The sequence below is a fragment of the Micromonospora sp. NPDC048935 genome (genome assembly GCF_043197875.1).
Taxonomy (GTDB): Bacteria; Actinomycetota; Actinomycetes; order Mycobacteriales; family Micromonosporaceae; genus Micromonospora.
On the sequence record NZ_JBICTZ010000007.1, the window covers coordinates 1 to 56,546 of the forward strand.

The following is a 56,546-nucleotide window of genomic DNA, read 5'->3' on the forward strand; positions in this document are numbered from 1 at the left end:
CATCGATGGTCACGATGGCGACGCCGACACCAGTACCGCGCCAAAACAGCCCACTACCAGCGAAGACTCCAACTTCGCCAGGCGCGGCTGGAGTACTAAGCCCCAGCAGGAGTACCGCGCCTGACCCCGGAAGAGTGGACCGAGTCCCTCGGCCACTTCGAGCTGCGCAAAATGGAACTCGGCGTCTGCACCCGGGACTTCGACACCCCCTGCGTCCACGAGCACCTGCATCCGCTGCCCAGCGCTTCGCCCCGATCCTGCCCAAGCGCCCAGGCTCGAGTCGATCCTTCAAAATCTAGATGCCCGGATCGCCGAGGCACGCGAACATGGGTGGCTCGGCGAGATCGCGGGGCTGCAGGTCAGTCGCACGGCCGCCGAGTAGAAGCTCGCCGCCATGCAGCAGCTTGCGGCAAACCACCGAACCACCCACCTGGGCATGCCGGACTACCGTCCCGTTGCGGGCCGGACCGGCACGTCGCTCACGATCAAGAAGAACGAGGGGATACGCACCGATGACTGACCGGCCTGACGACGGTGAGACGTCCGACCCGCAGGAGGAGCCGGCACCTCGCCGGGCCGATGACGATCCAGCGGATTCCCCTACCCGCCAGGGATGGATGCGGGGCCGTCCTCCAGGTCCGGAGGACCTGACCCCGGAGTTCATCGAAGCCATGGCCAGGGCAGTCGCGAAGTGGCCCGACTACAGCAAGCTCGTTTCCCCTGGACTCCTCAACGCCGCAACCCAGATGTCAGCCCAAGTGGCGGCCGTCAGCAAGGCCATGGAGCCCATGCTCATCAACCTCCAGAAGAGCCTCGCCAACCTTCCGAAGATCACCCTGCCTGACATGACAGGCGTCGGGGCAGTCATCGACAGGCTCATCGCCAAGCTGCCGCCGAACTGGCCGATGGGCGATCCGGATCTCATCGAGAAGGTGTTCTCCATCGTCCAGGACGAGGGGATCCCGCTGGTCTGGGTGCCACGGAAGGAGATCGTCCGACAGGTCCTCCAGGCGGCAAACCGAGATGAGCGGATCAAGGTCCTGCTGGCACACCGCGACGACATCATCCAGGACTGCCGGGACGTTCTTGCCAAGATCAGCGACGGCGAGCTGGTGAGCCAACTTCCGCTCGCCACCAACGTCATCAATGCGTTCGCGGATGGGCACGACGAGGCCGCCCAGTCGCTCGCCGTGGTGGTCACCGAAACGGTCGTGTCTCGAGCGATCGACCGGGACTACAAGAAGGTCAAGAACGCCGTGAAGATCGACGACTGGGGCGATCTGTCGGTGGCTGAGCTCCGGCTCAGGACCGCGCTGGCCGCTATCGGGCCGTTCTACGCGGCGTGGTTCCCCAGCTGGGGCACGCCAGCGCCCACAGAGCTCAGCCGCCACGTCACCGTCCACCAGGCCGATGTCGGCCACTACACGGCAGGCAACAGCCTCGTTGCGGTCATGCTGATGACCTCCATCCTCCGCGCCATTCAGGAGTTGCACGAACAGCCCTGATCCAGTGACTAATCTGCGAGGACGATCACAGACCGTTACGGAACGGGCCTATAGAGATCATTTTCGATAGTTTAAGTAAGAGGCCGCCTCCGAGCTGCTCGCCGCGATGACCGCGCCGGCACGGATGCCGAAGGCCGGCCGCTGGTAGCCAGTACCCCGCGTGTCCACCTTCGGCTCCAGCACGTTGCCCGGCGGGATGTGGGGCGCACGGTGGACGTCGCACGGAACGGCTGCTCGGGCGGAGTGCTCCTGGTTAGCGTGAGTCGCATAAGCGAGGAGGCGCGGGAGCGCGATGTGCTGCTGGCCTCCCAGTAACTTCCGGCCCGAAACAACGACAGCGCCGGTCACGACTTCCCGGCGCCGGGTGCTCGTCGGCGGTGGTAGGTGCGTTCGATCCAGGTCACGATGGCCAGGCGTAGTTCGTGGCGGGTGGTCCAGCGTTGCCGGTCGAGAACGTTGCGTTGTAGTAGGGCGAAAAACGACTCCATCGCAGCGTTGTCACCGCGCGCGCCGACGCGGCCCATCGAGCCGACCAAACCGTTGCGGTGCAACGCTTCACGAATTTCCTGGACCGAAATTGGCTACCCCGGTCCGAGTGGACCACGTTGCCGGCCGATTCCCGCAGTCGATTCGCGTTACGCAGCGCCACCACGGCCAAGGACGCCTTCAGGCGGGTGTCGATGGAGTAGCCGACGATCCGGCCGGAGTGCTCGTCCTTGAGCGCGCACAGGTACAGCTTGCCCTCGCCGGTGGGGTGTTCGGTGATGTCGGTCAGCCACAGCCGGTTAGGGCGTCGGCGGTGAAACGGCGCTGCACCAGGTCGTCGTGCACCTGCGGTCCAGCCCGCCTGGTGAGGCCCTTGCGCTTGGCGAACACCGACCAGTTGCGCTGCTGTGAGCAGAGCCTGGCCACCCGGTTAGGGCCGACGGTGATGCCGTGGGCGGGAAGTTCGTCGGCGATGAACCGGTAGCCGAACGCCGGATCGCCGGCGTGGATGTCCGGAGCGGCGTTGATCAGGTGCGCGTTGTCCCAGTCCCGCTGCGAGACCGGGCTGGTCTTCCACGCGTAGTAGGCCTGCTTGCTGAACCCAGCACCCGGCAGGTCACCGCGACGGGGATCCCGTCCGCAGCCAGGTCACCGCCCAGCGGGTACATCATTTTGGGGCGATTTCCTTGGCGAAGAACGCCGCTGCCCGACGCAGGATCTCGTTCTCCTGCTCCAGCAGCTTGTTACGCCGCCGCAGCTCCTGCAGCTCCGCGGACTCGCTGCTGGTGACCTCGGCATGGCAGACATCCCTCCAGGCGAGGAACGCATCCTCACCGGTCAGGAGTCAACCGAACCGGGGGCAGTTCCCCTTCCGCTGGCCGTTGCAGTTCGCGTGCCTGCGTCGGCTCATAAATCACCCGCCCTGCCAAAGGCAGCGCGGCCTGAATGCGACGAGTACCCGTTCAGGACCACCTATGAAGGTGCCAGCGGGTCCAGCGAACTCGCGGTATGGCAGTGTCCTTCTTCCTCAGAGGAGCGATGACGATATCCGCCTAAACCAGCAAGGCGGGCAAAACTAGGTCGCAGGCAGGTGCTGTGTCTGGGACGGAGGCTGCCAGGGCGCGTAGCTCAACTGTGGCTTCCCAGATCACGTACGGTTGGACCGAGCCGCTGAGCGCTCCGCAAACTGCGTTAACCGCCTCGGCGGCTCGGCCGCGCAGCACGTGGCAGTAGGCCAGCGCGAGCAATCTGTCACCGTTCCAGGCACCGGAAGGCGGCGGCACGAGGAGGCCGGCCGCCTCGTCGGCCTCAGCAGCGGCATCCGTGGACCAACCGCCAGCGAGAAGTGCTACCGCGTATATGCGGCGGGCTTTGTGCATCGTCGGGGCCAGATCGGCGGCCAGCCGTGCCTCACGCAACGCGCGTTCATGATCGCCGAGAGTTAAGCTAGCCTCGGCTGCCGTCACTCGGCTGGTCCAGGCGTCAGGCCGGGATCGGATCGCTGCCTCAGCGTCGGTCAGGGCCTCCTTCGCCTGGCCGAGCAACTGGTGGAATCCCCCCCGCATCTGTCGGACGTAGTGCTCATCCGGGTTCATCGCGACCGCTTGGTTCAGTGATTCCAGTGCCTCTGGGCGGCGCTGCGCCACCCAGTAGGCCAGACCGCGGTAGGCATGCCCGAGCAGACTTTCACCATGCTGGTCGTCGACTGCGGCGAGGTCGTTGAAGGCCTCGGTCGTGCGTCCCAGGTAGGCCAGCTGACGTGCGCGCATCAGCCGCAATGGCCACGGTGTGCCTGTAACGGCGATCACCGCGTCCAGCACGGAGACGGCGGTTTCCGGTCGTTCAGCCCGCCATAGCTCGTCCGCGATCTGTGCCGCGCGACTGCGGAACTCGTCGTTGTCACGGCGGGAGGCCAGTAGCGCCCTGAACTCCGCGCGCAAGCTGTCCGCGGCGTCGTCACCACGGCCGAGAGCGGTGAGGCAAGCCGCGCGGACGTGGTGGAACTCGGCGTCTGGGTGCAGGCCGAGCTGTGCATCTGCGTGCCCGAGCAGGTCGAGGGTTCGCTGGGGTGCGAGTTCGGCGCACCGGCGGGCACCGTTCAGCACGACTCGGGCCAGCGCCGGCCCATCCAGCCGGCGGCGTTCATCGAGGAGTCGCGCGAGGAAGCTGAGCGCCTCTCCGACCGCATGAGTGGTCGTCGGTATCGCGCCAGGGGCGGTGAGCAGCAGAGCGAGATAGCGGGTCGCGTACGTCCCAGGATCGCTGCTCGCCATCAGCCGCAGCACCTCGATGCGTTCCCGGTCGATTTGCGTGCCAGCTGTCTCCGCGCCGGCTCGTCGCGCCCGGTTCTGCGCGTCATCGAGGGCGGCGTCGATCGCCGGCAGCGCATCGTCGTTGAGTATCTGCTCGGTGTGCACAGCGACGGCTGCAGCGGCGTTCCACTCCCCGTGCTGCTCGTGCAGTTGTCTGATCTTCTTGTAGAGATCGCGGCAGGTGCCGCGATCGCTGCCGTCCACCCCGTGATGACGGAAGAGCTCAGCAGCTTCGGCAAGGGCCGCGCGCTGTTCGCGGACGAGGCCCGCATCGTCCAGGCACCAGGATCGTCGAACCAGGGCCCATGCCAGTTCGTTCCAGGATCTTCTACCAGTGTTCGCGTATCGTGCCCGGGCCAGACGTAGGCTGATCGCCGAGGCGCCCAAGGCCAGGTCACGGTGCCCGATGCGGGCGGCGTGCAGCGAGACGCTCCGCAGCGCGCGCATGTCCGCGTCAGCGAAGTTGTTCGGGTCGATCTTGCCTAGGCCGCCATAGATGGTCTGAATGCGGTCTAACAGGGTGCGGGTGTCCTCGTCGGTCAACCACCCGCCGACCTGTTGCGCGGCCTTGGCCCAGTCTCCGATTAGATTCGCCTGCGAGTACCAGCAGATGTCCGAGCTGAGATGCCGGTCGGGAACGAGCCGCGTCGCTTGGGGAGCGAGGCCGGCCCGGACGAGGATGGATGCGGCAAGCTCAGTGTCAGTGCTGGAAGTCTCGCTCGCGCCGGCGTGCCCGGCGACGGCCAGGGACCAGAGAATCCGTTCGAGCGTCCCGCCGTTGCTGGACAGCAGACCACGGACGTCGGCATATTCCCGTTCCGCTTTCGCGTACTGTTCCTTGACCAGCATTGCCGATGCTCGTTCGAGGCCAGCTGACGCGCGTTCGATCGGGTCACCGCCGCCGGCCTGCATGGCAGGCGGCGGTGTGCTGGCGAGCACTGCCACGACGGTGCGCGCGTTCGTCAGGGCACGGGTGATGCGCGCGCCCGGGCGGCGCACCTCGGTGGCCGCCTTGTGCAGGAGCACGGCGGCCGACTCGAGTTCGCCGTCGCGCGCTTGGGTTAGCGCCAGCAGAATCCGCGCTTCCGCCTCGCCGCGCCCGCGGCTGGGTGAGTCATCGTGGGCCGCGCCGGCAAGCCGCCGGGCGAGCTCGTAGCAGCCGAGCAGGTAGGCGAGGTGGGCGGCGGCTAGGGCGACCGGCCAGCGGCATCGGGTACGGATCGGGTGCTGAGCGAGGATCTCCAGGTATGCGTCGAGCGCTTCGGCGAGCCGTCCCGTGTCCTCTATCTGGGCGGCACGACGCACTGCCGTCGGGTGGTGTCGGCAGCGCCTCATTCCACGCTCCGCGCTAGGTGGTGAGTCGGCAGCATCCGCCGTGCCTGTGGAGTGAGGACGGGTACCGGATCGGCTAGCGGCCGCCCATGGTCGGTCCCGGCCATGGCTATGTCCTCCGGGCCGGTCCATCGGGACCGACGGTCACGTGCGACGGCGCTTGCGGCGCGAGTGAGCAGAGTGGTGCCGGGTGGTGCTGGTCCCGGGTCGTCTTCGGTTGCCTGTTGCAGGTGGGATACCTCGATACCCCAACTGCCGTCGTGGTCGGCGGTGTGCCGTGCCGCCGCCAGGACGCCGCGGGCCTGGCATCCCAACCGAACGAGACTGCGGTCCTGGTTCGGCTGCGCGGGTGGCGTATGTAGTGCCGCCCGAAGGTGATCGGGGTCGAGGATGGCTGCGGGCGTGTCAGCGGCCAGGTCGAGCGCGGCGCCGACTGCGAGCCAGGCGGGCAGCGTCAGCCGATGCGCGGCGGCCGCGCGGCCTGCGGCGAACAGCGGTGCGAGCAGGGTTTCCCGTACAGGATCGAGCAGGTCGGCTCTGATTCGGGCAGACGCCTCTTCGAGGTCCACCCCGTGCCGGACGAGGGCCGCCGCGCCGCTACCGTGGGTGTCGGCCAGCAGGGCCAGCAGTAGGTGGGCCGGGCGTACCCGGGTCTCACCGACCCCGCGGGCGACCGCGAGAGCGGAGCGGGCGAGCGGCCACAGGGCCGGTTCAGCTTCGGTCGGCGGGTCGACGCCGGAGGCGTACCAGGAGGCAGTCGTCTGTCGTACCGCGCTGAGCGGAGCGCCCAGTGGCGTCATCAGGTAGGCGCATCCGCCGTCGGAGAGAGTGGCGAGCAGGACGTGTTCCAGGCCGACATGGCGATGCCCGAGATCACGGGCTGTCTCCACGGCGAGGGCGAGGGTCCAGCAACGGCCTCCGGTTTCAGCGATCAGGCTCGCCAGCCAGACCGGCTCCGCAGCGGCGGACGTGGTTTCCGGTGCGGCATTGACGATGGGGGTCGGGGACACCGGAGCTTGAGGTATGGGAGGTGGGTCCGAGACAGCTTCGGGTGGTGCCTGGTGTGACGGCTCAGGTGGTGTGATGAGCCGATCTCGCGCTACGCCGAACGTCTCTGAGCGGTCGGCGGCGAGGCGAACGAAGAGCCTTCTGGCAGTATCGCCGCCTGGCCGCTGCGGTTCGGGTTCATCGATCCCGGCGAGATCCCACAGGGACTGCGCGACGTTCTGGCGGTGCCGGGCCCAAACGGCCAGGTGGTGTCCGTCGGCCAGTACGTGTGCCCGGTGGTCGGCGACGTCTCGTGCACGACGGAGCAGGCCGGCTACCCGGTCGGCGGCATCTCCGCGACGGTGGCTGATGATCGCGAGGGATCTCAGCAGGTGCGCCTGGACCAGCGGCTGGCCGAGTAGACCGGCCGCCTCGACAGCCACCGACGTCATCTCGTGTTGGTCATCGTCGAGCGTCTCCGACGGCGCTGCGGCGACAGCAGCGGCCATGCCGTTGACTGCGTTGACGATCGCCAGCCAACGCAGTTGGTCCGCACGCCGAATCTTGATTTTTCCCTGTGGATCCGTGGGTTCGGAGGGCGGAACGTTCTTGTTGATCCACGTGATGGCGTTGACGAAGGCCTTCTTCGCCTCCGCACCATCACCGTCCTCCAGCATCCGCCATCCCTGTCGGGTCAGCTGACTCACGAAGCGCACATGGTCGCCCGGCGTGAGTCCCTGCTGGACGAGAACGACACTTAACTCGTTGAACAGCTCGTCAAGGCTGCGTACAGGCCGGTCGGTGAGAAAAACATCGACGGCGGTCCAGCGGAGGTTCCGGTCGGTGCGCCGATCGCTCTGGGTCAGCCGCTGCGCCTGCCGCAGGGCCGCGCGCGCTCCCTCCCCGTCGCCGAGCCCGAGTAGGGCCGCTGCGCGGGTCGTGTGCGCGCGAACCGCGAGGGTTGCGACCTTGCCAGTCGGGTCTGGCGGGATGCGGAGCGCCACCGCATCGGCCATCTCGGTCGCAAGCTGGAAAGTGCCGGCCCGGCCGGCGGCCTCGGCAGCGCGCAGAAGGAGCCGCTGTTCGCACGAGGTCGTGGGAGGATGATCGGCGATCAGAGCCAGGTACGCGTCCGCGGCATCGTGAGCGTTGCCGTACCGCAGCAGTTGGTCCGCCCTGGCCAACCGCGCCTTTAGCCCGTGATGGCAGCGCAGGCGTGGAACGACCGGCTCGGACAGGTCCCGCTGCCGGAGGCGCCCTGCACAGAAGGTCTCCCACGCGCCATCCCAGAGACGCAACACCACCGCGGCGATGAGGAAGCTCAGGGGGATTTGCAGACCCGCGAGCGCGGCGACGGCGACCACCGCAGCTATGAACGCCCGCCGACTCGCCAGGAAGCAGACCAGGAGTACAACGGAGCCCTCAAGCCATCCAAGGCGTGTAACGCACACGACCGCGAAGATCGGGAAGGGCAGCGCTCCTGGTAGCCACACAAGGATCGAACGTGTCACCGTCACCGCTCCCAACCAACGCCGACGTAGGCCAACGACAGCCACGCCGCCGGGTAGGTGCTCCGGTCCGCCCGCCACCGCTGCAGCTCGCCGAGCTGCACCCGACGTAGCGCCGATACCGGGTCCGGACTGGAGGAGAACCCCTGGATGAGCCCGTCGGTGATGCGCTTCATGTGTTTGTTGGCATGGACGGTGTAGAGGGTGCAGCAGACATGGGAGGCGCCCGCGAGCACCACGGCGGCACCCAGGCCCAACCATTCGCCGGTCGGGGTCTGTCCCGACACGAGATCGGGTGCTGATCCGATACCGATACTGCCGCATCCGATCAGCACTACCCGCTCGGGCAGGGCGAGCCTGTGCTCGGAGCCGTCAGGTGGCACGAGATCAATCATGGTCAATCGTTCGTTGCCGCCCCTGCCGTTCGGTCCGAGTTGTAAGCCGCTGCGTGCGACGTTCCCGGCTTCGGCGTCGTCGGCTTCGGCGCCCACGTGACCGATCAGGGTCAGCACCCAGGCCTGGTGGTCATCATGGGCGTGGAGCAGGTTGCGGCAGTCGTTGAGACTCAGCGGCCCGCGTACCACCCGGTCGACGCCGTCGGGCCGGGTCAGGATCTCCATGTCAGCTTCACCGTGGGGAGCGGCGATGGCGAGCCGGGCTGGCCAACTATCCGGCCGATCAGCTGAGCCGGAGCGTGGCCGCGCGTGGATCACCGCCCAGGACGGCATGTGGATGACCGCAGCCCGGTCGACGACGCGGAGGTCTGTGCCGGGTCCTAGCGGAAACCCGGCAACCGGCAGGTGACCGAGCGCGGTCGGAAGCGACACAACCAGGGTGGCGTCCGTGCTCTGCCGCAACCCGTCGGCCAGGGGGGCGGGTAGGAATGCCGCGGCGACGCGGGCAAGGATCTGCCGCTCCGCCTCCTGCGAGGCAGCCGGCCCGAGGGCACCTGCGCGCAGTTTCTCGCGCACCCCGTCCGTGCTCTCACCTGGCAACGCGAATGGTAGCGCCGCGAGCAGAGCCTTGTACGCCTCCGCAGCGGGCGTGCCTGCGCCGAGCGGAATGCGCCCCTGCGACCATTCGCCGCCCGGGTCGCGGACCGCCCAGTAGCAGTCGTCGAGCACCGTCGCGGCACTCCAATACCAGGTACACGGCCCGATCGCCGTCAACTCCTGGTCCAACGCAATCTCCGCGGCCGAGTCATCAAGACGAGGGAGACGCAGACCCGAGCCGACCCGTACTCGAGGCGGCTGCCGCACCGGATTGAGCCCTTGCAGGACGGCCATGGCGTCGGTGGAATCGGCGGTCGGCCCGGTGACCGTGGCCGGCCGATCCCGGCTGTGGCTGCCGGCGGCAGCGGCGTCCAGTGCGGCCATAGCGGATAGCGAGTCCACGTCAGTCGCTGCGGGCAATGCCTCGCCGCGGGCCAGTTCGATGACCTCCGCGACCAGAGGGCTGTCACCGCTCGCCGAGGCAAGAGCCAGCATCGTGGCATGCGCATCGAGCTGGGTTCTGCTCCACGACTCTCGCCACCTCGCCGAGGGCAGCATGTATCGGCCGTGCTGAGCCGCCACCAGAGCGGACGCCGCGTAGGCCAAGGCACGCTCCGGCTCACCCGCAGCCTGATCAAGTTTTGCCAGCAGCCGCCGACCGGTGGTGGCAGCCAGCGGTCGGCTGTCTGCATCGATCATCGCGAGTGCGGCCACGACGTCCCGCCGCGGATCGGTATGTGCTTCAGAGAGCCGTCCGATCTGCACGCTAGCCCGCAGCAGCAAATCATCGGCTGTCTCATCGCGCGCGTCGAACAGCCCGATCCGGCCGTCTTCACCGCCCACCCGAGACTCCAGTACCCGGGCGGCGTCGTGGGGCAGCCCTTGCCGAATCATCAGCCGGGCCATCCACATCTCGGTGGTCTGCAGGACGTCAAAGTCACGGAGCCGGACGGCGAGCAGCCGGTAGTCGTGCACGATGTCGAGGGCTTTTTCGACCGGCGCCTCGGCGATGCAGCGCTGCGCCTCGATTAGCTCCAGACGGCGGGCGTATCGTCGGCAGGATCGGGCGCGCAGCAGGCTGGAGGCGGTGGCTCGTACCTGAGGCGCACTGGCCGCGCCAGTCTGTTCCAGGATCATCGCCAGCTGGGCAAGGCACCATCCCTTGACGGTGTCCGGGGTGGCCACGGTCCACTCGGTCGCCTCCGAGGCCAGAGACAGCGCGGTGTCGATGTCGCCCTTGTCGAAGGCGATCAGCGCCGAGCAGACTCTGATCATCGGCTGCAGGGATTCCGGCATGGCCGTACAGGCGGCGACGAAGGGCTCGGCGAGTTGGGCACGCGAGGAGGTAGCGAGGTCGACGGCGTTCGCTAGAGGTTCAGAGCGACCGGTGATCGCGAGGCGGAGCCTTAAGCGTCGCGGGATCATGCCGAGCACGGGTCCCTGTGCCCACCAGGGGGCTGCCCTGAGCGGGCCGAGCGCGCCATAGCTGATCAGCATCCAGGCCGCGTAGACACCCAGTACGCAGGCCCACCAGCCTTGGACGTCCACCACCACCGCTATGACCGCCACCGCGATGAGTCCGACAACGGCGCGCGGGTCCCGCCGACCGACTAGCAGGACGGTCAGCGCGACCAGGCCGACCTGCGCCGCCGCCCACCGGTCGAGCGGCCATCGGGCGGCTCCGAACGTGGCGGCGATTGCCGTCGCAACAGTCAGCCGCCACCGCAGCGGCCGCAACGCCGACCGCACCAGCGGCCGCACCGCGTCGGCGTGGAAAGATCCCAGGCGTTGGCGGGTGGTCCGGGCCGCCCGCAACTCTCGTCTCGATTCGAGTGCGCCCCACACATGGCCGAGAGCTTCGATCGGGCCAAATCTCTGAACGGCTAGGATCACATCCAGGATGCTCGGTAGCGCCGCGATCCGCCGGTCCTCGCCGGCGTAGTGGCGCAGCTGGCGGGTCGTCTCCGCGACCCGCTCCTGTTCACTTATCATCATCAATACCCCATCGCCTCATGAGCAGCGAGGTGACTGTGCTCCGGGCCTGCGCGCGGAGCTGGCGCATCGTCAGGTAGGGGTTGCCCGAGTCGACCCGCTTGATGGAAAGCTGGTAGCGGCACTTGACGGCCGACACCAGCGCCGTCATCAGCAGGGGCGCGAACAGGCCGATTGGCAGGAACACGGCGGCGAGGCCGATGAAAATCACGGTGACCCAGAACGGCGTCGTCGTCGTGAGTGTCGATCCGGCGAGGATCAGGGGGAACGCGTACCAGGGGGCGCCCCACCGTATGGCGATGAGCAGGATGCCGATCACCATCAGCTGATGTAGCAGGCTGACGAGGGCCCACCGGTTGGCTCGCACCTGTGCGTACGGTGAGCCGAACGCGTTCCGGCCCGAGACGAGCTGGGCGTCGAGGAATTGCTTGAGGGCTGCCGACCCCGGTGCCGAGCTCCGTACAGCCAGGTCCGCCAGATCCGGCAACGGCGGTATCGCGAAAACCGGGGGCGCCGGCTGCGCATGGAAGGCGCTGTCGTCGGTGAGGGCTGCATCGACGGCGACTCGGGCGACTCCGGTCCGTAGCAGACGCGCGTCGACACCGGCCGTCCGCAACGCTGTCAAGCTGGGCTCGTCGGACTCGGCCAGCGCCAGCGTCAGGTGGACGGATCCGAGCACCAGGTCGTCCATGCGGCGCCTTTGCTGGTCGGCGCGGCGCAACAGGGTCACCAGCAGTCTGTCCCTATCGTGCGCGGATCCTTCGTCATGGGGCGCCGACCGGAGCGCTTGGATCAGGCCGTCCGGATCCATACCCGTCGCGCACAATGCCCGCGTCGCCAGAGCGTCCGGCGCGATGAGGACCGCCGCTCCCACCTCGGCCGGGCTCGGCAGGCGACCGTCGTGTGCCTCCGACCGTGACCGTGCCTGGGCCAACGCGGTCGCGACCACGTGACTGACCGGGAAGGACTCGCCTGCCACCCAAACGATCACGGTCACGGGGTGCTCTGAGGCGCGGCGGTGGACGGCACGACGTAGGTGACCGTCATCAGGATCAGTCGTCGCGCGCTGATGGACACCGCGTTGACATCATGCAGGATCGCGGCGTCAACCTCGCCGGCTGGACGGTAGAGAATCTCACCTCTCAAGGTCAGCTCCCGGTCGCTGCTCTCCACCGGCGCACGGCTGTACGAATGCAGCCGGCCCGCTACGTAGCTGCCGTCGTCCAAGGTGCATCCGACGTGAATGTCGGCATCGCGGTGCTCATGGAACAGCAACCACCAGGCCGACTGCTGAGACTGCGTACGTCGGAGCCGGTCATCGCGCCGCTGGCGGAGAACCTTCGGGAGTGCCCGGTCCCACGGTGTCAAGCTGGCTACGACTGCGCAGCCGATGGCGGTGCCTACCAACGCAGCACTCCAGGCGGTGACCAGGGGTAAGTGTGACGAGGTATAGCGACCGGGACCCAACAGCATCCGGGAGAAGTCCGGGACGGCCAGCGAGGTCGCCTGAGCCACGACACCCAGCAAGGCAACCGCCACAAAATCGATGACGATGCCCGCGAAGATGGTGGCCAGGATCTCTTGGGTCGCAGTCTCGACACGTTCGGGTCTCTTGCGTTGTGTGATCCTGTGGTAGATATGGCCAGGCAATGCGAAGACGATTGCCAACAGTAGGCTCACAACCGTTGTGGGCATTCGCCCTCCATGGTTGGGAATGCGACGTCAGAGCACATTAGGCAGAGCCGAGGCACGGTGTCCATAGCCTGAGGGGCAACAGATGCGTGACGATGATTCTCCCGATCCGAAGGATGCGTCGTATGTGGATGGCACTTCCGACGACGATGATCTAGGTGGCCCACTGGGACAGACAACCGTCTCTGACCAGCGGCCATCGACGTCCACGACCGCGCCTGGTGCGCTGCCAGCGGCCCAGAAGCAGTCTGAGCCGAAACACAGCTGGTGGCAACGCCTTAGAGGCAAGTAAGCCGCTGTCCGGGGGTACCGAGCCAGCCGATCTACGGGAGGTTGAGGCATTGGCAGTGAACATGGGCCGCGTGTGGACTATCGTCGATGAGACCCTGCGCGAGGATGAGCGAGGCCGGGTACATGCCTCCCTCGTAGGAGTGCTGCTCGAGGGCGTGCACCCGATGCACGGATTGCGCGAAAAGGCCGAATCACCGGACCGAGACGTCCTCTACGTCACCGACCACCGTCTGGTCTTCGTGCTGCCTAAGCTCTCGAAGCACCTGCGCTTGAGGGACTCATGGAAGCTTGCACGTGGTGATCTAACCGCCGTAGCCAGGGTGATCTCCATTGCTCGCGAGGGGGTGGTCAGTGTCGAATGCCCGAGCACCCCACCGTCGAGCATCCGGGTGTTCGACGCGACGTTCCTGAGGGTAAACACGAATTGTTCTCGTGGACTGCCGGCCACCTTCGATTTCTGGATTGATCTCAGCATCAAGGAGCTGGGTGGCTTCACCGAGACCATCTCCGCGTGGACAGGTAGATCACATCCCTGACGCGTCGGGTGTGACGTCCCGACCCTCAACTTGGCCGACAGGTCAGCTCAGCCGTAGCACCCGATCCGTCCCGGTGGGCGGCTGCTCTCGCTGCTGTGCAGGTTAAGGCCGAGCACCAACGGCGAGAGGCATTCGTTTGCCGATGCTGCTCTGGCCGGGATGGAGCGGGCTTTGTGGTAGTGGCGCCTCTACTCGTTGGACCTCTGTCGCCTAGGTGACAGTTCGCCCGGCCAGGGGATCTGCGTGGGGCACACTCCCCCCGAGCATTCACGCGGACCGTGAGTGCTCCGACAACTACCGATTGCGGCGCAGGTGGCATTTGCGGGCTAGTGATGTCGGCGCTTCGGCAGCCGATCTCGTCGTGGCGGCGAAGCCGCCTGATGATGCTGGAGCCCGGACGGCAGACCAGTACGAGTGGCAAGCGGTGATGGCTGCCGCTGATGGTCTGAGCCTGTACCTGACGGCTCTCGACGCGCACGGCAACCTCGACGATGGCGACGACGGCCGGCTGCTCTGCGAGTATCACGAGGACTGGGTTGCCCTGCGTAACGGAAATGCGGAACTGGTGTCCGCGAAACATCCAGGGTTGGCTTTCGGCGCCTACAGCACCATCAACTCGTTGGCCGGTGACGGCGGTGTCGCGCACTTGTTCGACCGCTGGTTGGCGATGCAGGAGAAGCCCACGTGTCGGCTGGTCACCACTGCGGGCATGTCTGGAGAACCGCAGCAGCTCATCAAGCTCGCTGAGGTCGCTCGCGACCGGCGTGTCACCGGTGAGACGTACATCGCCGGCGGCCCTGAGATCACGCTGCTCACCAGCTTCGGCAAGAGCTTGCTCAGGCACTGTGACGGCCTCGCCGCCCGGTGGAAACCACCCGACGGCGGTGAGCCGGAGGTGCTGCCCGAGCATCGCGAGCAGATCACCCGCTTCCTGTCGATGTTCACGGTGCAAGACAGCGTGACCCGTAAGTACGCCCCGCACGCGGCGCCGTCGATGTACGCGCAGCCGGTGCTGGACAAGCTCGGTAGCGCCGCTCCCGCCAGTGCAGTGTGGGAGGCCGTTCTCGCCCTGTTCCGCGTCCGCATGCGCGCGGCGGGGCCCACGCCGACCGGTGGCCTGCCGACGGTCCTGGCCTTCCCGATGGGCGGCGCGGCATCCACGTCCGATGACCGTGAGACCGAGTTGACCGGCCGCATCGTGACGCTAACGGACATCGATCTGGCCATCCGGACGGCGATAGCGCACCCAGCGGGCTTTGCGCCGCTGCCGCGGTTGGTGCGCACCAGCCGGTTGGCCATCAAGATGGAGGTCGGGGGCTGCTCCGACAACACCGTGGAACGCGCGGAGCAGCTCCGGTCAGACTGGACCGAGCATTGGCGTGACTCACTGGCATTCGATCCAGAAGCGCGTGCCCGTCAACAGCGGCTGAACCGGGCGCTGCTGCGGATCAACGACGCGGCGGCCGAGCAGGTGAAACGGCCAGGCACCGCCTGGGGCCCGCAGTTGTGGAGGGAACTTGAGGCCGCGTTGGACCGGCAGCAGCGCACCCTGCCGGACGACATGGACGTCGACTTGGCGCTCGGTGGGCTGTGTGAGCTGTCCAATCGGTGCCAGGTGTGGTTCAGCGAGGGCTTTGACGTCGCAAGCGAGCAGGCGCGCCGGCGTCCGGTGGGAGGAGGGGGCAGCTGATGAGCATGCACGCTGCGGATGCCGCCGACCTGGCGTTGCTGCGCGAGGACCTCGCCTACCACCAGACCCGCGTGTTGCTGCTCGTGACCGCCGTCGCGGCCGAGACGGGCCACCAACGAAGGCTGGACGGCCTGACGAAGCTTGCCAAGCTCGACTTCCTGTTGCGGTACCCGGCCTTGGCCAGCACCGTGCTGGACTCCCTGGAGCCGGCAGATCCCCGGCTGCATCTGGCGAAGGAAGACAGGTATCACCCCACCGCCGTAGAAGCACCCATGACCCGGTACAAGTACGGCCCGTGGGACGACCGCTACTACATGATCATCGGCGCGCTCGTCGGTCGTGGGCTCCTGCGTTATGCCCCCGGCAGGAAAGGCAGCGTCGCGCTAGCGCCCACGCCCAAGGGCAAGAGGCACGCCGCCACGATCGCCGCCACCGCGCCGTGGTCGGAGATCGCCGAACGCGGCCAGGTGATCGCGCAGGCGTCGACAGGACTGACAGGCAACGCGTTGAAGGACCTGATCTACCAGAGGCTGGCTGACCTGATGGACCGACCACACCGACAGGTGATCCGTTGACCACGACGTTCCGGCTCAACGCCGTCACCCTGGACACCGTCGAGGGCCCCGTCAGGTATGCCTTCCCCGCGGACTTGACCATCCTCGCCGGGCCGACCGGCGTCGGGAAAACCACCCTGCTGGAGGCCGTGAAGTTCGGATTCGGGTGTGACGGGATGCTCGCGCCCGTGATCACCGACAGCGTGCACGACATCAGCGTCGACGTGACCGTCGGCACCGAACGCTACCTGCTCGTGCGCAGCGTCGATGCGGTCAAACGCCGGGCCGTGCGGGTCACCGATGTCAAGACCCGCGAGCGGCTGCCCGATCACGGCGCAGACGCCCGTGAGTCGCCCAGCGTCTCCGGCTTGTTGATGCGGGCATTGGGCTTCGCCGAGAACATGCGCGCGGCCGCCAGAACCGCCGGTAGCACCAACGCCGGCGCCCGCATCACCTTCGCCGACGTGTTCTCCTACCTGTATGTCCCCCAAGCCGACATGAACCGCGACATTGCCCGCAGCCAGGACCAGTACCTGGCGCCGAAACGCAAAGCCGTTTTCGAGCTGCTGTTCGGTCTCACCGACGAAGCCGTGCTGGCGCTGCGTTCCGACCTCACCACGCTCAACCGGCAGGTCGACGACGCACGCCGCGAAACCGCGACGATCCGCGAATTCCTGTCCATGACGAACACCACCAGCAAGCAGGAAGCGCTCAGCGCACAAGGCGACGCCCGCAACGCGCAAATCGCCGCCGAGGCGTCGCTGCGGGTGCTGCGTAACGAGATCAGCCCGGTCGCCGACCGCGAGACGCAAGTGATACGTGATCTGCTTTACGACGCCGAACGCCGGCTCGCCGAGGCCAAGTCGACCGTCCAGGCGTTGATCAGGCAGCGAGCCGACCTGATCGCCGAACGGCGCCGCGTCGAAGGCGACCTCGCCCGGTTGCACCGCATGCGTGACGCCGGCGACCGCATCGCCGCCATTGAGTTCGTCACGTGCCCCCGGTGCCTGCAGTCGGTGACCGACAGAGCAGTCCCCGAGGGTGCCTGCCGGTTGTGCTTACAGCCCGATCCCGTCACGCCGGACTCCGACACCGACCAGTACGAGCAGCGCCAGCTCACTGGCCAACTGCACGAGATGAGCGACCAACTGGCCCTGCTCGCCGAACAGCTCGCCGCCACCAGCGTCGCTGTCGCCGAGCGTGAGGGCTTGGTCGAAGATCTCACCGCCACGATCGAACAGCGCACGTCCACGCGCGTCAGTCCTCGTCTGCAGGCATTCACCGACGCCTCCACCAGCCTGGCCTACGCCCGGGCGCGCCAGCGGGAACTTGAGGGCGTGCTGCGGCAGTGGGACCGTGTCGATGACCTCACCACCGCCGAGCAGCAGCGCACCGCCGAGCGGGACAGGGTCCACGCGGAGATCGCCCGTCGGGAAGCAGCCATCGATGAGCGGCGTCACGAAATCATCGACGCGCTCACTGCAGAGTTCAACCGGGCGCTACGCAGCATCGGCGTGCCTAGCATCAAGACTGCGCACATCCACCCCACCAACTACCTGCCCATCCTCAACGGCCAGCCCTACACCAAGGTCAGCCGCGGCGGCGGCATCATCACCGCCGTCCAAATCGCCTACTGGACATCAATCCTGTACGTCGTGGTCAGTCGCGGCGACACCTACTACCCGTCCTTCCTGCTCATCGACAGCCCTCGCATGGCGCTGAACTCCGCCACCGGCATCTCCGCCGCGCTCTACAGCCGGCTGCGGGACCTCGCCGCAGCCAGGCCCGGAAAGCTGCAGATGATCGTCGCAGATAACGAACTCCCCGAGGCGGTAGAGCGCGACTTCGCCGAGCTGGATTTCGACTACCCGCATCCCACCGTCGTCACCATCGCCCACCCAGGGCCCAACGCCGTGCAGACGCTCGGCGATCACTCGGATCAATAAACCCGTCCGCGAGTACGGTGGCGCGCCGTTGATGACAGCAGGCCTGAGCAGCGGTTACGGTGGGCTCCTCGACGCTGGGAGGTGGGGCCGTGCACGTTCGACTGATCAACGACGATGACGTCGCCAGACCTCCAGTCGGCCTGGCCGCCGCGCTTCTCCCGGTCGTAGCAGCCTCGTCACGGACGCGCGCTGGGCGGTTTCAATGTCACGGGTCGCCGCGCGGGTCGCGGTGGTACCGGCATGTCACGCTCGCACGCTGCCGCCTTGGGGCAGGGGCGTGTGGCGGTGGGGCAGGTCGACGTCAGCTTTGTCGGCGATGACGGGCAGGACTGCAGGGAGCCGCTGGACCAGTGCTGGATGCGGCCGTTCGAGGTCGCTCGCCCGATACAGGCGACCCGTCCGAAGCGGGGCGCGAAGGGTTTCGCGGGGTTGTGGTGGTTCGCCACGACCGCGGACCACGTCGGCTACAAATCGTGGCTGCAGCGGGATCATGTCATGGCGTGGGACTTCGACCCGACGGTCATGTCGCTGATGTCACGGCCGTTGCGCCTGACGTGGCAGCGCGCCGACAAGACCGTCACCCACACACCGGACTTCTTCGCGCGGCTACGCGACGGTACGGCAGTGGTGATCGAGGTGCGGTCGCAGCGTCGCCGCGGACGCGGCGAGCAGCCGATGATGGAACCGATCGTGTACGCGTGCCAGCAGGTCGGCTGGACGGTGTGGCGCGTCGACGTCATGGACCCGGTGCGGACAGCGAACTTGCGCTGGCTGTCGGGCTATCGGCATCCGCGCTGCCTCGACGCGCGGTGGACGGCCAGCCTGCTACGAGTGTTCGCCGAGGGTGCGGCGCTGATGGACGGCGCGCGTCAGGTCGGGGATCCCATCGCCGTGCTGCCCACGCTGTTTCATCTGCTCTGGCGACAGGTACTGCACACCGACCTGGACGCCGCACCCATCGGCGCGGAATCGCTGGTGCACGGCGGCGACATCTGATGGCAGGGGTGTCGCGACCACGGATGCTGCGCGCTGGTGACGAGATTCGGCTACGAGGCGCGCGGTACACGGTGGCGTCAGTGACGGGCAGCGGAGTGCGGCTAGAAGACGTCACCGGCGCGCAGACAACCCTGCCGCTGGGCGAGGTGCTCACCGGCCGCGATCTGGAATGGGTCTCCACGCCGCGCGGCGTCGCTCCCCTGCCCCCGGCTGGGATGCTCGAGGTCGTGCCCGAGCCAGTCATGGCGCGTGCACGGTGGTGGGAGCGGCACCTGATCGAACTGCTGACCGGCGTGGCGCCGGATGCGGCACACGATTCGACGCCACAGTCTGGCTACGATCCGCGCCGGCATACGCTGCGCCAGCGTGAGCTAGCCAAGCTGACCGAACTGCGGGCGGCGGGCCACTCGGTCAGCTTCACCACGATCAAACGGCTGCGGGCGGCGTACGAAAGGCAAGGCCTGTGGGGATTGGTCGACCAGCGCTATGCGCGGGTGTCTGGCCCCACGGGACGAGTTGACCAGCGGGTTGTCGACGCGACGGCGCAGGCGATCGACGAGGAGACCAACCGCTCTACGGGAACGGTGAAGAGGCTGGCGCGGCGGGTCACGCAGATCCTGGCCACCGAGCACGGCAACGCCGCTCCGGCGCTGCCGTCGACGGCGACGTTCTACCGCCTGGTAGGTCGACTGGCGCAGGGCAGACACACGTTCGGCTCGGCCAAGACCCGCCGGTCGCTGGCAAAGACCCCGAAAGGGCCATTCGGGTCGGTGTCGGCGCTGCGCCCCGGCCAGTGGGTGCACATCGATTCCACACCGATTGATGTACGGGTGGTGTTGGATAACGGTGTGATCGACCGGGCGGAGCTGACGTGGCTGGTGGACTTGGCCACCCGCAGCATTCCGGCGGCGGTGTTGCGGCCCACAACCAAAGCTGCCGATGCGGCGGTGTTGCTGGCGCGGGCGCTGACGCCGGAGCCGATGCGCCCGGGCTGGGTCGACGCGGTACGCATGTCACGGTCGGTGTTGCCGCACCGTCGCCTCACCGCTTTGGACGACCAGCTGACGCACGCCGCCGCCCGGCCGGTGATCGTTCCGGAAACCATCGTCTGCGACAACGGTAAGGCGTACGTGTCGCAGACGTTCCGCACCGCCTGCCGGGCGATGGGCATCAACCTCCAGCCCACCCACCTGGGCTCGCCGTGGGAGAACAGTGCCGTCGAGCGCAGCTTCAACTCCGTGGGCACCCTGTTTGCCCAGTACGTCGCCGGCTACGTCGGGCGCAGCGTCGAGCATCGAGGCAAGAGCGCCGAGAAGAACGCGGTGTGGTCCATTGTTGAGCTGCAGGCACTGCTGGACGAATGGATCGTCACGGTCTGGCAAAACCGGCCGCATGACGGGCTGCGTAACCCGCTGGCCCCGGACACAGCCCTGACGCCGAACGAGCAGTATGCCGCTCTGGTCGAGGTCGCCGGTTACGTGCCGGTCGCGTTGAACGCTGACGACTACGTTGAACTCTTGCCGGTTTCCTGGAACAGGATCGGCCGCGCCGGGATCAAGCTCAACCGACGCACCTACGACGACAACGCGCTCGACGTGTACAACCTGCGCGGCGAACACTCGGGGGTCATCGCGAGAGACGGGCGGTGGGAGGTCCACTTCGACCCGTACGACGTCACCCGCATTTGGGTGCGCAACCACCGAGACGGCGGCTGGATCACCGTCGGCTGGAAGCACCTGCGCACTGCCCCGATGCCGTTCGGCGAGGTGGCCTGGCAGCACGCCCGCAACATCCTGGGGCGCCGCGGCGAAGACACCGCCACCGAGGCGCAGATCGCCGCGGCCGCCGCGCGACTGCTCGACCGGGCCGAACAAGGCCCCGAGCCAAAGGTCACCACGCCACGGGATCGACGCGTCGCCGGACGCACTCGCTCCACGAACACACCCTCTGGCCCGCGCCCGAACCTGCCCGAGCAACAGGACGCGGCGGACGCCGTTCCCGCCGCTCGTGAAGACGACCCTGAACCGCTGGCGGAGGTGATCCCCCTGCCGCTGTTCGACGCCCGCGAGGAGGCCCGCAGGTGGAGTTTCTAAACGACGTCAGCCAACTGGAAGACCGACCGCAACCCACCACGACCGTGGAAGGCTGGGAGCGGTTCGTCGAAGCCGATCCCGCCGACGTTGCCTTGCTACCCAGGGGCGACTGGTCGGCGCTGACTGCGCAGCAACGTCTGATCTATGACGAGGCGCGGATCGCGTATCACGCCGAACTGGTGGTGGTCACCACGTCCGCGATCCGCGAGATCACCAACCAGGGCCGGCTGCTGGCGTTGCTCAACCAACGGGAGAACGGCGCTCGCCGCGGGCTGATCGTCTCCGGTGCGGCGGCGACCGGCAAGAGCACGGCCATCAAGCAGCTTGGCCGGCTGCACGAACTTCGCACTCGAGCCCGGCATCCCGACACCGAGCGCATCCCCGTGGTGTACGTGACAGCACCTCCGAAAGGCTCGCCGCGGAAGCTGGCAATGGAGTTCGCGCGGTTCCTCGGTCTGCCCAGAGTCACGTCTCGTGCCAACGCCACCGACATCGCCGACGCCGTCTGTCGGATCCTGATCGACGTCCGATGCGAAATCGTCATCGTCGATGAGCTTCATAACATCAACATGGCGACCACCGCGGGCGAGGACCACTCCGACCACATGAAGTACCTCACCGAGCACCTGCCCGCGACCTTCATCTACGCCGGCATGGACATCGAACGGTCCGGGATGTTCACCGGCGTACGTGGCCGGCAACTCGCCGGCCGCTGCGTCCTGGTCAACACTGGCCCGTTTCCCCACCACAACGAGTGGAAACAGCTCGTCGCTAGCATGGAAAGTGCGCTGCGACTGCACCACCACAAGCCCGGCACGCTGACCGCGTCGGCGAAGTACCTGCACCAGCGCACCAGGGGCATGATCGGCAGCCTGTCGCACCTTATTCGCGCCGCGGCGATACGTGCGATCCTCGACGGAACCGAGACCATCTCGCGGGACGCGATGGACGCGGTGCGCATCGACCACGCCGCCGAATCCTCCGCCCGCCGCGCGGGTTCGCGACAATGATCCCGGCGACCGCCGGCTGGGGACAGCCGCAGCTGCGGCGGCTGCCCCGACGCATCCCCCCGGTACACGACGAGACGCTCGAGTCGTACATCGGCCGACTCGCGGCGAGAAACTATCTGTCCCGCGCTGACCTCGCGACCCACCTCACGCCGCGGCGCCAGGGCAGCCGCCGCGGCGTCATCGCGTCGGAGTCCCTTGCGGCGGTCACCGGGTTCGCCGAGCCGCGGCTGGCCTACGCCTTGCCGGAGATCCGCCAGCGCGTCCCGTACTGCTACGCGCCGCCGATGATCGGACAGGTCGTCGGCAGCTACCCCAACCGGCGGCATCCGTTATGCCGACGGTGCGCGGGCACCACCGGCCCCGTGACGATCTGGGCACGATGCGACTACAACGTCTGCGTCCGTCACCAACTGTGGGTCGGCAACGGTGTCTCACAATCAGCCGACCAGGTCGACGTGGCCGACATGCCCGAGACTGTCCAGGCGCAGGTGCGACTGCAGCGGCTCATCCGCCGCCGCGGTTACCCCCGCGTGCGCTACTACTTCTCCGACGCCTGCGCGATCGAACACTGGGGCTCGCGCGACCCGTTTGCCTTGACCCCACGCAACGAGCGCATGCGGCGCCTGCACGCCCGCGAGCACGCGGAGTTCCTACCCTTGTCCTACGGCTACGCGGCGCAGTACCCCGAGGTCGTCCCGATCTTGTCCGTGATCTCCTCACCGTATTGGCGTCGCATGGCCACGTCGATCGAGATCGCGGAACGCTTCCGCTTCTACGACGAAATCCTCAAGGAGCGTCCAGCGCACCCCTCCAGCTACAGCCACGGTGGACTCGCCTCATGGATCAACCACGAGCGAAACCCGACTGGCCCCGCTGACCCCGACGGCGAGCGAACTCTGCGCCGGCTGTATCTGGGCACCGCCGGAGTGCTGCAATTGTATGACCCCGCAGCCGATGCACCTCACCGTCCCCTGGGAGCGCAAGCATAACTATCAAGACCAGCATCGCTACCGCACCCGGACCGGACCCTGGACTCTAGAGCTAAGACCAAACTGGCCTCTCCCTACGAGCGGCTCCCTTCGTCATCGAGTGGCTGCTGCTGGTGACGACTTCGCGCATGAGGTAAAGCCCACTGATAAAGTGGTCTCGTAGGACGCCCACGGGCTCCCGCGCCCGCCGAGAGACCCGCTCCCGCGGGTCTCTCGTGCTCTGACGCAATCATGCGCGGACGGGCGTGGACGCAACGCGTAGTCATCAGCACCGAAGGCGGTAGGCCTCGTAGCCGGCGAGGGTGACGTTGCGGCTGCCGGCGGCCGTGCGGGCGTAGGCGGGTGGAGGCAGCCGAACCCCCGGTGGCGTAGTGCGTGATGGGATCGACCCGCCACTGCGAAGCGACTCTCACCAACCTTTCAAACTCATCCCGTCAGAAGCCACATCTCCTCACTGCTCTGGTGCCGCGCGGCGATCTCACTCAATCTCGCCGCCCGGGAGCGCTTCTTCGACGAAATGTCTCTCGGGACCGAGCCGCACCCGGTGGGACACGCCCGCGCCCTGCACTCGTGGGCCGACCATCAGCGACACCCTCCGCTGCCCGACAACCCTGACGGCGAACGGCTCCTGCGACAGCGGTATACCGGCGTAACGGGCTTGATCCCCCGCACGAACTCTCCGCCGGGGCCCGCGCCGCCGACCACGCGCTGCAGTGACCGAACCGGGCGGCCGGGGTCCGCCGGGTGCGAGGCCCGTATCAACGCTCGAATCCAAGGCCCCGACCCGACAGGCGTCTCGAACCCGTCATGGCCGCCAGCGACATGCCATGTCCCCCGCCGCGGCGCCGCCGGATGAGCTGCGGGGCACGCTACCTGACAGCCCAGGTCGCCGGCGGCCTTGCCCGAGGGAGCACAACGTGCTACCAGCCGATGCGCTCGAGCGCCTCCCTCTCCCGTGCCTCCTTCTCCTCATCGGAGAGCCTGGCGTAGTCGAGGGAGGACTGGCACCGCTCCTGCAGGTCGTCACGGTCGAACCAGCGCAGCGGGTGGCGTGGGTCGGAGACGTCGTAAATGCCTTGGCCGTGCATCTCTAGGACGAGGAGGTCGTGGCGCCGATAGTCGTGAGCCTCCTCTGGAGGCAGGAGCGCGCCGAGCATACGATCACGCCAGTCCACGACGAGTTCGTGTCCGTCCTCGTCCTCCCAGTAGCGCGGCGCCAAATGCTCACGGTCGTGCAGACCCGGATACATGTGGAGCACGTCGCCGACGCTGGGTGGATCGGTGTTCATGATGACGATGGAGAGGGCGTACTCGTCGGCGAGGCACACGGCACGGGGAACTCGGCCTTCGCCCAGCAGGCCGCCCACGCGCATGATGCGTTCACCCATCCGAACCAACCAGTGGTTGTTCACCTGGGTGAGCGCCAGCTCGGGAAGGTCGCGCAGGAGATCCACCTCTCTGATGGAGGCCTCTCCTTTGAGGAATGCGGGAAAGCCGCACCCGAGGGCGTGCTCCACCGCGAACCGCTTGCTGTTCATCGGGGCGAAGTCGGAGAACGCGACCGTGCTGTGCAGCGCCATGGCGTCGGCCGCGGTGATTGGGTCACCAGTGAACGACGCATTGAATAACCGCACAAGGTCGTCGCTCTCCTGGTCGACCTCGTCCACCTCGTCGGAGCCCATGAGCCGGTGGAACTCGGCCATTCCGAAGCGCAGCGCTCGGGCGAAGCCTCTGACGTTGTCGGCCTTGAACCCGTCGAGCCCGCTGGCGGCTTCGAGACGGCGCCAAGTGGCGACGGAGACCTCGGCACGTCTTGCGGCTTCCTGTTGAGTGAGCGCGAGCTCGATGCGACGCTGCCGCACCGGGTTGGTGGATCGCTGCGGGAACATGGCAACCTCCTGTGAGCGCCCGCCGAGTACTCATGACAGCTTAGCGCTCAGCGAGCGCTCAACCTAGCGTCGGAGCGTCGGACGCGTTGGGAGCGCCGCGGCGACGGCTTCTTCAGGTCACCCAGATAGATGCCCCGCCTCGGCAGACTCAGGCGGGCGCAGGGGACGATGCCCGTCGGTGTTAAACCGGGCGAGTTGGTCGTGGATGGCGACAGGTCGGTGCCGTACGAGTGCAGGGTCCTCATGGTGGGTCGGCTGCGTGTGAACAAGCAGCCCGTCGTCGACAGCCCGGCCACCGGGGCGCAGCCCGGCGTTGGTTCGAATCCCGTCCGGTAGAGGCCCTCGATGATGATGCTGCTGGCCGGCTCGCTTGCAGCAGTTTCCCGGGGGGTGCTTCCGGTATGGAGGCTGCGCTGCTGGCTCGCATCAATCACGAGTTGGCTCAAGATAATGAGAGGTACGCTTCCGCGCTGATTCTCACTATCGTGAGCCACCGCAGCTCAGGCGCTACGCCGCTGGCTCAGGTCAAGTGAGGCGCGACACCGATGGTGAACACGTCGGGCGCCAGCGCAGTTGAGCTACCGCGTGCCGGATCTCGGCGAGCCTTGGCCCGCCGTTGCAGTGTCACTGCGCGCCGACACGCCGCGCCGTGGTCACCTCGAAGACGACCGCGCTCGAAGACGACCACGCCGGCCGGCCCGGCCGGCTCGGTCAGCCCAGCCGGCTTCCCCTCCTCTCCCCCAGGGCGCGAAGGTGAGGAGCGCTCATCGGGGCGCGGGCTTGGTGCACGAGCCGAAGTGGGTGGTGGTGCATCGCTTTCCGCGAGGCCGACGGGCGGCAGCCCAGCACGCTCAGCCGTGATGATCGTGACGACGACGTGTGAGCGCGAGTCGCGTGGTCATCCGTACGCCCGGATGATGCGGCCGGTGTCGTCACCTTCGACGCAGCGCAGGTAGTGGTCGACGAGTTCGTCCATCGACACCGGACGCATGCCGGGGAAGCGGTCGTCGAAGGCGTCGAGGGAGTCGCTGATCATCGTGGGGCTGACCACGTTGATCCGCATACTCCGCGGTAGCTCGATCGCGGCCGACAGGCCGAAGCTGTGCAGGGCGCCGCTGATGACGCCGCCGCCGGTGACGTGCGGCCATGCCTGGTCGGCGAAGATACCGGAGGTCAGGGTGAAGGAAGCACCGTCGGCGCAGTGGTGCTGGCCGGTGAGAACCAGATCTACCTGCCCGAAGAACTTGGCTCGCATGTTGTCAAGCAGCGCGTCGGATGTCAGCGTCGTGAACTCGTCGAGCGCGCCATGCGCTGCGATGCTCACGACGCTGTCGACCGCCCCGACCTCGCGGTACATGGCCTCGATGGTCGAGTGCGAGGTCAGGTCGACGTGGACGTCACCTGAGGTGCGTCCGGCCACGACGACGTCGTGGCCGGACGATCGCAGCGCGGGCACCAAACGTTGTCCGATGGTGCCCGCGCCGCCGACTACGACGATCTTCATCGTGTTTTCTCCTTCCGGGACAGGGTTCCTGGCGCGATGCGTCGTTCGATGCTCTGTGCCAGCAGGCTGAGCGCGTCGGCGTCAGATGTGCCGGGACGCGCGTAGAACAGGCCGATCTGCTGGTCATCGTCAGGCAGGGTGACCGTCTCGTTCGCCAGAGTCACGCGCCCGACGACAGGATGGTCGAGTTTTCGTAGGTGGTACGCGCACGTTCGGACGGGGCGTCGCACCCACATTCGCACGAATTCCGGGCTGTCGACGGCGAGTTGGCCGACGAGGTGTTCGCGCTCTGGGTCGGCCGGGTGCCGCGCAACCGCCTGATGCAGGGCCGCGACGGTGACCTGTGCCTTGGCGTGCCAGTCGCGATACAAGGCGCGGTGGTGCGGGTCGAGGAACAGCAGCCGATCCTGACCTCGGCGATTTCGGCCAGCTCTCCCCTGCGCAGTCCCGGGACTCGCCGACGAGTAGCGCCGGGCTCGATACCCACAGCGTCTGGCGTCAGGCGTTCGCGTCGGCTACGCGGAAAGCCGCCGAGATCGTTCGCTCCCTTGTTGACCACCGGCCCATCGTCGCGCCGATCGCCGAGTTCTGCCTGCCCCAGACAGGGATACCTTCGCGGACCGCCGTGTGTTGCCTGCTCCTCTCACAGACGGTCCTTCGCGCGAGCGGCCAAGAGCGAGAAGCGGGCCGGGCCGTAACGAATCCGGGATTGGCCGGGCTCCCTGCCGCGCCTCTCCCTCGGCGGTCGTTCCCCCGTTCGGGTGACGCGGGCACCCGGCTCCCTCACCCCCACGACGCGGAACCGCTGCCACCAGGGGCCGGTGTCAGGTGTGCGTGCGGCGCAGCCAGTCCTGGGTGAGTGATCGCAGCGGTGCGGGCTGTTCGTACGGTAGGTAGTGTCCGGCCGCGTCGAGCACGGTGAAGGTGCCGCGGGGGTAGTGGCGCATGGCGCGGAACTGGTCGGCGTAGCCGACGATCCGGTCCTGGCGGCCGGTGAGCACGGTGACCGGGCCGTCGAAGACGACCTCGGCGTTCTCGTCGGGCAGCGCGTAGTCGGGGCCGGACCGCAGTTTCTGCTGGAACGTCGCGTCGCCGGGGCCGCCGGAGTCCAGTGCCGCGAGCACCGTCGCGACGACCGTGGGGGTGCGCTGGCCCAGGGCGGCGTCGAGGTGCTCGTGCAGGGTGGCGGGGGCGGCGTCGAGCCAGCCCGGGGGCGCGGTGAGTGGTGGGTCGTCGGGCAGGTCGCGGCTGTCGCGGGCGATGGTGACTCCGGGGCAGACGAGGAGCAGGCCGCGCACGAGGTCGGGTCGTTGGCGTGCGATGCCGGCGGCCAGGTACGCGCCGTAGGAGCCGCCGGCCAGCAGGACCGGTGCGTCGAGGTGGTGGTCGAGCCACGCGCACACGGTGTCCAGCATCGACTGGGAGGTGGGTGCGCAGTTCGCGGGGGTGTCTCCGTGTCCGGGTAGGTCCAGGTAGATCTCGCGGAGGCCCGCGCCCGCGAGAGCGGGGCTGAAGGCGGTGGCCGTGGCGGCGCGGCTCAGGCTGAACATGGGAAGGCACACCACCGCTGGTCCGGTTTCCGCTGATTGGTGGTAGGCGAGGTTCATGGGAGGAGTCCTCGTGGGAGTGGGTGGCGGTGGTGGGGTGCACCACCGTCTCACACCCTGGTGCTGTGGTGAGTGGGTCTCATCACGTTGTTCGGCGGTGGCGGCGGGCGATTCGATGTCGGTCCGGGGCCGCGTCTGTCGCTTTCCTGAGGCCAGTCGTTGGTCTGTCGGGATGGAGCGTGCGAGTTTCCGCCCTGTGCTGATCGGAATCATTCGATCATGGATTGATCAGGGGTTGCCCGCGTCACTTCTGGGCGGTAAGCCTTCTTCAGGGTAAGCGCCGCCGCTGTCGCCGACCTCACGCGCGCCGCCCGTCGGGGAATTCTCGGGGTGGGTCGCGCCGTTCTGGGTTCGGAAAGATCAGGGCCACATGATCGAATGGAAGTGCCATGCACGTGCGCTCAGATGCGGTAGTGCTGTTCGGCGTCACCGGCGACCTCGTCTCGAAGAAGCTGTTCCCGGCGCTGTACGAGTTGACTCGGCGCGACCGCCTCGACGTTCCGGTGATCGGCGTGGCCCGTTCCCCCTGGGATGACCAGCAGCTCGTCACGACGGCCCGTAAGTCGGTCGCCGAGGCCAACGACGAGATCGACGACGAGACGTTCGACGTGTTGGCGCACCATCTTTCGATGATCTCGGGTGACTACGCGGACCCGGCCACGTACGAGCGGTTGGCCGAGCGTCTGCGGGGCGCCGAGCGGCCGGTCTTCTATCTGGCGATTCCTCCGGCGGTGTTCGGTGCCGTCGTGCGGGGTCTCGCGGCGGCCGGTCTGGCCGATCGGGGTCGGGTCATCGTGGAGAAGCCGTTCGGGCGTGACCTGGAGTCCTCGCGTGAGTTGGATCGCACGCTGCGGGGGGCCTTCGATCCGGATCGGGTGTTCCGCATCGATCACTACCTCGGCAAGGAGGCGGTCGAGGGTCTGTACGCCTTCCGGTTCGCCAACCGGTTGTTCGAGCCGCTGTGGAACAACCAGCACATCGACAACATCCAGGTCACCCTGGCTGAGGGTTTCGGCACGCAGGGCCGCGCCGGTTTCTATGACACGGTGGGTGCCACCCGGGACGTGTTGCAGAACCACATCCTGCAGGTGGTCGCGTTGATCGCGATGGAGGCACCTGACAGCGAGGACGTCGCCGCGTTCCGTGCGGCGGAGGTGGCGGTGTTGCGGCAGATCGCGCCGTTGTCGCCGGAGTCCACGGTGCGGGGTCAGTACGCCGGTTACCGGGACGAGCCGGGCGTCGCGGCGGATTCGAACACGGAGACGTTCGTGGCCACCCGGTTGACCGTCGACTCCCCCCGCTGGGCCGGTGTGCCCTTCTACCTGCGGGCCGGTAAGTCGTTGCCGGGGACGGCGACGGAGGTCGTGGTCGAGTTCAAGCAGCCGCAGCGCTCGCTGATTCCGGCTGAGCGGGGCACGGAGACCGCCGCGAATCTGTTGCGGTTCCGGCTGGGGCGCGGTGACGGGATCACGATGTCGATCCAGGCGAAGAGTCCGGGTGCCGAGGTGGCGAGTCGGCCGGTGGATCTGTCGGTCGACTTCGGGGCGGCTTTCGGTCGTCGCCAGGAGGCGTATGAGCGGTTGCTCGACGACGCGATGGATGGGCAGCATCTGCGCTTCGCGCGTGCGGAGACGATCGAGCAGGAGTGGCGCATCGTGGAGCCGATCCTGGATCTGCCGGCGCCGGTGCAGTCGTACGACAGGGGCAGTTGGGGTCCGGCGGACGCCGACGCGTTGGCTGGTGGCTGGCACACGCCGGACGTGCGGTAGCGGGTTTGCGGCCTGGTCTGGTGGGCGCGTGGTGTGCTCGGCTCGGGTTGCCGGCGTCTCGGGGTGTTCGGGTCGGGCGGAGTCGGTCGCGCGCTGACTGACCGCTCAGCTCAGCGGAGGGACCGTCCGGCGCTGGTGAGGTTTGCCGTGTGCGTGTGCTGTGGGCACGTTGTGCGCGACGTCTCTCGTCCTCGTCGGAGAGGAAGCAGCGCATGCTTTCCGCACTCGATCGTCGGCACACCGTCGCGCCGCCCGGCTACAGCCGGTGGCTCATTCCCCCGGCGGCGTTGGCCATCCACCTCTGTATCGGTCAGGTCTATGCGACAAGCGTCTACAAGAACTCGCTGATCGCCCACTTCGACACCAGTCAGACCGCGATCGGGGTGATCTTCAGCATCGCGATCGTGATGCTGGGGTTGTCCGCGGCGGTCGCCGGGACCTGGGTGGAGGCGAACGGGCCGCGTAAGGCGATGTTCGTCTCGGCCTGTTTCTGGGCGGCGGGCTTCCTGGTGGGTTCGCTGGGTATCGCGACGAGGCAGTTGTGGTTGCTGTATCTGGGCTACGGGTTGCTCGGTGGCATCGGTCTGGGCATCGGTTACATCTCCCCCGTCTCCACGTTGATCAAGTGGTTCCCGGATCGGCCGGGTCTGGCCACCGGCTTGGCGATCATGGGGTTCGGTGGTGGGGCGATGGTCGCCTCTCCCCTGTCGCGGCGACTGTTGTCGTTCTTCGACGCCGGCTACGACCCGGCGAACGCGGGCTCGACGGCGTCGGGCAGTGCCCTGGTGTGGTTGTTCGTGACGCTCGGCCTGGGCTACTTCGTGATCATGATGTTCGGGGTGGCGAACGTGCGGGTGCCCGCCGAGGGCTGGCGCCCGGCCGGTTTCGACCCGGCGAGTGTGGCGGCGAAACCGCTTGTCACCACCGCGAACGTGTCGGCGGCGAACGCGGTGAGGACGCGCTCGTTCTGGCTGCTGTGGGTGGTGCTGTTCTGCAACGTGACCGCGGGCATCGGCATCCTGGAGCAGGCCAGCCCGATGATCCAGGACTTCTTCCGGGACAACGGCACGTCGGCGGTGTCGGTGGCGGCGGCCGGCGGGTTCGTGGGGCTGCTGTCGCTGTTCAACATGGCCGGCCGGTTCGTGTGGTCGTCGACGTCGGACGTCATCGGCCGCAAGCCGATCTACCTGGTGTACCTGGGGGTCGGCATGGTGTTGTATGCGCTGCTGGCCCTGGTCGGGCAGAGCGCGACGGCGTTGTTCGTGCTGTTGGCGTGCGTGATCCTGTCGTTCTACGGCGGTGGGTTCGCCACGGTTCCGGCGTACCTGCGGGATCTGTTCGGCACGTTCCAGGTGGGTGCGATCCACGGCCGGCTGTTGACCGCCTGGTCGGCGGCGGGGATCGCGGGTCCGCTGATCGTCAACGGGTTCCTCGACGCGCAGGGTGAGCCGGGTTCGTTGACGGCGGCGGCGTACCGGCCGGCGCTGTTCACGATGGTGGGTGTCCTCGCGGTGGGGTTCGTGGCGAACCTGCTGGTGCGGCCGGTGCCGCAGCGCTATCACGAACCGTCGTCGGAGCGCGGCGTGGATGAGGACAAGACGGCGCAGAGGAGTGGCACGCGATGAGCGACGACAGCCGATCGGGGCAGCAGGCCCGGTTGTGGATCTCCTGGTTGGTGGTGGCGGTGCTGCTCGGCTACGGGGTGGTGCAGACGGTCATCACGGCGGCGAAGCTGTTCACGCACTGAACCCGGCTCCGGCGGTCTCCGACCGCGTCTGCGCTCCGGCGGTCTGGTGGCCACTGCCCGCGCACCTGTGGTCAGAGACCGCCGGAGACCCGCAGGACCGTGCCGGTGGTGTACGAGGCGTCCGGGCCGAGCAGCCAGGCGATGGCGGCGGCGATCTCGTCGGGTTCACCGGCGCGGCCCAGCGGGATGCGACCGGCGGCGGTGTCGGCGCGGTCGGGTACGCCGGAGTCGGCGTGGATGTCGGTGCGCACGATGCCCGGTGCGACGGCGTTGACCCGGATGCCCCTGGGGGCGAGTTCCTTGGCGAGGCCGACGGTGAGGGTGTCGGTGGCGGCCTTCACGGCGGCGTAGTGCACGTACTCCCCCGGGCTGCCGAGGGTCGCTGCGGCCGAGGAGACGTTGACGATCGCGCCGCCGTCGGTGAGTCGGCGGGCGGCCTGTTGGGCGCAGAGGACGTAGCCGACGAGGTTGACGTCGACGACCTGGCGCAGGTCGTCGACGCGTAGCTCGGTGAAGGGCCCGATGGGGCTGGTGACGCCGGCGTTGTTGACCAGGCCGGTGAGGGGGCCGAGCTGGGTGGCGGCGTCGAACAGGCCGGTGACCTGGTCGGGGTCGGTGGTGTCGGCGCGTACCGCGATGGCCTGTGCTCCGGCGGCGCGCAGGTCGGCCAGGACGGTCGCGGCGGCGGTGTCGTCGCGGCGGTAGCACAGGGCGATGTGGTGACCGGCCTGGGCGAGGCGGCGGGCGGTGGCCGCGCCGATGCCACGGCCGCCGCCGGTGATGACGGTGACGGGTGCCATGGTGTCTCCCGAGCTTCTGGCGGCTGCGCGACGGTCGCGTCGACGCTACCGTGACCGGCGCGGCCGGGTCGTCGAGAGGAGGGTCACACGCGGCGGGCGTTGGTGCTCGGTGGTGACGGGGTGGCCTGGGAGTGGGGGTGCTTCGGGCGTGATCGCTTACGCTCACCGCGCGTTCGATCGGACAACGGAGGTGCGCGGTGGCGGGTGTGGGTGTCGGCGATGTGGTGCGGGATTTCGAGTTGCCCGATGAGACGGGCACACCGCGGCGGCTGTCGGATTTCCTGGCGACCGGGCCGGTGGTGTTGTTCTTCTACCCGGCGGCGATGACGCGCGGGTGCACGGCGGAGAGCTGCCACTTCCGCGACCTCGCGGCGGAGTTCACGGCGCTGGGCGCGTCGCGGGTGGGCATCAGTCGGGACCCGGTGGCCAAGCAGGCGCAGTTCTCCCAGCTACACGGTTTCGACTATCCGTTGCTGTCGGATGTCGACGGCACGGTGGCGCAGCAGTTCGGGGTGAAGCGGCGGGTGCCGTTGGGGCCGTTGAGCATGAAGCGCATGACGTTCGTCATCGGCACGGACCGGCGGATCATCGAGGTGATCCACAGCGAGGTCAGCATGAACGACCACGCGGACCGGGCGCTGCGGGCGCTGGGCGGCTGAGCGGGCGCGAGCCCCGTGCGGGGCGTGTCGCAGTCGGCTGGTATCAAGACAGCAATCAAACAGGTGTACGGAAGAGGGTTGTGATGGATGCCGGCCAGGGTTTGTCCACTAGCGAGGTGCAGAGCATCCGGGAGTCGTTGGCGGCCGGGCGTAAACCGCGGGTGGTGTTCACCGCTGCGGCGGGGCAGATCGCCGGTCAGGTCGGTCAGGTGATCGAGTTGACCGACCCGGAGGTGTCCGACGAGTTCGTGGTGGTGCGCTTCGGCCGCGACGAGTTGCCGTTCTCCCCCGCCGACCTGGCCGTGGCGCCCAAGGGCGTCACTCGTCGGGTGGTGGAGCCGAAGCCGGAGCCCGAGCCCGAGCCGCCAGCGGTGGCCGCGCCGGAGTTCGTGTTGGACACGCCGCGGGTGCCCGCGCAGCGACAGGAGGAGCCGAAGGTGGAGCAGACGGAGAAGCCGCCGGCGCGGCGGGCGGTCAAGGCCGTCAAGCCGAAGGGCCCGGCGGGGCTGACGGTGACGTTGGCGTACGCCGACGGGGAGTGGACCGTCGCCGCGCAGCAGGGCAGCAAGGCTCTCGCGAAGCCGTACGTGGTGAAGCCGGCGGAGGCGTTGAAGATGGTGGCCCTTGTCGACGTGCCGGGGGTGCAGGAGGCGGTGGAGCAGATCCTCGGCACCGAGCGGGCCGAGGCGGAGCAGCAGGCCGAGAAGCTGCGCGCCGAGCTGGCCGAGATCGAGGCGCGGTTGGCGGAGTTGCGCGAGGCACGCTGAGCGCTGCGCACGTAGGGTTTTCGCTGGTCGCGGCGGTCTGCCCGGGTTGGGTGGGTCCGCCGTGGCGGTGTTGGCGTCAGTGGTCGCCGTGGTGCTCGAGCAGGCGGGTGAGCAGGCGGGTCAGCTGGTCGCGTTCGGCGCTCGACAGGGGTGCGAGCAGGTCGTCCTGCACGCGGGCGACGGTGTCGGCCATCCGGTGGGCTTCGGCGGCGCCGGCCTCGGTGAGGCTGATGACGTTGCGGCGACGGTCGGCCGGGTCGGGGGCGCGTACCACGAGTCCCCGACCGGTCAGGTCGTTGACGGCGGCCACGACGTCGCTGCGGTCGATGGCGCAGCGACGTCCCAGGTCGGCTTGGCTCGCGGGTCCGCTCTCGGCCAGTGCGGCGAGCAGCCGGTAGTGGTAGCCGCGCAGGCCGTGCGCGGCGAAGCCGGCGCTGATGAGTCGTCCGGCGTGGGTGGCGGCCTGGTTGAGCAGCCAACTCGGGGTGGTCCGCAGCCCGGCGGGTGACTGCGGGGCGGTGGCGTTCATGGCGGCAGCCTAACAGTAATCGTTGGCGCGACCCACGAACCATGTTACGTTGGCTCCACCAACGTTGGTAAGGCCAACGTTTTTGAAGGAGGCATCGTGTCCACTCTCAACGGTCAGGTCATCGGTCAGGCCCACTTCGCCACCCGTGCCCTGCTCGAACGCGCCGTCGCGCCCCTCGGCGTCGACTTCGGCCAGGTCCTCGCGCTCAACGCCCTCGCCGCCGGACCCGTCGCCCGCACGCGTCTCGTGCAGCGCATCACCAGCACCCGCAAGGTCGACGAGTCGGCCGTGCACGAGATGATCGCCGGCCTCGTCGCCGCCAACCTGGCGCGGCTCGACGACACCGCCGAGCCGCAGGTAGGGCTCACCGACGCCGGCCACGCCACCCAGGCCCACATCGCCGACGCCGTCGGGGGCATCACCGCCCGGCTGTACGGAGACATCCCGCCCGCCGATGCCGACGCTGCCGCCCGCGTCCTCACGCTCATCACCGAGCGGGCCAACGACGAACTGGCGGGCCCCGTAGCCCCGACCACGTAGCCAGGTGGCGTAGCCGACCAGGTCGCCGAGGGTGAGCCCGTCGCCGGGCAGGGCACCGTGTTGGCGGAGCTGCGCGAGGCCCACTGAGGCGGGTCCGGGCCGGCTGCGGTGTGCCGGCAGGCGGCCGCCCCCGGTGGGTTGGGGCCGGCCGCCTGGATGCCTACTGGTGCGGGCGCTGCCCGAGCTGCGCCACCACGGCCCGTTGCAGCACCGCGGTGGTGCCCAGCACCGTCCCGGCCGGCCCGTCGGTGGTGTCCGCCACGAGTCTCCGGCCCGGATCCGGGCCCGCATCTCGGCTGTCACACCGGTATCTGTCCGCTGCCGCCGTTGAGTTCCCACTTCGGAGGCGGCAACCATCGGCAGCCGGTCAGAAGTAGTCGAGCAACTGCGCCGGGCCTCCGGCGCCCAGCAGGTCGAGCGCGGCCGGGTCGACGGCCGGGCTGTGGTGCAGCAACCCGGCCTGCGCCACCGCGCGGGCCTGCGCCGCCCCGGCGTACAGCAGGGCGAAACCGCGGACGTCCAGTCGCAGGTCGGCCTCGCCACTGACCCGGGTCAGCTCGGCAGTGCCGTCGGTGACTGTCAATCGCCAGGTGCCGGTGTTCCAGTCGGCGAGCGCGTCGGTGAGGCCGAAGTCGACGACGCCCCGGGCGTGGGTGGGCCAACCCCGTGCCGCCACCGCCCGGGCGACGTCGACCGGTCGGTGCATCCACAGGTCTCGTTCGTGGTCGCGAGCGGATTCCAGCGGCAGGTGCGGGCTGACGGCGTCGCCGTCGAGCGGGCACAGCCGCAGTGTCGGTGCGACGCTGGCCCAACTGCCCAGCACCCCGACGAGTTCCCGAGCGGCGTCGGGGGTGACGGCCAGGGCCTCGTCGACGGTGAGCACCGAGTCGGCGCCGTAGCCGCGGCCGCGCTGCCAGGTGGCGTAGCCGACCAGCTCACCGTCGGCCTGGACGAGGGTCAGACCGTCACCGGGTAGGCCCCGGTCGGCGGCGAAGAAGTCGAACAGCTCCCCCCGGCGGGTCAGCATGCCGTTGCGGTGTCGGGCGACCCGCTCGTAGAGGTCGGCGACGGCGGGCAGGTCGGCCGTGGTGCCGGCCCGCACCGACAGGTCCGGGGAGGGCCGGTGCCGAGGCAGCGCGGCGGTGGCCACATTCACGGTACGCAGCACACCGGTGGTCTCCCACCCACACGCCCGGTACGGGGCGGCGATGGTCGGGTAGAGGGCGCTGACCGCTGCCCCCCGCTCGCGGGCCCCGCGCAGCAGCCCGGTGAGCAGGGCACGGCCCGCGCCCCGGCCCCGGGCCTCGGGGGCGACCGCCACCCCGGCGACGTCGGCGGCCGGCACCGCCCGGCCCGACCACCACTGGTCGTGGTGCAGGTCGACGGCCTTGCCGACGAGCCGACCGCTGTCGTCGAACGCACCGTAGCGGGTCATGCCGGGCACCACGACGGTGGTGCTGGCGGGACGCTGCGTGTCGGAGCCGAACGCGAACCGACCCAACTCCCAGGCGGCGTCGAGGTCGTCGGTGCCGAGTTCACGAACGTGCAAGGGATCGCGCATCGGCAAACCCTAACGGGAGGGGCACGCCCCAACAGCTGATTTACCCCGGCATAATCAACACCCCGCGATCTTGCGGTTCCTGTCGCGGCATAACGGGGCATTCCACGCGTAACGGCGACCGAAACTGCAAGATCGGCGCGCGGATCGCGGCTCAGTGCTGCGGGATGTTGGCGACGCCGATGCGCTTGCGGAACACCCAGTACGTCCACCCCTGGTAGGCGAGCACCACCGGCGTGAAGATCACCGCGACCCAGGTCATGATCTTCAGGGTGTACGGGGTGGAGGCGGCGTTGGTGGCCGTGAGCGTGCCGGCCGCGTCCAGGGTGGAGGGCAGCACGTTCGGGAACAGCGCCGCGAACAGGGTCGCCACGGCCAGGCCGATCGCCACGGCGGTGCCGGTGAACGCCCAGCCCTCCCGGCGTACCCGGGCGGCGGCCAGACCACCGAGCAGGGCGAGGGCCGCGCCGACGGCGAGCACGACGGCGGCCGCGCTGGAGCGGATGCTCAACGTCCAGGTGAGGAAAGCGACCGCTAGCACGGCGGCGCCCACACCCAGGCGCACCGCGAGGGCTCCCGCGCGCTCGCGGATGTCGCCGGTGGTCTTCAGGGCGAGGAACACCGCACCGTGGGTGGCGAACAGCGCGAGGGTGGTCGCGCCGCCCAGCAGGGCGTACGGGTTGAGCAGGTCCAGCAGGCCGCCGACGTACTCGTGGTCGGCGTCCAGTGGCACACCGCGCAGGATGTTGGCGAAGGCGACACCCCACAGGACCGCCGGCACCACCGACCCGACCACGATCGCCGTGTCCCAGCGCCGCTTCCAGGACGCCTCGGGGCGCTTGTGCCGGTATTCGAAGGCGACGCCCCGGGCGATCAGGGCCAGCAGGATCAGCAGCAGCGGCAGGTAGAAGCCGGAGAACAAGGTGGCGTACCACTCGGGGAAGGCGGCGAACATGGCGCCACCGGCGGTGATCAGCCACACCTCGTTGCCGTCCCAGACCGGGCCGATGGTGTTGATCAGAACGCGGCGTTCCCGGTCGTCGCGGCCCAGGACGGGCAGCAGCATGCCGACGCCGAAGTCGAAGCCCTCCAGGATGAAGTACCCGGTGAAGAGCACGGCGACGAGGAGAAACCAGATGGTGGTGAGGTCCACGATGGGCTCCGGGATCAGTAGGCGAAGGCGAGCGGACGCTCGGCGTCGTCGGTGTCGTCGGTGGGGGGTTGCTCGTTGACGTCCGGCACGCCGGCCTTGGCGTAGCGCAGCAGCAGCTTGACCTCGATCACGGCGAGGGTGGCGTAGATCAGCGTGAAGGCGGTGAACGAGGTGAGCACCTCGGCCAGCGAGACGCTGCGCGACACCCCGTTGCGGGTGAGCATCTCGCCGAAGACGATCCACGGCTGGCGGCCCATCTCGGTGAAGATCCAGCCGAAGGAGTTGGCCAGCAACGGCAGCACCGGCATGGCCAGCCCGGCGCGCAGCAGCCACCTGCTGCTGGGGGTGCGGCCCCTGCGCTGGCTCCACAGGACCAGCAGGGCGATGGCGCCGGCGGCCATCCCGAACGCGATCATGAAGCGGAAGCTCCAGTAGGTGACCGGGATGATCGGGGTGTAGCTGCCCGCGCCGTACTGGGTGGCGTACTGGGCCTGGAGGTCGTTGATGCCGTGCACGGTGCCGTGGGGGTCGCCGGTGCCCAGGTACGACAGCAGGTACGGGATCTTGAGGGCGAACACCTCGCGGCTGCCGTCGAGGCTGCCGATGGTGAGCACGGAGAACGAGGCGGGGCTCTCGGTGGTGTAGAGGCCCTCGGCGGCGGCCATCTTCATCGGCTGCACGTCGGTCATGATCTTGCCTTGGATGTCGCCGGTGAACAGCACGGCGGCGGAGGCGACCAGGACCACCCAGGAGCCGAATTTCGTGGCGAAGCGGTACGCGTCGGTGTCGGCGGAGTCGCGGTTGCGGATCAGGTGCCACAGGCCGACGGAGACGACCAGCGACCCGGCGACCAGGAACGAGCCGGCCAGGGTGTGCGGGAAGGTGATCAGGGCGACCTTGTTGGTCAGCACGGCCGGGAAGTCGGTCAGCTCGGCGCGCCCGCTGTCCGGGTTGATGCGAAAGCCCACCGGGTTCTGCATGAACGAGTTCGCGGCGAGGATGAAGTACGCGGACAGGTTCGTGCCGATCGCGGCGGCCCAGATGCTGGCCAGGTGCGCCCGCTTGGGCAGCCGGTCCCACCCGAAGATCCACAGGCCGATGAACGTGGATTCGAGGAAGAACGCGACGAGCGCCTCGATGGCCAGGGGCGCGCCGAAGATGTCGCCGACGAAGCGGGAGTAGTCGCTCCAGTTCATGCCGAACTGGAACTCCTGCACGATGCCGGTGACCACGCCCATCGCGAAGTTGATCAGGAACAGCTTGCCGTAGAACTTGGTGAGCTTCAGGTAGCGCTCGTTGCCGGTGCGGTGCCACATGGTCTGCAGGATGGCCACCAGCACGGACAGGCCGATGGTCAGCGGCACGAAGAGAAAGTGGTAGACGGTGGTGACACCGAACTGCCAGCGGGCAACGTCCAACGCGTCCACCTGAATCCCCCAACCATCCGTACTACGAGACGTAGTAAATACTACTGCTCGTCGTAGAGGATTGGGCAGGGCCGGGCGGCCCGAACACACCCGGGACCAATGACCCTGATCACCCGACCCGCCCTCGCGGCCCCGCCGCCGCGTGCGACGATGGCGCGCTGATGAACACCTCCACCTGGCAGCCGCCGCTGATCTGGCGCGCCGCCCTCCTGCTGACGCGCGGCCTGGTCGGCCTGCTGGCCCGCCTCGAGGTCACCGGCGACGTCCCGGCGCACCTGCGCCGCGGCCCACTGGTGCTGACCGCCAACCACATCAGCCCGTTCGATCCCCTCGTCATGGCCGCCGCCTGCCAGACCCGCGGCATCGCCCCCCGGATCATGGCGACCGCCGGGCTGTTCCGCGTGCCGGTGTTCGGTGCCGCCATGCGCCACGCCGGGCACATCCGCGTCGACCGGGGCACCAGCGCCGTACACCGGGCACTCGACGATGCCGCCGTCGCCGTCGCCCGGGGGTCGGTGATCCTCATCTACCCCGAGGGGCGCATCGGCCTGGACCCCGGCATGTGGCCCGAACGCGGCAAGACCGGTGCCGCCCGACTCGCCCTGACCTGCGGCGCGCCGGTCGTGCCGATCGCCCAGTGGGGCGCCCACGAGGTGCTGCCCTACCGGGCGCCGCGCGGAATGCTGCGCGGCATCGCCCGCGCACTGTGGCGCCGCCCGGTGATCCGGGTGCACTTCGGCGCGCCCGTCGACCTGGGCGAGACGAACACCGCCACCCCCGGCGCCGCCCGCCGGGCCACCGACCGGATCATCGACGCGCTCACCGACGCCCTCGCCCCGCTGCGCCCCGACGAACCGGACGGGCCCCGGCACGTCGACCCCGGCCGCCCGAGCGACCTCAGCCGCGCCCACCGCCGCCACTCGGGCTGAGGCCGGTGCCAAACAGGTGATCAACTCCGCTTTCTGGAAACCTGGGCATACCCGCGCCCCGGACACCCCGCCTTGCAGGAAACCGAGTCGATCGCCGTACGCGCGCTCAGGGGGTCTGTAGTCGCTGCGTGATGAACAGGGCGGCGCGGTCCAGGGCATGGTCGGCCTCGTCGAGTTGGCCGATGAAGGACTGGAAGACGTGCGGAACGCCGGCGGTGATGTCGAGGATGACGTCGACCTCGGCGTCGCGGGCGCGTTTCGCCAGCCGGACCGAGTCGTCGAGCAGTAGTTCGTTCGTGCCGACCTGCAGCAGGATCGGCGGGAAGCCGGTCAGGTCGGCGAGTACGGCGGGCGCGGCGAGTTCCTGGTGCGGGTCCTGGTCGCCGAGGTGGAACCCCGCCGTGTAGGCCATGCCCTGCTGCGTGAAGAACGGGTCGACGCCCTCCTTGGTGTGCATCGACTCGCCCGTACGGGTGTGGTCCAGGCCGGGCGAGAACGCGACCAGCGCGCCCGGCAGAGGTAGCCCGGCGTTTCGGGCGGCGAGGGTGGTGGTCACCGTGAGGCCACCACCGGCGGAATCGCCCGCGAACGCGACCGACTCGGCGGCGACGCCGCTGTCGAGCAGGGACCGATACGCCGCGAGGCAGTCCTCGATCGCAGCCGGGAAGGGGTTCTCCGGGGCCAGCCGGTAGTCGAGGGAGAAGGCCCGCATTCCTGTCCGCGTGACCAGACTCGCGGTCAGGCCCATCGCGGTCCGCGGAGATCCGAGCGCGAACGAGCCGCCGTGAAAGTACAGGATGGTGCCCGGGCGGGTCTGGCCTTCCGGTTCGACCAGTACTGCCGGACGGCCACCCAGGGTCAGCTCCGAGGTCCGCACCGGAGGAACCGGGAACGGCGCCATGAGCGCGGCGAAGCTCTCCCGCATCGTCTCGACCGGCTCGGGCACGAAGCCCTCGGGCCCGCCGCCCAGCATGGCGCCGATGGCCGCGCGCTGTTCTCTGCTCATGTCCGACGCCTCCCACAGGCGATAAAGTAGCTGCCGTGGAAGCTAATATACCTGCCATGGCATCTTTTTCCGGTGCCAGGTCCGTCACTCTGGCTCAGGTCTTCAGTGACCTGGTTCGCTGCGAGACGCGGCTCTACAACGCCCTGAACGAGACGTTGCGCCGCAAACACGGCATCGTGGCTTCGCAGTTCGAGTTTCTGGTCTACCTACGTGACCATCCTGGTTCCCGGGTCGCCGATCTCGCCGAGTTTTTCGCGATCGGGGTCGGGGCGACCAGCAAGGGCGTGGGCCGGCTAGAAGCCCGGGCCTGGGTTCGGCGCGTGCCGAACCCGGCCGACGGCCGGTCACTGCTTCTGGAATTGACCCCGCAGGGCGCGGAACTCGTCGATGCCGCCGAAGGCACCTTCCAGGAACACCTGGCCACACACATCGGTCGGTCGATCGCCCCGGCCCAGGTCGCGGAACTCGGCCAAACGCTGGCACGGCTGCGCGCCACCCTGGAGCACGGCGGTGTCGGCACGCCCGTCGGCTGAAGAGCCTGGTCCGCGCGAGCGGACGACAGACGCCGGCCGGCCACCCGCCGGCCACCAACCGGGGGCATACTGCGTCGCGTGTTGACCCGATTCGGCTACCTGGACGCGCCCGCGCCGCTGGCGTTCGCCCACCGTGGCGGTGCCGCCGACGGCGACGAGAACACCACCGAGGCGTTCGCCCGCGCCATCGGCCTGGGCTACCGGTACGTGGAGACCGACGTGCACGCCACCGCGGACGGCGTGGCGGTGATCTTCCACGACCCGACGTTGCGTCGGGTCACCGGCGAGGCGGGACGCATCGCCGAGCTGAACTGGGCCGACCTCGCCTCGGTACGCGTCGGCGGGGCGGCCGTCGTACCCCGGCTCGACGAGGTGCTGGGCGCCTGGCCGCAGGTCCGCTTCAACGTCGACGTGAAGGCCGACGGCGGCGTCGAGGCGGCGGTCGCGACGGTGACCCGGGCCGGCGCCGCCGACCGGGTGTTGCTCGCGTCGTTCAGCGACGCAAGGCTGACCCGGCTGCGCGCGCTCACACAGGGGCGGGTCGCCACCAGCCTCGGCATGCGCGGGGTCGCCCGGCTGCGGCTCGCGTCCCTGCACGGGCGGCCACTGCGGTTGCCGCCGTCGGTGGTCGCCGCGCAGGTGCCACCGCGCTACGGGCGGGTGCCGGTGGTGGACCGCCGGTTCCTCGACTACTGCCACCGGCTCGGCCTTCAGGTGCACGTCTGGACGATCGACGAACCCGCCCAGATGCACGAGTTACTGGATCTCGGTGTGGATGGCATCATGACCGATCACGTCGGCGTGCTGCGCGACGTCTACCGCAGCCGCGGCCACTGGGCCGCCTGATCCGTCGAAGGAACCCCGGATGGCCGAGACCGTGACGCCCACGGTGGACGACCCCCCGCCCGCGTCGAGCACCCGCCGTGAGCGTCGGGGCTGGTACATCTACGACTGGGCCAACTCGGCGTTCCAGACCACGGTGATCACCGTGTTCCTCGGCCCGTTCCTGACCACCGTCGCCGAGCTGGCCGCCGGATGCGAGTTGGGCGCGGACTCCTGCGACGGGTACGTGCACCCGCTGGGTATCCGGGTCGCGGCCGGGTCCTACTACCCGTACCTGATCTCGCTGTCGGTGTTCCTCACCGTGTTCGTGCTGCCGGTCATCGGGGCGATCGCCGACCGGTCGGCGCACAAGAAGCGGCTGCTCGGCGGGGCCGCGTTCACCGGCGCCGGCGCGACCATCGCGATGGCCTTCGTCACCGGCGACCGCTACCTGCTCGGTGGGGCGTTGTTCCTGGTCGCCAACATCTCCTTCGGCGCGGCGGTCGTGGTCTACCACTCGTTCCTGCCGCAGCTCGGCGGCCCCGACGAACGCGACGGCATCTCCAGCCGCGGCTGGGCGATCGGCTATCTCGGTGGTGGTCTGCTGCTGGCGCTCAACCTCGTCGCGATCACCCTGCTCGACGACGGGGACAACCCACAACGCACCCTGGACCTGGCCCGCTGGTCGATCGTGTCCGCCGGGGTGTGGTGGGCGGTGTTCACGCTGGTGCCGCTGCGCTGGATGCGCGAGCACCCCAGCGAGGCGGCCCTGGCCGGTGGCGGCGGCAACGTGGTCACCGACGGGTTCCGGCAGCTCGGCCGGACCATGCGGGAGATCAAGGCGTACCCGTTGACGTTGTTCTTCCTGCTCGCCTTCCTGGTCTACAACGACGGCATCCAGACCGTCATCACCCTGGCCAGCCAGTACGGCACCGAGGAGCTGCGCCTGGAGCAGAGCACCCTGATCATCACGATCCTGCTGGTGCAGTTCCTCGCCTTCGGCGGCGCGCTGAGCCTCGGCGCGTTGGCCAGGCGCATCGGCGCGTGGAAGACCGTGCTGCTGAGCCTGGTGCTCTGGACCGTTGTGATCATCGCCGCGTTCCGGCTGCCCGCCGAGGCGCCGGTGCCGTTCATGGTCCTCGGCGCGGGCATCGGCCTGGTCCTCGGCGGCAGCCAGGCGTTGAGCCGGTCGCTGTTCAGCCAGCTCATCCCGGTCGGCAAGGAGGGCGAGTACTACGGCTTCTACGAGATCAGCGACAAGGGCACCAGCTGGCTCGGCCCGCTCGCCTTCGGCCTGGTGTTCCAACTCACCGCCTCCTACCGGGTGGGCCTGGTCTCACTGCTGATCTTCTTCGTGGTCGGTTTCCTGCTCCTGGCCGCCGTGCCGATCCGCCGTGCCATCGTCGCCGCCGGCAACACACCACCCCGGGTGCTCTGAGCACGCGTCCCGCGCCCGACAGATCAGCCTCGGCCGATCGGCTAGGCTGCCCGACCGTGACAGACGACGCCGCCACCGCTCCGACCTGCCTGGCTCACCCGTTCCCCGGCCAGCCGCACGCACCGGCCGGGTGCGCGGCCGCACGCGGGCTCGACGGGCGTCCGGTGCACGCCGCGGCGTTGAAGTTTTTCTGGGGGCCGATGGACTGCGGTAAGTCGACGATGGCGTTGCAGATGAACTACAACCACGCCCGGCAGGGCCGTCGTGGGCTGGTCACCACCCGCATCGACAGGTCGCTGGGCCCACAGGTCACCACCCGCATCGGCCTGGCCCACGAGGCCATCGAGGTCACCGACGACCTGGACCTGCGGGCCCTGGTGCGCGGCCGGTGGGCCGACGGGGTACGCGTCGACTACCTGATCTGCGACGAGGCGTGCTTCTACACCGTCGAGCACGTCGAGCAGATGGCCGAGCTTGTCGACAGCTACGACGTGGACGTGTTCGCGTTCGGCCTGGCCACCGACTTCCGGTCGCGCCTGTTCCCCGCCGCGCAACGGCTGTTCGAGTTGGCCGACGAGGTCGCCCGCATCCAGGTCGAGGTGCTCTGCTGGTGCGGCCGGGAGGGGCTGCTCAACGCCCGCGTCGTCGACGGGCGGGTGGTCCGCGAGGGCGCGCAGGTCGTCATCGGTGACACCGTCGAGACCGCCGAGGTGCGCTACCAGGTGCTGTGCCGCCGGCACTACCGCAGCGGCGACCTCGGCCCCCGCGACTGAGCGGCCCGCCGCGACGACACCCGGTCGGCCACGATCACCGCGCCGGTGATCAGCAGCGCGGCCGAGGCAGCCACCGCGAGTGACACCCGCAGCGCGACCGCCGGCGCGCTCAGGGCGAGCAACAGCACGGTCGCGGCGGCCCGAGCGACGCTCCCGCCGTCGCCGAGCGCGAACTGGTACGCGGCGTGCCCGGCCAGGAACAGCGCGGGGCCGCCCAGCACGACCAGAGCGGTCGCCCAGCCGACCGGTTCACCGGGGGCGTGCAGCAGGAACTCGTCGCCGACCGCCGTGACGACGATGCCGGCCACCATCACCGGGTGCAGGTAGTTGAACACCAACCGCGAGAGCCGGCCGGCCCGCCGGCCCGCCCCGGCCAACGCCACCATGGCGGCCTGGGCCCGGTCGAAGTACACCCACCACAGGGCCGCCGAGCCCGCGAAGGCGAGCAGGAAGGCGGCGATCGTCACCCCGTCCAGCTGCCGCGTCAGCGTCCGTCCGGTGATCAGGATCGACTCCCCCAGCGCGATGAGGATGAACGCCTGGCAGCGTTCGGCCAGGTGCCCGCCCTCCACCTCCCAGTGCTCGGGGGTGCTGCGCCCCAACCCGGGCACCGGGAACCCGGTCGCCAGCCCGATCGCGTCGACGGCGATCACCGCGATCCAGATCACCTCCCGGGCCGGGGTGTCCACCAGCGCCCCGACAACCGCGAGCGAGCTGGTGGCGGTAACCCAGACGACGCACTGGCGGAAACTGTCACCCAGCCCGGGTTGGCCGCGGATCGCCCACATGGCGAAGACCGTCCGCCCCACCTGCACCGCCGCGTAGGCCGCGGCGAAGAGCAGACCGTTGTCGCCGAAGGCGCCGGGGAGCGCCGCGGCGAGCAGCAGGCTGCCCAGCGACGCCAGCAGCAGGGTGACCCGCACCGGGGTCCGATCCGGGTGCAGCCAGTTGCCCGCCCACACGGTGTAGATCCACACCAACCAGACCAGGCCCAGCAGGACGGCGGTCCGTCCGGCACCCGACCAGCCGAGGTCTCCGCTCAGGTAGTGCGACAACTGGGTGATGGTGAAGACGTAGACCAGGTCGAAGAACAGCTCGGTGGAGGTGGTCCGCTCCACCCCGCGACGCGGGCGCAGCAACTGCGGGTGCAGCGGACGGCTGTTCGGCCCCGAGCGGGTCACCGCACACCCCGCTGCACCCGCGACCGGTCGGCCACGATGACGGCGACGGTCACCGCCAGCGCCAGCGCGGCGCACACCGCGACGGGCAGGCCCAGCCCCACCCCGACCGGCACCAGCGCGAGCAGCACCAGCACCGCCGTGATCCGGCTGGTCGGCAGGTGTCGCCACAGCAACGCCTGATAGGCGGCGTGCCCGGCCAGGAACAACGCCGGCCCACCCAGGACGAACAGCGCGGCGACGGTGGTGGCGGGCACGCCGGGCCCGCGCAGCAGCAACTCGTCGCCGGCGGACACGACGATCACGCCGGCGACGATCACCGGGTGCAGGTAGTTGAACGCCACCCGGCTCAACGCGCCGGTACGCTCGCCCGCCCCCGCGATGACCTCTGTCGCGGCCGGGGCCGACCGGGCGAAGTACACCCACCACAACGCCACCGAACCGGCGAACGCCAGCAGGAACGCCCCCGACGTCCCCAGGTCCACGTGCGACGTGAGGGTGCTGCCGGTGACCAGGATCGACTCACCCAACGCGATCAGGACGAACGCCGCGCACCGTTCGGCCAGGTGCCCACCCTCCACCATCCACCGTTCCGGGCGGCTGCGACCCCGCCCCGGCAGCGGGTAACCGATCAGCAGGCCGACGACCTCGATCACGATCACCGCCGCCCACCACGCCTCCCGGGCAACCCCGGCGGCCAGGCCGCCGAGCACCACGAGCACCGACGTCCCGGTGATCCACGGCAGCGACTGCTGGAACCCGGCGACCAGCCACGGGCTGCCCCGCACCGCCCACAACGCGAACACGGTGCGGCCCACCTGGACGCCCACGTAGACGAACGCGAACAGCAGGCCGGTGTCGGCGAACGCCTCCGGGATCGCCGCCGACAACCACAGGCTGCCCAGCGCCACGCCGATCAGCATCGTCCGCACCGGCCCCTGATCCGGTTGCAACCAGTTGGTCAGCCAGGTGGTGTAGACCCAGACGAACCAGACCAGGGCCAACAACAGCGCGGTACGCGCGGCGCCCCGCCAGTTTGGGTGGGCGATCAGGTAGTGCGACAACTGGGTGACGGAGAAGATGAAGACCAGGTCGAAGAAGAGTTCCGTCGACGTGGTCGGCTGCACCCCCGTGCGCGGGCGCAACAACTGCGGGTGTGCCGGAGTGGCGGCCGGTGGTTCAGAAGGGGTCACCGCACACCCGCCAGTCCCCGTCCTCGCGGACCACCGGTAGGCGGCGTTCCTCGCTGCGCCCGCCGTCGCGGGTCACCTTCACCGTCACCGTCCCGCTCGGGCGTCCGCTGCGGGTGGCGACCGACACGTCGGTGATCTCGTAGTCGGTGACCATCGGGGGTGTCCGCACCCAACTGGTGAAGCCGATCTCGCTCCACCGGCTGCGGGCATCCTCGCAGAGCCGCTCGTACGCGCGATCGCTGTCGCCGAGCGCCACCTCGCTGAGGAAGTCGTCGGCGGTCTCCCGGATCGGGCCGGCGGCCTGCCGGACGGTCTGGAGGTTCCAGGCGGCCAGCCCGGCCACCCCGACGCAGCACAGCGCCACACCGAACCCGGCGAACGCCAGCCCGGTGCGCATCGGGCGGTTGCGCCGGGCCGGTCGGCTCCACGACTGGCCGGCACCCACGACTACCGACCGTAGAGAACGTGGTCGCACTGAAGTGTGACAAGTCGGAAATCGGCGGTAGGTAGTGGGCCGGACTGCCCTGTTCGGACCGGCCACGGATCGTCTACGGTCGGCGCACACCCCCCGAGCAGTGCCAGGAGCCGATCGATGAGCCGCTTCGTGCAGCCGCTACCACCTCCCGTCGATCCGTACACCGGTGACCGCCTCCTGCGGTCCTGGCTGGAGCGTCACCTGGGCCCGGCCGGGCACGCCGCCGCGAAGGGTCGCCTCGCCGACCTGGCCGCCGACGTCACCGGGCCGCTGCGCGCGGCACACGCCGACGCGGAGGCGCACCCGCCGACGCTTGTTCGCTACGACCCGTGGGGTGCGCGGATCGACCGGATCGACACCTCGGCCGGCTGGCAGGCGCAGCGCGCCGCCGCCGCCCGACACGCCGTGGTCGCGCTGCCCTACCTGCCGGAGGCGCGCGGCACCTGGGGCGCCGCCGCGCGGGTCGTGCAGCACGCCCTGCTGCACCTGTACGGGCCGGAGTCGGCGACGTTCTCCTGCCCGGTGGCGATGGCCGACGGGGCGGCGGCGCTGCTCAGCACGCCCGACGTGGACGCCGGGGTCCGCGACGCGTGGCTGCCCCGGCTGATCTCCACGGACCCGGCCACCGCGATCACCAGCGGGCAGTGGATGACCGAGTCGCAGGGCGGCTCCGACCTGGGCCGTTCCAGCACCATCGGCCGGCCGGCGGCGGACGGATCCTGGCGGCTGACCGGGGAGAAGTGGTTCTGTTCCGCCGCAGACGCGGCGATGGCGGTGGCGCTGGCCCGGCCGGAGGGTGCCGGGCGGGGCAGCCGGGTGCTCGCGCCGTTCCTGGTCCCCCGCTACGCGGTCGACTCGCCGTTGAGCATCGGTGGGGCACCGGACGGGCCCGCACCGGGTGTCACCGTGCACCGCCTCAAGGACAAGCTCGGCACCCGCGCGCTGCCCACCGCCGAGATCGGGCTGCGCGACGCGTACGCGCTCCCGCTGGGCGACCCGGCGGTGCCCGGCCTGGTGCGGGCGATGACCCTGGTCGTGGTGACCCGGGTGCACAACGCCGCCGCGGCGGTCGGTGGGATGCGCCGCGGGCTGGACCACGCCCGCGCGTACGCCGAGGTGCGGCACGTCGCGGGCGGGCCGCTGGCGTCCTCGCCGCTGCACCGGGCCACCCTGGGCACCCTCGCGGTGGACGCGGCTGGCGCGTTCGCCCTCGCCGGGCACGCGTTCGCGCTGCTCGGGCGGGTTGAGGTCGGTGCCGACCCGGAGGCGACGGCGGAGCTGCGCATCGTGGCGCCGCTGGCGAAGCTGGCCACCGGCCGGCTCGCGGTCAGCTCGGCCAGCGAGTACGTGGAGAGTTTCGGCGGGGCCGGTTACGTGGAGGACACCGGCGTGCCCCGGCTGCTGCGCGACGCGCAGGTGCTGCCGATCTGGGAGGGCACCACGAACGTGCTGGCCCTGGACGTGCTGCGCGCGTTGACCCGGGAGGACGCCGGGGCGCCGGTGCTGAGCCGGCTCGCCGCCGCCGTCGACCTGGCCCGACCGCTGTCGCCGACGCTTGCCGACACCCTGTCCGCGGCCACCGCGCAGCTGGGCGACACCATCACCGCGGTCACCGCCAATCCGAGTGGTGCGGCGGTGCAGGCCGGTGCCCGTGGCCTGGCGCTGCGCCTGGCGTACGCGCTGACCACCGCGCTGCTCGTCGAGCACGCCGCGTGGGGTGACGAGCAGGCGGAGTTGGCGGCCCGGCTGTGGGCGCGGCGCTGGCTGCGGCACGAGGAGATCGCCGAGGACGCCCACCACCACCTGGAGTTGCTCTGCTGAGCGGCCGAGGCGAGCGCGGGCAGGTGCCATGTCGGTGCTGATCGAGCTGGGTGACGACCGGGGCGCACCCCTGGACGAGCCCGGGCCGCCGCCGCCGGTGTCGCGCCGTTGGCGGGTGGCGCTGCTGCTGGTGGCGTGCGCCCTGCTCGGCGGCGCGACCGGGCCCGCGTACCTGACGCCCCAGGTCGGGCCGGCGGTGCCCGCCGGGGCGACAGTGCTCGGCGCGGGGCCGCTGCTGCTCGTCGTCGACCCCGGCACGAACCCGCCGACGCTGAGCGCCTACAACTCGGGCGCGCCGAACGGCCCGCCCCGGTGGCGGGTCACCGTGCCGTCCGCCGCCGGGTGGTTCGCCGAGGCCGCCGGCGAGCTGCTGCTGCTTGTCGAACGCGACCAGACGCGCGGGGCGAGGATGACCACCGCCCGGTCGATGCGGACCGGCCAGCTCAGGTGGGGGCGACGCGAGCGGGTGTACGCGGCCGGAGACGTGCCGGTCGCGGTGCGCGAGGTGCGCAGTGCCTCCGAGCCGGGACGGCGGGTCGAGGGCACGGTGCGCGGTGTCGATCCGGCGACCGGCGCGACCCGCTGGTCGGTTCCGGTGCCCTCCACGGCGGTGCTGCGGGCGCTGCCCGGGCGGTTGCTGCTGGTGCAGGACGACGGGCTGGCCCGGCTACTCGACGCCCGCGACGGCACGGAACGGGGGCGGGGACAGCTTCCGCCGGCCGACTACGGCCCGGACAACCCCCAGGTCGTGGGCGGGCACCTGGTGCTGCGCCACCCGAGCGGCAGTGGGCCGGCGCTGACCGGCTACGACCTGCCCGGCCTGGCGCAGCGGTGGCGGTTGCCGGTCGAGCCGGGTGAGCTGACCCTGCGACCCTGCCAGGGTCTGCTCTGCGGGCAGGACGAGCGGGGCCGCTGGGCGATCGACGCCGGCACCGGGCAACGGCGCTGGACGTGGCCGGCCGGGACGCGCTGGCGCACGGTGGCGGGCGCACGGCCCGACATCGAGCCATTGGTGCTGGTGGGACTGGCGGCGGACGGCCGGCGTGTCCTGGTCGCGACGGTGGGCCGCGACGGCCACCGGGTGACCGCGGTGCTCCCGGCGGGGCTGACCGACTGCCGGCGGGTCGGCGCGGGGCTCCTCTGCCGCGACGGCACCGACCGGGTGACGGTCTGGCCGCTCGCCGCCCGCTGACCGACCGCCACGGTCAGCGCAGCGGGCCTCGCGCGACGGCGGCGCGCATCGTCTCCGGGTCGCCCGCCGGGACGAACTCCAGCCACCAGGTCGCACCGGCCGCCGCGAGCTCGTCGAGGTACACCCGTTCGGCGCGTTCGTCGGATCGTCGCCGCCGCCCGCCGATCGCCACGTCGAACGGCTGGCCGTCGGCGCGGGTGGGTGGCAATGCCTTGACCAACTCGCGGACTTCGTCGGGGGTGAAGTCGGACCACCCGTCGGTGTCGGTGAGCTTGTACGGCACGATGCCGTCGGCGCGGGCCGCGCGGCGGCGCACCGCCCCGGCCTGGAGGCTGCCGCCGACCCAGACCGGCACCCGGGGCGACTGCACCGGCGGGGGTCGCAGTGCGACCCCGTCGGCGCGGTAGTGGGTGCCCTGATGGCTGACCCGCTCGCCGCCGAGCAGCCCGGTCAGCAGGTCGAGACCCTCGTCGAGCATCGCGGCGCGCACGGACGTGTCGGTCTGCTCGCCGAATGCGGTCAGCCCCCGGTCGGCGGGGTCACCGACGCCGACCGCGACGGTGGCGCGGCCGGCGCTGAGGTGGTCGAGGGTGAGGACCTCCCGCGCCAGCTTCGCCGGCCGACGCCGGGGTAGCGCGGTGACGGTGGTGCCCAGGCGCACCCGGGCGGTGCGCCCGGCGATCGCGGCGAGCACCAGCCACGGGTCGTAGGTGGACGGCTCGTCGCCGGAGTAGTGGATCAGATAGTCCTCCAGGAACACGCCGTCCCACCCGGCGCGCTCGGCGACCTCTCCCAGCTCGACCAGGGTGGACACCGCGAGGGAGTCGCCGCCGCAGGAGATTTCCAGGCCATGTCTCATCCGCCGACGGTACGAGTGGGGTACGACGGGTGGCGCGGGAGCGCTCCTGTCGGACCCCGGGGACATACTGCCGACGTGACGACTTCTGCCGACCTTGCCATGGTCAACCTCGACAGTTCCGACCCCGCCGGCCACGCCGCGTTCTATCACGAGGCGCTCGGTTGGGAGGTCACCCACAGCAACGCCGAGTACGCGATGATCAGCTCCGGGGCCGTCTCCATCGGCTTCGGTCTGGTCGAGGGCTACCAGCCGCCGGCCTGGCCCGACGGCGACAAGCGCTACCACCTCGATCTCTATGTCGACGACCTCGCGGCGGCGGAGGACAGGTTCGTCGCGGCGGGCGCGTCCAAGCCGGATTTCCAGCCCGGCGGCGACAAGTGGGTGGTGCTGCTCGACCCGATCGGGCAGCCGTTCTGCATCTGCCCCCGCCCCCAGAGCTGAGACGGCTCGGCGCAACCTCCTCGGCGGGCGTGTGGCGGTCAGGCCCGGCGGCGGGACCGGGCCGCCCACACCGCGTACGCCGGGTCGCGGTCGAGGTTGTGCCGGTCGCGGTCGTAGCGGCGGGTGGTGCGCGGGTCGGCGTGGCCCATCGCGTCCTGCACGTCTTCCAACGGCACGCCCTCCGAGCGGGCGGTGGTGGCGAAGGCGTGCCGCAGCGAGTGCGGGGACAGCTTCGCCCAGGCCGGGATGCCGGCGGCGCGGGCGAGCCGGCGGACCATCCGGAACACCGAGTGCCGGTCCAGTCGGGCGCCGCTGGCCGTGACCAGCAGTGGGCCGGTCAACTGTGGCACCGGCACGCCGGTGGCGGCGGCCCGCTGGGCCAGGTAGGCGTCCACCGCGTACCCGGTGCCGGGGGTGAGGGCGCGACGGCGTTGCTTGCCGCCCTTGCCGACGAACCGCACGCTGCGGTGCCCGCGTTCGGTGCCGAGGTCGGTCAGGTCCAGCGAGATCAGCTCCCCGACCCGCAGGCCCAGGTCGGCCAGGAGCGCGAGCGCGGCCCGGTTGCGCGCGGCGGTCGGGCCGGTGTCGGCGTCGGCGGCGCCGAGCAGCGCGTCCACCTCCTCCGGGGTGAGCCCGATGGTCGCGGAGTGGTCCCGGTCGACGCGGGGCCTGTCGGCTCCGGAGACCGGGTTGGCCGCCACGCCGCCGAGCTTGACGAGGAAGTCGTACCAGCTGGACAACGCGGAGAGCCGACGGGCGACGGTGGCCGGGGTCAGCGGCCGGCCGCTGCGGGTGCCGATGGTGGACTCCAGCGCCCGGGCGTACTCGTTGACGTGCAGGAACGTGACCCGTAGCGGGTCCAGGTCGCGACTGGCGCACCAGCGCAGCCAGCCGGTGACGTCGCGGCGGTAGGCGTCGCGGGTGTGCTCGGACAGCCGCCGGTTACGCAGCCACGCCTCGGTGACCTCGATCGGCCCGCTCGGCAGCGCGGGCGGCGCGGACGGGCGGATCAGCACCGGAGTGTCGGAGATCGCCATGTGAAAAAGGCTCTCAGCCTCGGGTGGGATCAGCGCGCAGGCGCGCCGATCCCACCCGTCACCGTGATCAGGCGTTGATCTGCCGGCGTCCGTCGCCGTTGGAGCTGATGGTCACGCGGCGCGGCTTGGCGCGCTCGGCGACCGGGATGCGCAACGTCAGCACCCCGTGCTCGTAGCCAGCTTCCAGCTTGTCGGTGTCCAGGGTGTCGCCCAGGAACAGCCGCCGGGTGAAGGTGCCCATCGGGCGTTCGGCGGCGACCAACTCGACGCCGTCACCGGTGGGCCGGCGACGCTCGGCGCGGACGGTGAGCACGTTGCGCTCGACGGTGCAGTCGATGGTGTCCGGGTCGACGCCGGGAAGGTCGAACGCCGCGTAGAAGTGGTCGCCGTCGCGGTAGGCGTCCAGGTGCATCGTCGCGGGACGGGCCGCCGTACCGAAGAACTGGTCGGCGAGTCGGTCGATCTCGCGGAAGGGGTCGGTACGCATCAACATGGTCATGCCTCCTCGGTTCTCCTGGCCGAAGGTGATGAGTTGAGCCGGGGTGACTCAACTTCCTCTTCCTATTTAACGCATCCGCGTGCCGACGTCAACCGCTCAGGACAGCCGCTTCTCGAACCAGTGCTCGGCGTAGGGGCCGTGCGAGTACGCCGGGATCTCGGTGTAGCCGTGCCGGGCGTACAGGGCGCGGGCCTCGACCAGGTCGGCGCGGGTGTCGAGCCGGATCCGGTCCGACCCGGCCGCGTGGGCCCGCTGCTCGGCGGCGGCCAGCAGCGCGGCACCGCCACCCTCGCCCCGATGAGCGGGTCGGATGAACACCCGGGTCAGCTCGGCCCCGCCGGGCTGCCAGCGCAGGCCGGCGCAGCCGGCCACCTCGTCGCCGCGGTGGGCGAGCAGGAGCAGCCCGGTGGGCGCGGTCAGGTCGTCGCTGGGAAACTCGGCCAGAGCACGTTCGACCTCGCCGGGCAGAGCCGGGCGACGGTGATAGCGAACCACCATCTCGGTCATGTACTCGTGCAAGAGCAGCACGGCGTCGGGGTGGTCGGGCCGGGCAGCGGTGGTTGCCCAGACGGGCCGGGCGGTCATGGTCACCCGCTGATCATGACCGCCCGGTCAACGGTTTTATCCGGTCGCGTGGGCTCGCGCCGCCGGTGGCAGGAACCCCTCCCGGTCCTGCTCGGGCAGGGTCGCGAGCAGGACGTCCTGAATGCGCTGGACCACCCGCCGCGCCCGGTGCAGGACCTGCTCCCCCGCCGGCGTCACCACGACCAGACGGTGTGCGCCGTGGACGATCAGGCCCGCTGGTAGATGCCGCGCTCGCGGGTGAGCAACCGCTCGTCGACGAGATACCGACGCAGCGTGGCGTGGTCCGACCCACCCGCCGTGCACCACGCCTTGAGCGCCTCGTCGACGGCCCGCTCCGGATAGTGGGTGCCCGGCGCGAACGACCGCTCGGCGATGTGGGTGAGCAGCACGCGTCGCCGTTTCGGCTGCGCCGGCAGGCCCACCAGGACGTCTCCGCGCAGGAAGGTCCGCAGCACCGGGTCGGCGGCCGGGTCGGTGTCGTCGGCCGGGCGGCCGTCGCGGGCGGCGGCCCGCAACGACGCCTCGTCGGCCGTGAGCGCGCCGTCCGCGCCGGTGACGAGGCCCGCGTCGGTGAGCCGGCGGACCCCGGTGAGCACGACCCGCGCCGGCAGGCCGGTCCGCTCGGCGACCTGCGCCGCGCTTGTCGCGCCCAGCACGATAGCCGCGAAAATCCGTCGCCGTCCGTCGTCGGCCAGGGCACCGGCCAGAGCATGCGCAGTCACGTCGGTCACCCTCGCATCAGCGGTACGCGGACCGCCAGGCGTTTTCCGGCCCGCTCGGTCGGCCGCCATGCCGCTGGGGTACGCGCTGACGCGCCACTGGCCGCAGACGCGTTCGGCGTGCCCGTGCCGCCGGCCTGCTGGTCCTCGCCTCCTGCGCGGGCACCGCGCTCGTCCCCGGCGTACGCCGACTGGCCCGGCCGACGGCACCGCAACCGCAACCGTCCGACCCCGCCGGCCTGCGCTGATGCCGGGCGGGCCCACGCAAAGGGCCCCCGACCAGTGTCGGGAGCCCGCGTGCGGTGTAGGTCGGTCAGCCGGCGGCCCGGGTCATGGCGACGAAGCCGCGCCACGCCTGCGGGCTGAAGGTCAGCGTGCCGCCGTCGCGGTCCTTCGTGTCCCGCACGAGGACCACACCCGGGAGGTTGTCGGCGACCTCGACACAGTTGCCGCCGTTGCCGCCGCTCTTGGTGCTCTTACGCCACCGCGCACCGCTCATGTCCATGATGCTGCCGCTTCTCTGAGAAGGTCCAAGGAACGCCCCCGGGGCAGTGCCTCTCCGCGAATACGCTCCCACCGTCGTTCGAGCTTAACAAGCTCCGATGCCTGATCGAGGATCTGCGCCTGGGCCGGGCCGTCGACGTACGCCACCCGCGACCCGTCCGGCATGTCGGCGATGGTGAAGGGGCCGTCCAGCCCGGGATAGCTGGGTGCGTCCGCCGGGACGATGTGGAGTTGAACGCTGTCTGACTCGGCATGCTCGATCAGCCGGGCGAGCTGCGCCGCCATCAGGGCGCGGTCGTTGCCGACGCGTCGGCGGAGCACCCCCTCGTCCAGCACGGCGATCAGCAGTGGCCCGCCCTCCCGGGTGAGGATCGCCTGGCGGGCCATCCGCGCCTCGGCGAACTCGGCGACCGCGTCCGGTGTCAGCACCCCGCCCGCCAGGGTCGCCCGCGCGTACGCCTCCGTCTGCAACAGGCCGGGCACCCAGGCCAGCTCGAACGACCGCAGCGTCACCGCCTCGCGTTCGAGATCGACCCACGGCCGGAACCACACCGGTTCGCGACGGCGGACCACGTCCGGCCAGAGCGTGTCGGAGTCCCTGGCCAGCAGCTCCGCCACCGTCGAGCGGTGCCGGCTCTGTGGAATGTGGCCGGGGTTCGCCCATCTCGCGACGGTCTTCGGGTGCACGCCGACGCGACCGGCGAGACTCTCGGCGGTGTGCCCCGCCTCGGCGAGCGCAGTGACAAAGGCGTGGTTCATGCCGTCTCTCCTCCGGAGCAAATCAGCCGTCCACAGGAGATTACACAACGCTGTGTGATTGTCCGACGACCCTGGGCAAGGTGTTGTGTGGACGGTGCGAGAGGGGAGAGCGATGCCAGACGAGCGAGCAGAACCGAGGCGGCCGGAGGGGCGGAGATGACCGACACACTGCGGGCCGGCGACGTGGTCCGGTTGACCACCGCCGCGAGCGTGCAGTTCCACAAGCCGATCGTCGTCCGGGTCATCCGGGAGCTACCCGAACGGCACACCTACGACGGCTGGCTCTGGCTGGAGGCCTACGAGCTGAGCCCGAAGGGCGAAGCAATCGCACGGCGCGAGCTGTACGTGCTGCGCAACGGCGTGCAGGTGCAGTTCCGGGCCCCCCGCCGGGCCAACGAGACCCGCCCACCCGCGCCGATCCGGCGCACCGGTCCCGTGCGGGTCGTCTGATGCCCGGACGCCGGCAGCACTCTCCGCTGCGCCCCTCGTGGCGCTGCCCGGTCTGCGGCATCCTGTGGCCGTGCTCGGCCGCGAAGCTGCGCCTGCTCGGCGAGTACCGCGAGGACCGGCCGGGCCTGTTGGCTCACCTGGCGACGGTGCAGCAGGCAGCCGAAGCCGACCTCACCGCGATCAACCCGGGCGTCGCGCTACCCGACCTGACCCCGCGTTTCGTCGGCTGGGCCGAGGCCCGCTAGCCGGCGGCGCACCCACCGGCGTGAGCCTGGCCCTGCCACTACCAGGAAAAGCGGGGCCAAGCCTGAACCCCTGGGATGCGGGAAGAGTGGGTCACCAGGCACGACGAGAGGAATGGGACACATGGCACCACAGCGCATCGAGACTCCGTTCGGGTTCAGCTCCACCGCCGCGGAGGTGCTCGCTGGCGTCGACCTGACCGGCAAGCGCGCGATCATCACCGGCGGCGC

At 69.7% G+C, this 56,546-nt stretch carries 52 protein-coding genes and 2 pseudogenes (1 of these 54 running past the window's edge); 27 read left to right on the forward strand and 27 right to left on the reverse strand.

Annotation, left to right across the window (positions count from 1 at the left end):
• The first annotated feature begins 394 nt into the window (after positions 1-394).
• A complete protein-coding gene (locus ACGFIW_RS19620; protein WP_393317440.1) occupies positions 395-520 on the forward strand; it encodes a hypothetical protein in 126 nt (41 codons plus the stop codon).
• The gene (locus ACGFIW_RS19625; RefSeq protein ID WP_393317442.1) at positions 513-1,505 is read left to right on the forward strand and encodes a hypothetical protein; all 993 of its coding nucleotides are present in this window, start codon (positions 513-515) and stop codon (positions 1,503-1,505) included. Before ACGFIW_RS19620 ends, ACGFIW_RS19625 begins: the two co-directional genes overlap by 8 nt.
• A 368-nt stretch (positions 1,506-1,873) precedes the next feature.
• On the opposite strand, the pseudogene ACGFIW_RS19630 reads toward ACGFIW_RS19625, so the two are convergent.
• From ACGFIW_RS19630 to ACGFIW_RS19655, 6 genes and pseudogenes are all read right to left on the reverse strand, one after another.
• Positions 1,874-2,766 (reverse strand): annotated as a pseudogene (locus ACGFIW_RS19630) (IS3 family transposase); the annotation flags it as partial.
• Positions 2,767-3,043: 277 nt separating this feature from the next.
• A complete protein-coding gene (locus tag ACGFIW_RS19635) occupies positions 3,044-5,608 on the reverse strand; it encodes a hypothetical protein (RefSeq protein ID WP_393317445.1) in 2,565 nt (854 codons plus the stop codon).
• Positions 5,609-5,634: 26 nt separating this feature from the next.
• A complete protein-coding gene (locus ACGFIW_RS19640) occupies positions 5,635-7,986 on the reverse strand; it encodes a Clp protease N-terminal domain-containing protein (protein WP_393317448.1) in 2,352 nt (783 codons plus the stop codon).
• 149 nt (positions 7,987-8,135) lie between these two features.
• Positions 8,136-11,117, reverse strand: a complete 2,982-nt coding sequence (locus ACGFIW_RS19645; RefSeq protein ID WP_393317451.1) for a CHAT domain-containing protein — start codon at positions 11,115-11,117, stop codon at positions 8,136-8,138.
• The gene (locus ACGFIW_RS19650; protein WP_393317454.1) at positions 11,104-12,111 is read right to left on the reverse strand and encodes a hypothetical protein; all 1,008 of its coding nucleotides are present in this window, start codon (positions 12,109-12,111) and stop codon (positions 11,104-11,106) included. The genes ACGFIW_RS19645 and ACGFIW_RS19650 overlap by 14 nt, the downstream gene beginning before the upstream one ends.
• Positions 12,108-12,809, reverse strand: coding sequence for a DUF6338 family protein (locus ACGFIW_RS19655; RefSeq protein WP_393317457.1), 702 nt, complete (start codon positions 12,807-12,809; stop codon positions 12,108-12,110). The genes ACGFIW_RS19650 and ACGFIW_RS19655 overlap by 4 nt, the downstream gene beginning before the upstream one ends.
• 338 nt (positions 12,810-13,147) lie before the next feature.
• Between ACGFIW_RS19655 and ACGFIW_RS19660 the strand changes: the two genes are divergently transcribed.
• From ACGFIW_RS19660 to ACGFIW_RS19695, 8 genes are all read left to right on the forward strand, one after another.
• Positions 13,148-13,633, forward strand: a complete 486-nt coding sequence (locus ACGFIW_RS19660; RefSeq protein ID WP_393317460.1) for a hypothetical protein — start codon at positions 13,148-13,150, stop codon at positions 13,631-13,633.
• Positions 13,634-13,994: 361 nt separating this feature from the next.
• On the forward strand, positions 13,995-15,323 hold the full coding sequence (locus ACGFIW_RS19665) for a hypothetical protein (RefSeq protein WP_393317463.1): 1,329 nt from the start codon (positions 13,995-13,997) through the stop codon (positions 15,321-15,323).
• Positions 15,323-15,898 carry a hypothetical protein gene (locus ACGFIW_RS19670; RefSeq protein ID WP_393317466.1) on the forward strand — a complete coding sequence of 192 codons (576 nt, stop codon included), beginning with the start codon at positions 15,323-15,325 and terminating at the stop codon, positions 15,896-15,898. Before ACGFIW_RS19665 ends, ACGFIW_RS19670 begins: the two co-directional genes overlap by 1 nt.
• On the forward strand, positions 15,895-17,823 hold the full coding sequence (locus tag ACGFIW_RS19675; protein ID WP_393317469.1) for a hypothetical protein: 1,929 nt from the start codon (positions 15,895-15,897) through the stop codon (positions 17,821-17,823). The genes ACGFIW_RS19670 and ACGFIW_RS19675 overlap by 4 nt, the downstream gene beginning before the upstream one ends.
• Before the next feature lie 285 nt (positions 17,824-18,108).
• A complete protein-coding gene (locus tag ACGFIW_RS19680; RefSeq protein WP_393317472.1) occupies positions 18,109-18,819 on the forward strand; it encodes a TnsA-like heteromeric transposase endonuclease subunit in 711 nt (236 codons plus the stop codon).
• An 80-nt stretch (positions 18,820-18,899) separates the two neighbouring features.
• The gene (locus ACGFIW_RS19685) at positions 18,900-20,912 is read left to right on the forward strand and encodes a Mu transposase C-terminal domain-containing protein (RefSeq protein ID WP_393317475.1); all 2,013 of its coding nucleotides are present in this window, start codon (positions 18,900-18,902) and stop codon (positions 20,910-20,912) included.
• Positions 20,900-21,922 carry a TniB family NTP-binding protein gene (locus tag ACGFIW_RS19690; protein WP_393317477.1) on the forward strand — a complete coding sequence of 341 codons (1,023 nt, stop codon included), beginning with the start codon at positions 20,900-20,902 and terminating at the stop codon, positions 21,920-21,922. The genes ACGFIW_RS19685 and ACGFIW_RS19690 overlap by 13 nt, the downstream gene beginning before the upstream one ends.
• Positions 21,919-22,911, forward strand: a complete 993-nt coding sequence (locus tag ACGFIW_RS19695; protein ID WP_393317480.1) for a TniQ family protein — start codon at positions 21,919-21,921, stop codon at positions 22,909-22,911. Before ACGFIW_RS19690 ends, ACGFIW_RS19695 begins: the two co-directional genes overlap by 4 nt.
• 920 nt (positions 22,912-23,831) lie before the next feature.
• Here ACGFIW_RS19695 and ACGFIW_RS19700 read toward each other — a convergent pair.
• From ACGFIW_RS19700 to ACGFIW_RS19715, 4 genes and pseudogenes are all read right to left on the reverse strand, one after another.
• Positions 23,832-24,800, reverse strand: coding sequence for a helix-turn-helix domain-containing protein (locus ACGFIW_RS19700; RefSeq protein ID WP_393317483.1), 969 nt, complete (start codon positions 24,798-24,800; stop codon positions 23,832-23,834).
• 898 nt (positions 24,801-25,698) lie between these two features.
• Entirely contained in the window at positions 25,699-26,304 is a 606-nt protein-coding gene (locus tag ACGFIW_RS19705; protein ID WP_393317486.1) for a short chain dehydrogenase, read from the reverse strand.
• A pseudogene (locus tag ACGFIW_RS19710) lies at positions 26,301-26,717 on the reverse strand (hypothetical protein); the annotation flags it as partial. The pseudogene ACGFIW_RS19710 and the gene ACGFIW_RS19705, both read right to left, overlap by 4 nt.
• A 411-nt stretch (positions 26,718-27,128) precedes the next feature.
• Positions 27,129-27,911 carry an alpha/beta fold hydrolase gene (locus ACGFIW_RS19715; RefSeq protein ID WP_393317489.1) on the reverse strand — a complete coding sequence of 261 codons (783 nt, stop codon included), beginning with the start codon at positions 27,909-27,911 and terminating at the stop codon, positions 27,129-27,131.
• A 389-nt stretch (positions 27,912-28,300) separates the two neighbouring features.
• Here ACGFIW_RS19715 and zwf point away from each other — a divergent pair, with 389 nt between their 5' ends.
• The 3 genes from zwf (at position 28,301) to ACGFIW_RS19730 (ending at position 31,427) form a co-directional block, all read left to right on the forward strand.
• Positions 28,301-29,680, forward strand: coding sequence for a glucose-6-phosphate dehydrogenase (gene zwf, locus ACGFIW_RS19720; protein WP_393317492.1), 1,380 nt, complete (start codon positions 28,301-28,303; stop codon positions 29,678-29,680).
• Between the two features lie 212 nt (positions 29,681-29,892).
• Positions 29,893-31,305, forward strand: a complete 1,413-nt coding sequence (locus tag ACGFIW_RS19725) for an OFA family MFS transporter (RefSeq protein ID WP_393317495.1) — start codon at positions 29,893-29,895, stop codon at positions 31,303-31,305.
• Entirely contained in the window at positions 31,302-31,427 is a 126-nt protein-coding gene (locus ACGFIW_RS19730; RefSeq protein WP_357405466.1) for a hypothetical protein, read from the forward strand. Before ACGFIW_RS19725 ends, ACGFIW_RS19730 begins: the two co-directional genes overlap by 4 nt.
• 71 nt (positions 31,428-31,498) lie before the next feature.
• Here ACGFIW_RS19730 and ACGFIW_RS19735 read toward each other — a convergent pair whose 3' ends face one another.
• A complete protein-coding gene (locus ACGFIW_RS19735; protein ID WP_393317499.1) occupies positions 31,499-32,227 on the reverse strand; it encodes an SDR family NAD(P)-dependent oxidoreductase in 729 nt (242 codons plus the stop codon).
• 197 nt (positions 32,228-32,424) lie between these two features.
• On the opposite strand from ACGFIW_RS19735, the gene ACGFIW_RS19740 reads away from it, so the two are divergent.
• Together ACGFIW_RS19740 and ACGFIW_RS19745 are read left to right on the forward strand one after the other, a co-directional pair.
• A complete protein-coding gene (locus tag ACGFIW_RS19740) occupies positions 32,425-32,886 on the forward strand; it encodes a peroxiredoxin (RefSeq protein WP_393317502.1) in 462 nt (153 codons plus the stop codon).
• An 83-nt stretch (positions 32,887-32,969) separates the two neighbouring features.
• Positions 32,970-33,653 (forward strand): hypothetical protein, encoded by a 684-nt coding sequence (locus ACGFIW_RS19745; RefSeq protein WP_238669805.1) that lies wholly within the window; start codon positions 32,970-32,972, stop codon positions 33,651-33,653.
• A gap of 76 nt (positions 33,654-33,729) precedes the next feature.
• Here the strand turns inward: ACGFIW_RS19745 and ACGFIW_RS19750 are convergent, their stop codons facing one another.
• Positions 33,730-34,182 carry a MarR family winged helix-turn-helix transcriptional regulator gene (locus ACGFIW_RS19750; protein ID WP_393317506.1) on the reverse strand — a complete coding sequence of 151 codons (453 nt, stop codon included), beginning with the start codon at positions 34,180-34,182 and terminating at the stop codon, positions 33,730-33,732.
• A 96-nt stretch (positions 34,183-34,278) separates the two neighbouring features.
• On the opposite strand from ACGFIW_RS19750, the gene ACGFIW_RS19755 reads away from it, so the two are divergent.
• Entirely contained in the window at positions 34,279-34,722 is a 444-nt protein-coding gene (locus tag ACGFIW_RS19755) for a hypothetical protein (RefSeq protein ID WP_393317509.1), read from the forward strand.
• 367 nt (positions 34,723-35,089) lie between these two features.
• Here ACGFIW_RS19755 and eis read toward each other — a convergent pair whose 3' ends face one another.
• The 3 genes from eis to ACGFIW_RS19770 all read right to left on the reverse strand — a co-directional run bounded on the left by eis (position 35,090) and on the right by ACGFIW_RS19770 (position 38,860).
• On the reverse strand, positions 35,090-36,283 hold the full coding sequence (eis, locus tag ACGFIW_RS19760; protein WP_393317511.1) for an enhanced intracellular survival protein Eis: 1,194 nt from the start codon (positions 36,281-36,283) through the stop codon (positions 35,090-35,092).
• 151 nt (positions 36,284-36,434) lie between these two features.
• Entirely contained in the window at positions 36,435-37,433 is a 999-nt protein-coding gene (gene cydB / locus ACGFIW_RS19765) for a cytochrome d ubiquinol oxidase subunit II (protein WP_393317513.1), read from the reverse strand.
• A 14-nt stretch (positions 37,434-37,447) separates the two neighbouring features.
• Positions 37,448-38,860, reverse strand: a complete 1,413-nt coding sequence (locus ACGFIW_RS19770) for a cytochrome ubiquinol oxidase subunit I (protein ID WP_393317515.1) — start codon at positions 38,858-38,860, stop codon at positions 37,448-37,450.
• A 161-nt stretch (positions 38,861-39,021) separates the two neighbouring features.
• Here ACGFIW_RS19770 and ACGFIW_RS19775 point away from each other — a divergent pair, with 161 nt between their 5' ends.
• The gene (locus ACGFIW_RS19775) at positions 39,022-39,789 is read left to right on the forward strand and encodes a lysophospholipid acyltransferase family protein (RefSeq protein ID WP_393317518.1); all 768 of its coding nucleotides are present in this window, start codon (positions 39,022-39,024) and stop codon (positions 39,787-39,789) included.
• Between the two features lie 106 nt (positions 39,790-39,895).
• Here the strand turns inward: ACGFIW_RS19775 and ACGFIW_RS19780 are convergent, their stop codons facing one another.
• On the reverse strand, positions 39,896-40,795 hold the full coding sequence (locus tag ACGFIW_RS19780) for an alpha/beta hydrolase (protein ID WP_393317521.1): 900 nt from the start codon (positions 40,793-40,795) through the stop codon (positions 39,896-39,898).
• Positions 40,796-40,851: 56 nt separating this feature from the next.
• Here ACGFIW_RS19780 and ACGFIW_RS19785 point away from each other — a divergent pair, with 56 nt between their 5' ends.
• From ACGFIW_RS19785 to ACGFIW_RS19800, 4 genes are all read left to right on the forward strand, one after another.
• Positions 40,852-41,328 carry a MarR family winged helix-turn-helix transcriptional regulator gene (locus ACGFIW_RS19785; protein ID WP_393317524.1) on the forward strand — a complete coding sequence of 159 codons (477 nt, stop codon included), beginning with the start codon at positions 40,852-40,854 and terminating at the stop codon, positions 41,326-41,328.
• A 78-nt stretch (positions 41,329-41,406) separates the two neighbouring features.
• On the forward strand, positions 41,407-42,174 hold the full coding sequence (locus ACGFIW_RS19790) for a glycerophosphodiester phosphodiesterase (RefSeq protein ID WP_393317527.1): 768 nt from the start codon (positions 41,407-41,409) through the stop codon (positions 42,172-42,174).
• Positions 42,175-42,193: 19 nt separating this feature from the next.
• Complete coding sequence (locus tag ACGFIW_RS19795; protein ID WP_393317530.1) at positions 42,194-43,588, forward strand: MFS transporter; 1,395 nt, start codon at positions 42,194-42,196, stop codon at positions 43,586-43,588.
• A gap of 56 nt (positions 43,589-43,644) precedes the next feature.
• On the forward strand, positions 43,645-44,361 hold the full coding sequence (locus ACGFIW_RS19800) for a thymidine kinase (protein WP_393317533.1): 717 nt from the start codon (positions 43,645-43,647) through the stop codon (positions 44,359-44,361).
• On the opposite strand, the gene ACGFIW_RS19805 is transcribed toward ACGFIW_RS19800, so the two are convergent.
• Genes ACGFIW_RS19805 through ACGFIW_RS19815 form a run of 3 tightly spaced genes read right to left on the reverse strand, consistent with a single transcriptional unit; the run spans position 44,328 to position 47,177 of the window.
• Complete coding sequence (locus ACGFIW_RS19805) at positions 44,328-45,542, reverse strand: low temperature requirement protein A (RefSeq protein WP_393317535.1); 1,215 nt, start codon at positions 45,540-45,542, stop codon at positions 44,328-44,330. The genes ACGFIW_RS19800 and ACGFIW_RS19805 overlap by 34 nt on opposite strands.
• Complete coding sequence (locus tag ACGFIW_RS19810; RefSeq protein WP_393317538.1) at positions 45,539-46,732, reverse strand: low temperature requirement protein A; 1,194 nt, start codon at positions 46,730-46,732, stop codon at positions 45,539-45,541. The genes ACGFIW_RS19805 and ACGFIW_RS19810 overlap by 4 nt, the downstream gene beginning before the upstream one ends.
• On the reverse strand, positions 46,719-47,177 hold the full coding sequence (locus ACGFIW_RS19815) for a hypothetical protein (RefSeq protein ID WP_393317541.1): 459 nt from the start codon (positions 47,175-47,177) through the stop codon (positions 46,719-46,721). Before ACGFIW_RS19815 ends, ACGFIW_RS19810 begins: the two co-directional genes overlap by 14 nt.
• Before the next feature lie 147 nt (positions 47,178-47,324).
• On the opposite strand from ACGFIW_RS19815, the gene ACGFIW_RS19820 reads away from it, so the two are divergent.
• Both ACGFIW_RS19820 and ACGFIW_RS19825 read left to right on the forward strand, forming a co-directional pair.
• Positions 47,325-49,028 carry an acyl-CoA dehydrogenase family protein gene (locus ACGFIW_RS19820; RefSeq protein ID WP_393317544.1) on the forward strand — a complete coding sequence of 568 codons (1,704 nt, stop codon included), beginning with the start codon at positions 47,325-47,327 and terminating at the stop codon, positions 49,026-49,028.
• A gap of 28 nt (positions 49,029-49,056) precedes the next feature.
• The gene (locus ACGFIW_RS19825; RefSeq protein ID WP_393317546.1) at positions 49,057-50,220 is read left to right on the forward strand and encodes a PQQ-binding-like beta-propeller repeat protein; all 1,164 of its coding nucleotides are present in this window, start codon (positions 49,057-49,059) and stop codon (positions 50,218-50,220) included.
• A gap of 13 nt (positions 50,221-50,233) precedes the next feature.
• On the opposite strand, the gene ACGFIW_RS19830 is transcribed toward ACGFIW_RS19825, so the two are convergent.
• Positions 50,234-51,079, reverse strand: a complete 846-nt coding sequence (locus ACGFIW_RS19830) for an LLM class flavin-dependent oxidoreductase (protein ID WP_393317549.1) — start codon at positions 51,077-51,079, stop codon at positions 50,234-50,236.
• Between the two features lie 75 nt (positions 51,080-51,154).
• Here ACGFIW_RS19830 and ACGFIW_RS19835 point away from each other — a divergent pair, with 75 nt between their 5' ends.
• Complete coding sequence (locus ACGFIW_RS19835; RefSeq protein WP_357067473.1) at positions 51,155-51,520, forward strand: VOC family protein; 366 nt, start codon at positions 51,155-51,157, stop codon at positions 51,518-51,520.
• A 38-nt stretch (positions 51,521-51,558) separates the two neighbouring features.
• Here the strand turns inward: ACGFIW_RS19835 and ACGFIW_RS19840 are convergent, their stop codons facing one another.
• The 7 genes from ACGFIW_RS19840 to ACGFIW_RS19870 all read right to left on the reverse strand — a co-directional run bounded on the left by ACGFIW_RS19840 (position 51,559) and on the right by ACGFIW_RS19870 (position 55,623).
• Positions 51,559-52,557, reverse strand: coding sequence for a tyrosine-type recombinase/integrase (locus tag ACGFIW_RS19840; RefSeq protein ID WP_393317551.1), 999 nt, complete (start codon positions 52,555-52,557; stop codon positions 51,559-51,561).
• Between the two features lie 67 nt (positions 52,558-52,624).
• The gene (locus ACGFIW_RS19845; protein WP_357558254.1) at positions 52,625-53,050 is read right to left on the reverse strand and encodes an Hsp20/alpha crystallin family protein; all 426 of its coding nucleotides are present in this window, start codon (positions 53,048-53,050) and stop codon (positions 52,625-52,627) included.
• A 102-nt stretch (positions 53,051-53,152) separates the two neighbouring features.
• Positions 53,153-53,641: a GNAT family N-acetyltransferase gene (locus ACGFIW_RS19850; protein WP_393318488.1), complete on the reverse strand. Its 489-nt coding sequence runs from the start codon at positions 53,639-53,641 to the stop codon at positions 53,153-53,155.
• Positions 53,642-53,677: 36 nt separating this feature from the next.
• Positions 53,678-53,821, reverse strand: coding sequence for a hypothetical protein (locus ACGFIW_RS19855; protein ID WP_393317554.1), 144 nt, complete (start codon positions 53,819-53,821; stop codon positions 53,678-53,680).
• Positions 53,822-53,847: 26 nt separating this feature from the next.
• Complete coding sequence (locus ACGFIW_RS19860) at positions 53,848-54,363, reverse strand: DUF2087 domain-containing protein (RefSeq protein WP_393317557.1); 516 nt, start codon at positions 54,361-54,363, stop codon at positions 53,848-53,850.
• Between the two features lie 310 nt (positions 54,364-54,673).
• On the reverse strand, positions 54,674-54,865 hold the full coding sequence (locus ACGFIW_RS19865; protein WP_393317560.1) for a DUF397 domain-containing protein: 192 nt from the start codon (positions 54,863-54,865) through the stop codon (positions 54,674-54,676).
• Positions 54,856-55,623: a DUF5753 domain-containing protein gene (locus ACGFIW_RS19870; RefSeq protein ID WP_393317562.1), complete on the reverse strand. Its 768-nt coding sequence runs from the start codon at positions 55,621-55,623 to the stop codon at positions 54,856-54,858. Before ACGFIW_RS19870 ends, ACGFIW_RS19865 begins: the two co-directional genes overlap by 10 nt.
• A 156-nt stretch (positions 55,624-55,779) precedes the next feature.
• Between ACGFIW_RS19870 and ACGFIW_RS19875 the strand changes: the two genes are divergently transcribed.
• From ACGFIW_RS19875 to ACGFIW_RS19885, 3 genes are all read left to right on the forward strand, one after another.
• Positions 55,780-56,073: a hypothetical protein gene (locus ACGFIW_RS19875; protein ID WP_393317564.1), complete on the forward strand. Its 294-nt coding sequence runs from the start codon at positions 55,780-55,782 to the stop codon at positions 56,071-56,073.
• Positions 56,073-56,318 (forward strand): flavin reductase, encoded by a 246-nt coding sequence (locus tag ACGFIW_RS19880; protein ID WP_393317566.1) that lies wholly within the window; start codon positions 56,073-56,075, stop codon positions 56,316-56,318. The genes ACGFIW_RS19875 and ACGFIW_RS19880 overlap by 1 nt, the downstream gene beginning before the upstream one ends.
• A 121-nt stretch (positions 56,319-56,439) precedes the next feature.
• Positions 56,440-56,546 carry the beginning of an SDR family NAD(P)-dependent oxidoreductase gene (locus tag ACGFIW_RS19885; protein WP_393317569.1) on the forward strand. 814 nt of this gene lie beyond the right edge of the window, so the window shows 107 of its 921 coding nt (coding positions 1-107); the start codon lies at positions 56,440-56,442; its stop codon lies off the right edge, out of view.

Excerpts from the sequence above, each read along its gene's own strand:
- ACGFIW_RS19735 (WP_393317499.1), bottom strand. The coding sequence starts at position 32,227 with ATGGCACCCGTCACCGTCATCACCGGCGGCGGCCGTGGCATCGGCGCG.
- ACGFIW_RS19820 (WP_393317544.1), top strand. The coding sequence starts at position 47,325 with ATGAGCCGCTTCGTGCAGCCGCTACCACCTCCCGTCGATCCGTACACC.
- ACGFIW_RS19865 (WP_393317560.1), bottom strand. The coding sequence starts at position 54,865 with ATGGACATGAGCGGTGCGCGGTGGCGTAAGAGCACCAAGAGCGGCGGC.
- ACGFIW_RS19745 (WP_238669805.1), top strand. The coding sequence starts at position 32,970 with ATGGATGCCGGCCAGGGTTTGTCCACTAGCGAGGTGCAGAGCATCCGG.
- ACGFIW_RS19715 (WP_393317489.1), bottom strand. The coding sequence starts at position 27,911 with ATGAACCTCGCCTACCACCAATCAGCGGAAACCGGACCAGCGGTGGTG.
- ACGFIW_RS19730 (WP_357405466.1), top strand. The coding sequence starts at position 31,302 with ATGAGCGACGACAGCCGATCGGGGCAGCAGGCCCGGTTGTGGATCTCC.
- ACGFIW_RS19620 (WP_393317440.1), top strand. The coding sequence starts at position 395 with ATGCAGCAGCTTGCGGCAAACCACCGAACCACCCACCTGGGCATGCCG.
- ACGFIW_RS19880 (WP_393317566.1), top strand. The coding sequence starts at position 56,073 with ATGCCCGGACGCCGGCAGCACTCTCCGCTGCGCCCCTCGTGGCGCTGC.
- ACGFIW_RS19695 (WP_393317480.1), top strand. The coding sequence starts at position 21,919 with ATGATCCCGGCGACCGCCGGCTGGGGACAGCCGCAGCTGCGGCGGCTG.
- ACGFIW_RS19700 (WP_393317483.1), bottom strand. The coding sequence starts at position 24,800 with ATGTTCCCGCAGCGATCCACCAACCCGGTGCGGCAGCGTCGCATCGAG.
- ACGFIW_RS19840 (WP_393317551.1), bottom strand. The coding sequence starts at position 52,557 with ATGGCGATCTCCGACACTCCGGTGCTGATCCGCCCGTCCGCGCCGCCC.
- ACGFIW_RS19780 (WP_393317521.1), bottom strand. The coding sequence starts at position 40,795 with ATGAGCAGAGAACAGCGCGCGGCCATCGGCGCCATGCTGGGCGGCGGG.
- ACGFIW_RS19830 (WP_393317549.1), bottom strand. The coding sequence starts at position 51,079 with ATGAGACATGGCCTGGAAATCTCCTGCGGCGGCGACTCCCTCGCGGTG.
- ACGFIW_RS19645 (WP_393317451.1), bottom strand. The coding sequence starts at position 11,117 with ATGATGATAAGTGAACAGGAGCGGGTCGCGGAGACGACCCGCCAGCTG.
- ACGFIW_RS19725 (WP_393317495.1), top strand. The coding sequence starts at position 29,893 with ATGCTTTCCGCACTCGATCGTCGGCACACCGTCGCGCCGCCCGGCTAC.
- ACGFIW_RS19775 (WP_393317518.1), top strand. The coding sequence starts at position 39,022 with ATGAACACCTCCACCTGGCAGCCGCCGCTGATCTGGCGCGCCGCCCTC.
- ACGFIW_RS19825 (WP_393317546.1), top strand. The coding sequence starts at position 49,057 with ATGTCGGTGCTGATCGAGCTGGGTGACGACCGGGGCGCACCCCTGGAC.
- ACGFIW_RS19625 (WP_393317442.1), top strand. The coding sequence starts at position 513 with ATGACTGACCGGCCTGACGACGGTGAGACGTCCGACCCGCAGGAGGAG.
- ACGFIW_RS19850 (WP_393318488.1), bottom strand. The coding sequence starts at position 53,641 with ATGACCGCCCGGCCCGTCTGGGCAACCACCGCTGCCCGGCCCGACCAC.
- ACGFIW_RS19655 (WP_393317457.1), bottom strand. The coding sequence starts at position 12,809 with ATGCCCACAACGGTTGTGAGCCTACTGTTGGCAATCGTCTTCGCATTG.
- ACGFIW_RS19870 (WP_393317562.1), bottom strand. The coding sequence starts at position 55,623 with ATGAACCACGCCTTTGTCACTGCGCTCGCCGAGGCGGGGCACACCGCC.
- ACGFIW_RS19795 (WP_393317530.1), top strand. The coding sequence starts at position 42,194 with ATGGCCGAGACCGTGACGCCCACGGTGGACGACCCCCCGCCCGCGTCG.
- ACGFIW_RS19785 (WP_393317524.1), top strand. The coding sequence starts at position 40,852 with ATGGCATCTTTTTCCGGTGCCAGGTCCGTCACTCTGGCTCAGGTCTTC.
- ACGFIW_RS19845 (WP_357558254.1), bottom strand. The coding sequence starts at position 53,050 with ATGTTGATGCGTACCGACCCCTTCCGCGAGATCGACCGACTCGCCGAC.
- eis (WP_393317511.1), bottom strand. The coding sequence starts at position 36,283 with ATGCGCGATCCCTTGCACGTTCGTGAACTCGGCACCGACGACCTCGAC.
- ACGFIW_RS19750 (WP_393317506.1), bottom strand. The coding sequence starts at position 34,182 with ATGAACGCCACCGCCCCGCAGTCACCCGCCGGGCTGCGGACCACCCCG.
- zwf (WP_393317492.1), top strand. The coding sequence starts at position 28,301 with ATGCACGTGCGCTCAGATGCGGTAGTGCTGTTCGGCGTCACCGGCGAC.
- ACGFIW_RS19875 (WP_393317564.1), top strand. The coding sequence starts at position 55,780 with ATGACCGACACACTGCGGGCCGGCGACGTGGTCCGGTTGACCACCGCC.
- ACGFIW_RS19670 (WP_393317466.1), top strand. The coding sequence starts at position 15,323 with ATGAGCATGCACGCTGCGGATGCCGCCGACCTGGCGTTGCTGCGCGAG.
- ACGFIW_RS19705 (WP_393317486.1), bottom strand. The coding sequence starts at position 26,304 with ATGAAGATCGTCGTAGTCGGCGGCGCGGGCACCATCGGACAACGTTTG.